Source organism: Enterobacter cloacae complex sp. IR5450, assembly GCF_049238665.1.
GTDB lineage: Bacteria > Pseudomonadota > Gammaproteobacteria > Enterobacterales > Enterobacteriaceae > Enterobacter > Enterobacter hormaechei_C.
The window spans coordinates 115,343-173,013 of the sequence record NZ_JBMKIC010000001.1 but is presented as its reverse complement, the minus strand read 5'-3'; the positions used below and the strand labels follow the sequence as shown (position 1 = coordinate 173,013).

Genomic DNA, 57,671 nt, shown 5'->3' with positions numbered 1-57,671 from the left:
GATACAGGCGCTGATTTATCTTGGCGCGGCGGCATTAATTGTGCCCGTGGCGGTTCGTCTGGGGCTGGGCTCGGTGCTCGGCTATTTGATTGCCGGGTGTGTAATTGGCCCCTGGGGTTTTCGGCTGGTGACGGATGCCGAGTCGATCCTGCATTTTGCGGAGATCGGCGTGGTGCTTATGCTGTTCGTGATTGGCCTGGAGTTGGATCCGCAGCGGCTGTGGAAACTGCGCGCCTCGGTGTTTGGCGGAGGTGCTCTGCAAATGCTGGCCTGCGGTCTGCTGTTGGGCGGGTTCTGCATTCTGCTCGGGATGGAGTGGAAAGTCGCGGAGTTGATCGGCATGACGCTGGCGCTCTCCTCGACGGCTATTGCCATGCAGGCTATGAACGAGCGTAACCTGACGGTGTCGCAAATGGGGCGCAGTACCTTCTCCGTACTGTTGTTCCAGGATATTGCCGCCATCCCGCTGGTGGCGATGATCCCGCTGCTGGCAACCAGCGGCGCATCAACGACGCTGGGGGCATTTGCCTTATCAGCGCTGAAGGTTGTTGGTGCGCTGGCGCTGGTTGTTCTGCTTGGTCGCTACGTAACGCGTCCGCTGCTGCGCTTTGTTGCTCGCTCTGGCCTGCGCGAAGTATTCAGCGCCGTTGCGTTATTCCTGGTGTTTGGTTTTGGATTGCTGCTTGAAGAGGCCGGGCTGTCGATGGCAATGGGCGCCTTCCTCGCGGGGGTCTTACTGGCTAGCTCCGAATACCGTCACGCGCTGGAAAGCGATATCGAGCCGTTTAAAGGATTGCTGCTGGGGCTGTTTTTCATCGGCGTCGGGATGTCTATCGACTTCGGGACGCTGGTGACCCATCCGCTGCGCATCATCATTCTGCTGGTAGGTTTCCTGGTCATTAAAATGGCGATGCTGTGGCTGATCGCCCGCCCGTTAAACGTGCCAAAACCGCAGCGCCGCTGGTTTGCCGTGCTGCTGGGGCAGGGGAGTGAGTTTGCTTTCGTGGTCTTTGGCGCAGCGCAGATGGCAAATGTACTCGATCCGGAATGGGCAAAAGCGCTGACGCTGGCGGTTGCGCTGTCGATGGCCGCAACGCCGATCCTGCTGGTGTTGCTGACGCGTCTGGAAAAAACGGGAAGCGAACAGGAACGAGAAGCCGATGAGATCGACGAGGAGCAGCCGCGGGTGATCATCGCCGGATTTGGCCGCTTCGGGCAGATTACCGGCCGTTTACTGCTCTCCAGCGGAGTCAAAATGGTTATCCTCGATCACGATCCTGACCATGTGGATACGCTGCGTAAATTCGATATGAAAGTGTTTTACGGTGATGCGACCCGGGTTGATCTGCTGGAATCCGCCGGCGCGGCGAAGGCCGAGGTGCTGATTAACGCCATCGACGATCCAGAGACCAGTATGCAGATGGTTGAGCTGGTCAAAGAGCATTTTCCGCATCTGACCATTATCTCTCGTGCGCGCGATGTGGATCATTACATCCAGCTCCGTCAGGCGGGTGTGGCAGCCCCTGAACGTGAAACCTTCGAAGGGGCACTCAAATCTGGTCGCATGGCGCTGGAAAGCCTGGGACTTGGCGCGTATGAAGCGCGTGAGCGTGCCGATTTATTCCGCCGTTTTAACCATGAGATGGTGGAAGAGATGGTGGCGATGGCGAGCAGTACGGCAACCGAACGCGCTGCGGTGTTTAAACGCACCAGCACCATGCTGACGGAGATCATCAACGAGGATCGTAATCACCTGTCGCTGGTTCAGCGCCACGGCTGGCAAGGAACGGAAGAGGGCAAGCATACCGGTGATCCTGAGGATGAACCGGAGAGTAAACCCTCTGCGTGAAGTGGAGTTGCCAGCAATATTAAAAAATTTCTAATTCTTTACCCTGCCGCCAGTCGACGAAAGATTAAGCTTTCCGTATAGTGGCGGCAATTTTTTGCATCCGGGAAATTTTCAATGATCAGTCTGATTGCAGCGCTGGCGGTAGACCGCGTTATCGGCATGGAAAACGCCATGCCGTGGAACCTGCCTGCCGATCTCGCATGGTTTAAACGTACTACGTTAAACAAGCCGGTAGTGATGGGCCGCCTGACCTGGGAGTCGATTGGTCGTCCATTGCCGGGTCGTAAGAATATTGTGATCAGTAGCCAGCCGGGCACTGACGATCGCGTGCAGTGGGTGAAATCCGTTGATGAAGCGATTGCCGCCTGCGGCGATGCCGAAGAGATCATGGTGATCGGCGGCGGGCGTGTGTATGAGCAGTTCCTGCCAAAAGCGCAGAAACTGTATCTGACGCACATTGATGCGGAAGTGGAAGGGGATACCCATTTCCCGGATTACGATCCGGACGAGTGGGAGTCTGTATTCAGTGAGTTTCACGATGCGGATGCGCAAAACTCGCACAGCTACTGCTTCGAAATTCTGGAACGTCGTTAACGGTTTTATCCTCTCCTCGAAGGGAGAGGATAAACATCTTCAGGAGGCGACCGCCTCACCTTCGCCTAAGTCCAGCTGTCGGTTGGATGGCTGCACAAAGTAGGTCTTATCTTCCCAGCGTAAGCAGGTTAAATCCCCGCCCCAGCAGCATCCGGTATCCAGCGCGTAGATATTTTCCGGGGTGCCTTTTCCTTCCAGCGATGCCCAGTGCCCAAATACCACGCTATATTCGTTTGTCACGGGGCCCGGAATGGCAAACCACGGCTTAAGCGGCGCAGGCGCATTTTCCGGCGTATCTTTGCAATACATATCCAGCTGTCCGTTCGGGAAGCAGTAGCGCATGCGCGTAAAGGCATTGGTGATAAAACGCAGTCGCGCCAGGCCGCTGAGATCATCACTCCAGTTATTTGGCATGTCGCCGTACATCGCATCGAGGAAGAACGGGTAGGAGTCGCTCGCCAGCACCGCTTCGGCGTCGCGCGCGCAGGTTTTTGCCGTCTCAAGATCCCACTGAGGCGTGATGCCGGCATGCGCCATCACCAGTTTTTTCTCTTCGTCAATCTGTAGCAGTGGCTGGCGACGCAGCCAGTTGAGCAACTCATCGGCATCCGGCGCTTCCAGCAGGGGGGTAATGCGATCTTTCGGCTTATTACGGCTGATCCCGGCGTATACGGCCAGCAGATGCAGATCGTGGTTGCCCAGCACCATGCGCACGCTGTCGCCCAGCGATTTGACATAGCGGAGGACGTCCAGGGAACCGGGACCGCGCGCCACTAAGTCGCCTGTCAGCCAGAGCGTATCCTGCCCGGGGGTGAAGTCGACCTGTTTTAATAATGCGATCAGTTCATCGTAGCAACCGTGAACGTCGCCAATCAGATATGTAGACATTAGATTAATGAATAAGTGTAGGTACGGCGAGACGGAATACGGGAATAGCAATGCGGAAAGCATTACCGTCGGCATCGACCATTTCGTAATGGCCCTGCATGGTACCCAGCGGCGTTTCAATTACCGCGCCGCTGGTGTACTGATACTCTTCGCCAGGGGCGATATGGGGTTGTTCACCGACCACACCTTCGCCCTGGACTTCAATTTCACGGCCATTGCCGTTGGTGATAAGCCAGTAGCGCCCGAGCAGTTGCACAGGCATCCGCCCCAGATTGCGAATGGTTACGGTATAAGCAAAGACAAAACGTTCTTCATCCGGTGTGGATTGGGACTCAATGTAGACGCTTTGAACCTGAACACAGACGCGGGGCGAATCAATCATGGCTTAGCTCTCCTTCGGCGGCGCATTGTCGCTGATGTAATTAGCCAGCTTGCAGTACTGCTCTACGGAAATATTTTCCGCACGCATTGCCGGGTCGATGCCCAACTCAGCTAATACGTCAACGGTAAACAGATTGCCAAGGCTGTTACGAATCGTTTTACGGCGCTGGTTAAAGGCTTCTGTCGTGATACGGCTCAGCACGCGCAGGTCTTTGACCGGATACGGCATCGTTTTATGTGGCACCAGGCGCACAACCGCAGAATCCACTTTTGGCGGTGGCGTGAACGCGGAAGGCGGCACTTCTAATACCGGGATCACGTTGCAGTAATATTGCGCCATCACGCTTAAACGACCATACGCTTTACTGTTCGGCCCTGCAACCAGACGGTTAACGACCTCTTTTTGCAACATGAAGTGCATGTCGGCAATGGCATCAGTATAGCTAAACAGATGGAACATCAGCGGGGTGGAGATGTTGTACGGCAGGTTACCGAACACGCGCAGCGGCTGTCCCATTTTTTCTGACAGTTCGCCAAAGTTCATGGTCATCGCATCCTGCTGATAAATCGTCAGCTTCGGCCCGAGGAACGGGTGCGTTTGCAGACGCGCGGCCAGATCGCGGTCGAGTTCGATAACGGTCAGTTCGTCGAGGCGTTCGCCTACCGGCTCGGTCAGCGCGGCAAGACCCGGGCCGATTTCGACCATGGCCTGACCTTTCTGCGGATTAATGGCAGAAACGATACTGTCGATCACAAATTGATCGTTGAGGAAGTTTTGCCCGAAGCGTTTACGGGCTAAGTGGCCCTGATGGACTCGATTAGTCATTGAGTATTAACAATCATTTTGATGGCGAGATTAAGCGCCGTAATAAAACTGCCGACATCCGCTTTTCCCTGGCCTGCCAGATCCAGCGCAGTACCGTGGTCAACGGACGTTCGAATAAAGGGTAAACCGAGGGTGATATTCACCCCGCGGCCAAAGCCCTGGTATTTTAGCACGGGCAGACCCTGATCGTGGTACATCGCGAGTACGGCATCGGCTTTATCCAGGTATTTGGGCTGGAAAAGGGTGTCGGCAGGCAGAGGCCCGCTGAGGTTCATCCCCTTCGCCCGCATCTCCTCAAGCGCCGGAATGATGGTGTCGATCTCTTCGGTGCCCATATGTCCGCCTTCACCCGCGTGCGGATTCAGGCCGCAAACCAGCACATGCGGCTGCGGAATGCCGAATTTGGTTTGCAGATCGTGATGCAAAATGCCAATGATCTCACGCAGGAGTTCAGGCGTAATGGCATCCGGAATGGCTTTGATCGGCAGGTGCGTTGTTACCAGCGCAACGCGCATTGCTTCGGTTGCCAGCATCATCACCACTTTCGGGCTGTTCGAACGCTCTTCGAAAAATTCGGTATGCCCGGTAAACGGAATGCCCGCGTCATTGATCACGCCTTTATGCACCGGACCGGTGATCAGGGCGGCAAATTCGCCCTGAAGGCAACCGTCACAGGCGCGCGCCAGCGTCTCGACAACGTAGTGGCCGTTTTCGGTGTGTAACTCGCCGGGGACAACAGGCGCACGGAGCGGAACAGAAAGCAGGGTGAGAGTACCAGACTGCTGCGGTGCGGGCTGTTGGCCTTCAACGTAAGGGAGGAGCGTTAAAGGCAGACCGAGCAAAGCTGCCCGGTCTTGTAACAGTGTTGCATCTGCACAGACAACCAACTCTACCGGCCAGCTGCGCTGGGCGAGCTGAACCACCAGGTCAGGCCCAATCCCGGCGGGTTCGCCGGGGGTGATCACAACACGATGCGGTTTCATCAGTTGCTCAACACTTTCACGTAAGCGCTGGCGCGTTGTTCCTGCATCCAGGTTGCGGCTTCTTCAGAGAACTTACGGTTAAACAGCATGCGATACGCGCGGTCTTTCTGCGCCGCGTCGGTTTTATCCACGTTGCGCGTGTCCATCAGCTGGATCAGATGCCAGCCGAAGGAGGAGTGTACCGGCGCGCTCATCTGGCCTTTATTCAGCTTCATTAACGCATCGCGGAAAGCCGGATCGTAAATATCAGCGGCCGCCCAACCCAGGTCACCGCCCTGGTTTGCAGAGCCAGGATCCTGAGAGAACTCTTTTGCTGCTTTATCGAAGGTGGTTTTACCGCTCTTGATGTCTGCGGCGATCTGTTCCAGCTTCGCACGGGCCTGATCGTCAGTCATGATCGGAGACGGCTTAAGCAGGATATGACGCGCGTGAACTTCAGTAACCGAAATGTTCTGGCTCTGGCCGCGCAGGTCGTTCACTTTCAGAATGTGGAAGCCCACACCGGAACGGATTGGACCGACGATATCGCCTTTCTTCGCGGTGCTCAGCGCCTGGGCAAACAGGGATGGCAGCTCCTGAATACGCCCCCAGCCCATCTGGCCGCCTTTCAGCGCCTGCTGGTCAGCGGAATAGGTGATCGCCAGCTTGCCGAAGTCATCGCCATTACGCGCCTGCTCAACGATAGCGCGCGCCTGGCTTTCCGCCTCTGCCGCCTGATCGGAGGTTGGGTTTTCCGGCAGTGGGATCAGGATGTGGCTCAGGTTAAGCTCTGTGCTGGCATCATTCTGATTCCCCACCTGTTTTGCCAGGGCATCCACTTCCTGCGGCAGGATGGTGACGCGGCGACGGACTTCATTATTACGCACTTCTGAAATCAGCATCTCTTTACGGATCTGATTGCGGTAGGTGGCGTAGCTGATGCCGTCATAGGCGAGGCGGCTACGCATCTGGTCCGGGGTAATGTTGTTCTGCTTTGCAATGTTGGCGATCGCCTGATCGAGCTGCTCGTCAGAGATCTTCACACCCATTTTCTGGCCCATTTGCAGGACAATCTGATCCATGATCAGACGTTCCAGGATCTGGTGGCGCAGCGTAGCGTCATCCGGAAGTTGTTGACCTGCCTGGCCCGAGTTGAGCTTTACAGATTTCATCAAACCGTCAACGTCACTTTCAAGCACGACGCCGTTGTTAACCACAGCCGCGACTTTATCGACAACCTGTGGGGCCGCGAAGCTGGTATTCGCAACCATAGCGACACCGAGTAGCAGCGTTTTCCAGTTCTTCATACTTTTTCCATTTCAATTAACCGCAAAGCGGATTACGTTGTAAATCAAGCATATTACAATGAACTACGATACGGCAGAATGTTCGAGCGCAGCATCTGCTGCGTGCCCAGACCGTAGTTAGAACTCAGGCCGCGCAACTCGATATTAAAGCCAATCACGTTATCGTATTTGCCCTGACTGTTTTGCGTATCCCAACCGTTAAGTTTGCGTTCGTAACCGACACGTATTGCGTAACAGCAGGAGTTATATTGCAGACCCAGCATCTGGTCAGCAGGTTTTTGGGCATTCGTGTCATAGTAGTAGGCCCCGACGACTGACCAACGATCGGCAATCGGCCAGCTCGCGGCGGTACCCACCTGTGAAATACCGTCTTTGTATTGGTCTGTATTCGCATAATTTGGCAGTGTCGCCTGGATATACTCCGGGCTGGCGTAACGGTACGTTAACTGCAACATGCGGTCTTCATCACGACGATATTCGATGGCAGCGCTGCCCGTCGCGATATTGTCCAGTCGTGTATCGTATTGAACACCACCGCGCAGACCCCAACGATCCGTCATGCGCCAGTAGGTGTCGCCTGCCCATACCAGTGAGCCCGTTTTGTTGTCTTTCTCCCAGTTAATGTCGTCATCACCGGTGCGAGACTCGGTGAAATAGTAGATTTGACCAACAGAAACGTTAAAACGTTCAACGGCAGCATCATCATATACGCGCGTTGTGACGCCGGTCGTTAACTGGTTAGCAGACGCAATACGGTCAAGGCCGCCGTAGGTACGGTCACGGAACAGGCCGCTGTAGTCTGATTGCAGGAAGGACGAGTCATAGTTTTGAATTTTGCTCTGATCGCGATAAGGCACATAAAGATACTGCATACGTGGCTCAAGCGTCTGGGTGTATCCATCCGCGAGAAGAGCCATATCACGTTCGAAAATCAGCTTCCCGTCCATTTTGAATTGCGGAAGCGTACGGTTTACCGATTCTTCAAGATCGGTGCCATAACGTTTGTTATACCAGTCCAGATTCTTCTGTTGGTAGTGGGTGGCCATCACTTTGGCTTCGGTATTCAGACTCGCCCAGTCGTTTGACCACGGCAGGTTGATCGTCGGCTCGATATGCAGACGCGTTGATTCCGGCATATCCGAGTTGGTGTTGACGAAATGGACCGCCTGAGCGTAAACGCGCGTGTCGAAAGGACCCACATCGTTCTGATACCAGTTCACGTCCAGCTGCGGCTCGGCACCATAGGTACTACGCGATTGCGTATCAAACACCTGGAACTGTTTGGTCGACACCGTCGCGTCAAAGTTCTCAATGGCGTAGCCCACGCTGAATTTCTGCGTGGCGTAACCGTCGGTACTGGAGCCGTATTTAGAATCAAAGTCGTTGAAGTAATACGGATCGCTGACTTTGGTGTAGTCGATGTTGAAGCGCCACACCTGATCCAATACCCCGGCGTGCTTCCAGTAGTACATCCAGCGGTGCTTATCACCTTCGCTCGGATGCTCGTCCTGGAAGACCTTATCTGATGGCAGATAATCAAATTCCATCAGACCCGCGCCCGCCTTGGTCAGATAGCGGAATTCGTTCTCCCACATGATGTTGCCGCGCTTATGGATATAGTGCGGCGTGATCGTGGCGTCCATGTTGGGCGCAATGTTCCAGTAGTACGGCAGGTAGAACTCAAAGTAGTTCGATGTGCTGTACTTGGCGTTCGGGATCAGGAAACCTGAACGACGTTTGTCACCCACGGGCAGTTGCAGGTAAGGACTATAGAAAATGGGCACCGGGCCGAGTTTAAAACGAGCGTTCCAGATCTCTGCAACCTGTTCTTCACGGTCGTGGATCACTTCACTGCCCACAACGCTCCAGGTATTTGACCCTGGCAAACAGGAGGTAAACGTGCCGTTTTCGAGAATGGTGTAGCGGTTTTCGCCGCGCTGCTTCATCAGGTCCGCGGTACCGCGCCCCTGACGACCGACCATCTGGTAATCACCTTCCCAGACGTTGGTGTCTTTGGTATTCAGATTCGACCAGGCTTTCGGACCTTTCAGGATGACCTGATTGTCGTCATAGTGCACATTACCCAGCGCATCCACCGTACGGACAGGCGCCTGAGCACCTTCCGGTTGCTTCTGGTGCAATTGCACTTCGTCAGCAAGCAGGCGACTGTTGCCCTGGTTAATATCGACATTGCCCGTAAAGGTTGCATTGTCAGGATAATTACCTTTTGCGCTGTCGGCATTAATGGTGACGGGTAAGTCATTCGTATCGCCTTTCACCAGTGGGCGATTGTAACTTGGGACGCCAAGCATACACTGCGAGGCGAGATCGGCTGCGAGCCCCTGTTGGCTATACAGGGCGGTGCCAATCATTGTGGCCAGAAGGGTGGGGATACGTTTTTTCATACGTTGTATTTTATTGTTCCGTCATCAGTGGCTACGGCTTACAAACGCTCAGAGACTATCTTACTCATCAGCGCAGTACCAGCGTTAATCCTGCCCGTTTGCGCGCCAGAGTGTTAGGCTCGCTATCGAATGACGAGTATGATAATGCAAATTATAGGCGATGTCCCTCAATTGACCGTGGCGCGACCACTGTAATGATGGCGTTGCGTCGGCCAGGAACATGACCATTCGGGGAGTATATGCAGTATTGGGGTAAAATAATCGGCGTTGCGTTCGCAATTATTATGGGTGCCGGATTCTGGGGTGTCGTTCTTGGCCTCATTATCGGCCATATGTTTGATAAAGCACGCAGCCGCAAAATGGCCTGGTTTGCCAACCAGCGCGAGCGCCAGTCACTCTTTTTCTCCACCACCTTCGAGGTGATGGGGCACTTAACCAAATCAAAAGGGCGCGTAACGGAAGCCGATATTCAGGTGGCCAGCGTCTTTATGGATCGCATGAATCTGCACGGCGAATCCCGCATCGCGGCGCAGAATGCGTTCCGGATTGGTAAATCAGATAACTACCCGCTGCGTGAAAAAATGCGGCAGTTCCGTAGCATCTGTTTCGGGCGTTTTGATTTAATTCGGATGTTTCTGGAAATTCAAATCCAGGCCGCCTTCGCGGATGGTTCTCTGCATCCGAATGAACGGGACGTTTTATATGTGATTGCCGAAGAGCTGGGCATTTCCCGCATGCAGTTCGACCAGTTCCTGCGTATGATGCAGGGCGGCGCGCAGTTTGGCGGTGGTTATCAGCAACAGCACTCCTCCGGCGGCTGGCAGCAGGCGCAGCGTGGCCCCACGCTTGAAGATGCCTGCAACGTCCTCGGCGTGAAGCCGTCTGACGATGTCACGACCATCAAACGCGCCTATCGTAAGCTGATGAGCGAGCACCATCCGGATAAGCTGGTGGCGAAAGGCCTGCCGCCAGAGATGATGGAGATGGCGAAGCAAAAAGCGCAGGAAATTCAGAAAGCCTACGAGCTGATTAAAGAGCAGAAAGGTTTTAAATAAAAAATGGCCCGACAGTGTCGGGCCATTTTTTCAGAAGTCCACCGGGGCTTTGAACGTCATGGCGTTGCCGAAAGCAGGGTGGGTAATGGTGAGCGTCTGCGCATGCAGTTGCAGGCGCGGCGCTAAGGCCAGCGCTTCCGGCGGCGCATAGAATCTGTCCCCCAGAATCGGGTGCCCCATCGCAAGCATATGCACACGCAGCTGGTGGGAGCGCCCGGTAATCGGCTTTAGCAGGACGCGCGCGGTGTTATCCGGCGCGTACTCCAGCACTTCATACTCGGTTTGCGCGGCCTTGCCGGTTTCATAACACACCTTCTGCTTTGGCCGGTTCGGCCAGTCGCAAATCAGCGGTAAATCCACCAGCCCTTCCGCCTGCGCCGGATGACCCCAGACGCGCGCGACATACTGCTTCTTCGGCTCGCGCTCGCGGAACTGACGCTTCAGCTCGCGTTCTGCCGCTTTATTCAGAGCCACCACAATCACGCCGCTGGTCGCCATATCCAGACGATGGACAGACTCGGCCTGGGGATAATCACGCTGGATACGCGTCATCACGCTGTCTTTATGCTCTTCCAGACGCCCCGGCACGGATAACAAGCCGCTCGGCTTGTTAACCACCATAATGTGCTCATCCTGATACAGAATGACCAGCCACGGATCCATCGGGGGATTGTAGGGCTCCATTACCATCTTGCGCTCCGCTTACTGATGCGTCACAACGATAAGACGCAGGGCGTCGAGACGCCACCCCGCCTGATTCAGGCTTTCCAGCACCTGCTGGCGATTGCTCTCAATAGCGGCCAGCTCATCGTCACGAATGTTCGGGTTCACCGCTTTCAACGCTTCCAGGCGCGACAGCTCGGCAGAAAGCTTCTCATCGGCTTCGCTACGCGCCGCATCGATCAGTTCTCTGGCCGCTTTTTCGGCCTGGGCTTCACCCAGTTGCAGAATGGCATGCACGTCCTGCTGCACCGCATTCACCAGCTTGCTGCCGGTATGGCGGTTCACCGCGCTCAGCTGACGGTTGAAGCTTTCAAACTCCACCTGACCGGCCAGGTTCGTACCGTTTTTATCCAGCAGCAGACGCACCGGGGTTGGCGGCAGGAAGCGGTTAAGCTGAAGCTGTTTCGGCGCCTGCGCTTCCACAACGTAGATCAGCTCCACCAACAGCGTGCCCACAGGTAAGGCTTTGTTCTTCAACAGGGAGATGGTGCTGCTGCCGGTATCGCCTGAGAGGATCAGATCCAGGCCATTGCGGATCAGCGGGTGCTCCCAGGTGATGAACTGTGCGTCTTCGCGGGACAGCGCCACATCACGCTCAAAGGTGATGGTGCAGCCGTCTTCCGGCAGGCCCGGGAAATCCGGCACCAGCATATGATCGGACGGGGTCAGCACGATCATGTTCTCGCCGCGATCGTCCTGGTTAATGCCGACGATGTCGAACAGGTTCATGGAGAAGCTAATCAGGCTGGTGTCATCGTCCTGTTCTTCAATACTTTCGGCCAGCTGCTGCGCTTTTTCACCGCCGTTGGAGTGGATCTCCAGCAGGCGATCGCGCCCCTGCTCCAGTTGGGCTTTCAGCGCGTCGTGCTTCTCTCGACAGGATTTGATCAGCTCATCAAAGCCCTCGGTGTTTTCCGGCGCCGCAAGGTAACCGATCAGGTCTGCATGCACCTGATCGTAAATGGTGCGGCCGGTCGGGCAGGTATGTTCAAACGCATCCAGGCCTTCGTGGTACCAGCGAACCAGAACGGACTGGGCGGTTTTCTCCAGATACGGAACGTGGATCTGGATATCGTGCGCCTGACCGATACGATCCAGACGGCCGATACGCTGCTCAAGCAGATCTGGGTTAAACGGCAGATCGAACATCACCAGATTGCTGGCGAACTGGAAGTTACGGCCTTCAGAACCGATTTCGGAGCACAGCAGAACCTGCGCGCCGCTGTCCTCTTCACTAAACCACGCCGCAGCGCGGTCGCGCTCGATAATAGACATGCCTTCATGGAACACGGCGGCGCGAATACCTTCGCGCTCGCGCAGCACTTGTTCAAGTTGCAGGGCGGTGGCTGCCTTGGCGCAGATCACCAGCACCTTCCGGGAACGGTGCGCGGTCAGATAACCCATCAACCACTCCACGCGCGGATCGAAGTTCCACCAGGTGCCAGTGTCGCCTTCAAATTCCTGATAAATCTGCTCCGGATAGAGCATGTCGCGCGAGCGATCTTCCGCAGATTTACGGGTGCCCATAATGCCGGAGACTTTGATCGCCGTCTGGTACTGGGTCGGCAGCGGCAATTTGATGGTGTGCAGTTCGCGTTTCGGGAAGCCTTTTACACCGTTACGGGTGTTACGGAACAGCACGCGGCTGGTGCCGTGGCGGTCCATCAGCATGTCGATCAGCTCTTTACGCGCAGATCCCGCATTATCGCTGTCGCTGTTCGCGGCCTGAAGCAGCGGCTCAATATCCTGCTCGCCGATAAGATCGCTGAGGGTGTTAAGTTCATCATTAGAGAGACGATTACCGGCCAGCAGCAGCGCGACGGCGTCCGCCACCGGACGGTAGTTTTTCTGCTCTTCAACAAACTGCTCAAAATCGTGGAAACGGTTCGGATCGAGCAGGCGCAGACGGGCGAAGTGGCTCTCAAGACCCAGCTGCTCCGGGGTGGCGGTCAGAAGCAGAACACCCGGTACGCGCTCGGCAAGCTGCTCAATCGCCATGTATTCGCGGCTTGGCGCATCCTCGCTCCAGACGAGGTGGTGTGCTTCGTCGACGACCATCAGATCCCATTCAGCGTCGCACAGATGCTCCAGGCGTTGCTTGCTGCGGCGCACGAAGTCCAGGGAGCAGATCACCAGCTGTTCGGTTTCAAACGGGTTGTCCGCATCGTGCTGGGCTTCGGCGTAGCGTTCGTCATCGAACAGAGAGAAGCGCAGGTTAAAGCGGCGCAGCATCTCGACCAGCCACTGGTGTTGCAGCGTTTCCGGCACCACAATCAGCACGCGCTCGGCAGCGCCAGAGAGCAGCTGCTGGTGCAGGATCATGCCTGCTTCGATGGTTTTACCCAGGCCCACTTCGTCAGCCAGCAGCACGCGAGGCGCATGGCGACGGCCCACGTCATGGGCGATATTCAGCTGATGGGGAATAAGGCTGGTACGCTGACCGCGCAGGCCGCTCCACGGCATGCGGTACTGCTCACTCTGGAACTTACGCGCGCGGTAGCGCAGGGAGAAGCGATCCATTCGGTCGATTTGCCCGGCAAACAGACGGTCCTGCGGCTTGCTGAACACCAGTTTGCTGTCGAGCAGCACTTCACGCAGGATGACATTCGTCTCGTCGGTATCAAGACGCGTTCCGATGTAGGCGAGCAGTCCATTCTCTTCTTTTACGTCTTCAACCTTCAGTTGCCAGCCGTCATGGCTGGTCACGGTATCACCCGGATTGAACATTACGCGGGTAACAGGGGAGTCATTGCGAGCGTACAGGCGGTTTTCACCGGTAGCAGGGAAAAGGAGGGTAACCATGCGCGCATCGACGGCAACGACGGTTCCTAATCCAAGTTCGCTTTCTGTATCGCTGATCCAGCGTTGACCAAGTGTAAAAGGCATAGTTGTTCGGCTCTAATCTTTAATTGCAGGCAATAGTTCGACCCCGTCAAAAAAGACGGTCATCGAAAAATGGGTCCGGGAATGGAAAGGGCGCTATGGTACTGGATGGCAACGGTTTCGTCACGCGTCAAAATAGCCCAAGTTGTCCTGTCACTAGTGTAGCAAAGTCGTCATTGATGAACGGTAAAATTCCCTCCGCAACCGGCTGAAGCTGGCGGGTCAGGTAGTGATCGTAATCAAGCGGAGACTGCTGGTAATCAACGGGTTCCGGGCCGTTAGTGGTCCAGACGTATTTGATCGTTCCCCGGTTCTGATACTGCGGCGCACGGCCCCGGCGAACGTTCTCTTCATCCGCCAGCCGCGCGGCGCGTACGTGGGGAGGAACGTTACGTTGATATTCGGCCAGGGGGCGGCGCAGGCGCTTGCGATACACCAGCTGGTCATCCAGTTCACCCGCCATCAGGCTGGCGATGGTGTCGCGCACATAATCCTGATAAGGCTCATTGCGGAACACCCGCAGGTAGAGTGTCTGCTGGAACTGCTGTGCCAGCGGCGTCCAGTCGGTGCGCACTGTCTCCAGCCCTTTAAACACCATCCGCTGCGTGTCACCTTCCTGAATCAGCCCGGCGTAGCGCTTCTTGCTGCCCTGGTCGGTTCCGCGAATGGTCGGCATTAAAAAGCGGGCAAAATGGGTTTCAAACTCCAGCTCTAACGCGCTGGTTAACCGCTCTTTTTGCAAACTTTCGCGCCACCAGTCGTTCACAAAGGCGACCAGATCTTTGCCGATTTGTGAGGCGTCGTCTTCCGAATGGGCGGCTTTCAGCCAGACAAAGGTGGAGTCTGTATCGCCATAAATCACATCATAGCCCCGGGATTCAATCAGCGCTTTGGTCTGGCGCATAATCTCGTGCCCGCGCATGGTGATGGACGACGCCAGACGGGGATCAAAGAAGCGGCAGGCACTGGTACCCAGCACGCCGTAAAAGGCGTTCATAATGATTTTCAGCGCCTGTGAGAGCGGCTTGTTGCCGTGGCGCTTGGCCTCATCGCGGCCGTGCCAGATGTTTCCCACAATTTCGGGCAGGCAGTGTTTTTCCCGCGAGAAGCGTGCTCCAAGAAAACCTTCGGTGCTGTGCGCATCGTCTGGCTGCGCCATCCCCTCCACCAGCCCCACCGGATCAATCAGAAACGTGCGGATAATGGACGGATACAGGCTTTTATAATCCAGCACCAGCACCGAGTCATACAGCCCGGGCCGTGAATCCATCACGTAACCGCCGGGGCTGGCCTGCGGCGGCACGTCGCCGAGGTTAGGGGCGACATAGCCCGCCCGGTGCATCCGCGGGAAATAGAGGTGGCTGAAGGCCGCTACCGAGCCGCCGTGCCTGTCGACCGCAAGGCCGTTCACCGTCGCCCGCTCCAGCAGGAAGGGCATGATCTCGGTTTTGTGGAAGATCTGCGTCACCAGCTCGCAATCTTTCAGGTTATAGGTGGCGAGCGCGGGTTTGTCTTCATTAAAGCGCCGGTCGATCTCGTCCATTCGGTCCCAGGGATTGTCGATGGATTTACCTTCGCCGAGCAGTTCCTGGGCGACCGCTTCCAGCGAGAAGGAAGAGAAGTTCCAGAAGGCGGATTTCAGCGCCTCGATGCCGTCGATAATCAGGCGACCGTTAGCCTGCGCGAAGAAAACACCGTTCTTAAAACCATGCTCACGCCACTCCAGCTCGCTGTTGCCGCGCCCCAGAATCAGCGGGATACGGTAACGCTCGGCATGTTTTTGCAGCACGCGCAGGTCAAACTGCACTACGTTCCAGCCGATCAGAACATCCGGATCGTGCTCGGCAAACCACTGGTTAAGCTTCTCCAGCAGTTGCGGGCGGCTGTTGACGTACTCCAGATTAAAATCCAGCGCGGACGCATCGCCGTTTGGCGGCCCGAGCATATAGACAACCCGCTGCCCACAGCCTTCCAGACCAACGCAGTACAGTTCGCCGTGGCGGGTGGTTTCGATATCCAGCGAGACCCACTTGAGCGGGGGGCGATAATTCGGGCTAGGCTTGAGGCGCGCGTTAACGATCCTGCCATTTTGCGCGGTGCCATCTACCCAGACGGGGGCGGTGATAAACCGCTCCATCAGAAAGCGTTCAGGCGGGCGAATGTCGGCCTCGTAAAGCGTCACGCCCGCTTCACGGAGCAGTTTTTCATAGCGCATTAACTGGCGATGGGCGCGGCAATAGAGGCCGTAAACCGGCTGGCGGTGGAAATCTTTCAGTTCAAGCGGGGTTATGCGCCAGCCGTTTTCGCCGCGCAGCATTTGTTTCACTTTCTCGACGTGAGCTTCAGGAATAAAGGCCACGGACTCCTGCGGCGGGAGCGTAACGTTTAGCGGGCCGTTGTCCGTTGCCAGCCAGAATTCAACCTCAGTACCCTGAGGGGTATCCCGCCAGTGTCTGGTCAGTAAAAAGCCTTCTTGCGCCTGCGTCACGGCGTTATCCCATAAAACAAAACCAGGCCTGATTATAGCCTGGTTGAGGGGTGTTTGCTGGGGTTTTATACAGTGCCTGTTCAGTCGGATGGCGCTGCGCTTATCCGGCCTAGAGGTTCCGAAGTCACGGTAAGCGCAGCGCCACCGGGCAAAGGTTTACTGCCCGTAGTAGGCTTTCGCACCGTGCTTACGCAGGTAATGCTTATCCAGCAGGGTTTGCTGCATATCCGGCAGCTGCGGTGCCAGCTGGCGGCAGAAGATCCCCATATAGGCGACTTCCTCCAGCACGATCGCGTTGTGCACCGCGTCCTCCGCGTTTTTACCCCAGGCAAACGGGCCGTGGGAGTGCACCAGCACGCCGGGCATTTGCGCCGCGTCGATTCCCTGTTTTTCGAAGGTTTCGACGATCACGTTCCCGGTTTCCCATTCGTACTCACCGTTGATCTCCGCATCGGTCATCAGACGCGTGCAGGGAATGGTGCCGTAAAAGTAGTCCGCGTGGGTGGTGCCGGTCGCCGGAATAGGCTGGCCCGCCTGCGCCCAGATGGTCGCGTGACGCGAATGGGTATGCACAATCCCACCGATGGTCGGGAAGGCCTGATACAGCAGGCGGTGAGTGGGCGTATCGGAGGAGGGCTTTTTATTGCCTTCAACCACTTCACCCGTTTCGATGCTGACCACCACCATGTCTTCTGCGGTCATTACCGTGTAATCCACGCCGGAAGGCTTGATCACGAACACCCCTTTTTCCCGGTCAACGGCGCTGACGTTGCCCCAGGTCAGGGTCACCAGGTTATGTTTTGGCAGCGCCAGGTTGGCTTCGAGTACCTGACGTTTGAGATCTTCTAACATTGTCGTCTCCTGCCGGATGGCGCTTCGCTTATCCGGCCTACAGAACCGTAGGTCCGGTAAACGAAGTGCCACCGGGCATTCAGGGCTTAGCGTTTTGAACCGTAATAGACTTCGTTCCAGCGCAGCGCGTCTTTAAAGGCTGGCAGACGGGTATCGTTATCAATCACGGTCAGTTCGATGTCGTGCAGCTCGGCAAACTGACGCATATCGTTCAGGTCAAGCGCGTGGCTGAATACGGTGTGGTGCGCGCCGCCGGCCAGGATCCAGGCTTCCGACGCGGTTGGCAGGTCAGGCTGCGCTTTCCACAAGGCGTTGGCGACCGGCAGTTTCGGCAGAGAATGCGGAGTTTCCACCGCATCGACGCAGTTCACCAGCAGGCGGAAACGGTCGCCGAGGTCGATCAGGCTGGCGTTAATGGCCGGGCCGGTACGGGTGTTGAAGATCAGACGGGCCGGATCCGCTTTGCCGCCAATGCCGAGGTACTGCACGTCGAGGATCGGTTTCTCTTCAACCGCGATGGATGGACACACTTCCAGCATGTGCGAGCCGAGCACCAGATCGTTGCCGTTCTCGAAGTGGTAGGTGTAGTCCTCCATAAAAGAGGTGCCGCCCTGTAGACCGGTCGACATCACCTTCATGATGCGAAGCAGAGCGGCAGTTTTCCAGTCGCCTTCGCCCGCAAAGCCGTAGCCCTGCTGCATCAGACGTTGTACCGCCAGACCCGGCAGCTGTTTCAGACCGTGGAGGTCTTCAAAGGTGGTGGTAAAAGCGTGGAAGCCGCCCTGTTCCAGGAAGCGCTTCATGCCCAGCTCGATGCGCGCCGCATCCAGCACGTTCTGGCGCTTGTCACCGTTGACCTGTGCCGCAGGCGTCAGGCGGTAACTGCTTTCGTACTCGTCCACCAGCGCGTCAACGTCGCCATCGCTGATGTCATTCACCACCTGCACCAGGTCGCCCACCGCCCAGGTGTTGACGGAGAAGCCAAATTTAATCTGCGCGGCCACTTTATCACCGTCGGTGACCGCCACTTCGCGCATGTTGTCGCCGAAACGCACCACTTTCAGGTGACGGGTATCCTGCTTAGATACCGCCTGACGCATCCAGGAGCCAATGCGTTTTTGTGCCTGGCCATCCTGCCAGTGGCCGGTCACCACGGCATGCTGTTGACGCATGCGCGCGCCGATGAAGCCGAACTCGCGGCCGCCGTGAGCGGTCTGGTTCAGGTTCATGAAGTCCATGTCGATGCTGTCCCACGGCAGGGAGGCGTTGAACTGCGTGTGGAATTGCAACAGCGGTTTGTTGAGGATAGCCAGGCCGTTGATCCACATTTTGGCTGGTGAGAAGGTGTGCAGCCACACCACCAGGCCAGCGCATTTGTCATCGTAATTGGCATCGCGGCAAATGTTGGTGATTTCGTCCGGGGTAGTCCCCAGCGGCTTCAGCACCAGTTTGCACGGCAGTTTGGCTTCCGCGTTCAGCGCATTCACAACGTGCTCCGCGTGTTTCGTCACCTGCTGCAACGCTTCCGGTCCGTACAAATGCTGGCTGCCAATCACAAACCACACTTCATAATTATTAAAAATGGTCATTATCGTGTCCTTAATATGTCAGGGTTGCCGTAGTGTCCGCGGTGCTTTTGGCCGGGGCGGCGACAGGGAGATAGTGAAGTTCGGCGCTTTTTGCCCATTGCTGGTAGCGCTGATAAAGCTGTTCAAAGCGTTGTGCCTGCTGAGTCTGCGGATGGAGCGTATTTTCGACGGCGCTCGCCATATGCTGTTGCGCGGTCGGGATATCCGCATGGACGCCTGCGGCCACGGCAGCGAAAATCGCGGCACCCAGCGCACAGCACTGATCGGAGGCCACAATTTGCAGCGGCCGGTTCAGCACGTCGCAGCAGGCCTGCATAATCACCGGATTTTTACGGGCGATGCCGCCCAGCGCCATCACGTTGTTCACGTCAATGCCCTGGTCGATGAAGCACTCCATGATGGCGCGCGCGCCGAACGCGGTGGCGGCGATCAGGCCGCCAAACAGCGCGGGCGCGTCGGTCGCGAGGTTGAGATCGGTAATCACTCCTTTCAGACGCTGGTTGGCAAACGGCGTACGACGGCCGTTGAACCAGTCCAGCACCACCGGCAGGTGGTCGAGAGACGGATTTTTTGCCCAGGCGTCGGTGAGCTGCGGCAGGAGCTGTTTTTTGCTCGCCGTAATCTGCGTTTTCAGTTCAGGATGCGCGGCAGCCAGCTGATCCAGCGGCCAGCCGAGCACGCGGCCAAACCAGGCATAAATATCACCGAAGGCGGACTGGCCCGCTTCAAGGCCGATAAAATCAGGCACCACGCTGCCGTCAACCTGACCGCAGATGCCTTTCACCGCGCGGTCGCCGACGCTGGCTTTATCTGCCGTCAGAATGTCACAGGTGGAGGTGCCGATAACTTTCACCAGCGTGTTGGGCTGCGCACCCGCGCCCACGGCCCCCATATGGCAGTCGAACGCGCCGCCGGAAATGGTCACGTTTTGCGGCAGACCGAGGCGTTTCGCCCACTCTTCGCAGAGCGTGCCGACCGGAATATCGGCGGTGAAGGTGTCGGTGAACAGCGGGTATGTCAGGTTTTTGTTGATGATCGGGTCGAGTTCATCGAAGAACGCTGCCGGAGGCAGACCACCCCAGCTGTCATGCCACAGCGATTTATGCCCGGCGCTGCAACGGCCGCGGCGAATATCCTGCGGACGCGTGGTGCCGGAGAGCAGGGCGGGAACCCAGTCGCACAGCTCAATCCATGACGCCGCTGCCTGTGCGACCGACGCGTCCGCGCGGGTAACGTGCAGGATCTTGGCCCAGAACCACTCGCTGGAGTAAATCCCGCCGATGTAGCGGGAGTAGTCAGTTTTGCCCGGCTGATGGCATAAGCGGGTGATGGCTTCCGCCTCTTCCACGGCGGTATGGTCTTTCCACAGCACAAACATGGCGTTCGGGTTGTCGGCAAACTCCGGTCGCAGCGCCAGTACGCGGCCTTCGGCATCGACAGGGGCAGGCGTTGAGCCGGTGCTGTCGACGCCAATCCCCACGACATCGGCCCGCTGGGCGTCGGTCAACTCCGCCAGAACGGTTTTGATCGCCGCTTCCATCGACTCGATGTAGTCCCGCGGGTGGTGACGGAACTGGTTGTTTGGCGCATCGCAGTAGCGCCCCTCTTGCCAGCGCGGATACCACTCAACGCTGGTTGCTATCTCCTGGCCAGTCGTACAGTCCACTGCCAGCGCGCGAACTGAGTCGCTGCCAAAATCGAGGCCAATTGCAATTGCCATGGTGTTGCTCCATCCAAAAAACAGGTATGGAAGAACATTAGAGACTAGGGACAAAAATCGTCAGGCAGGATCCGCTAATCTTATGGACTAAATTGCTGTAGCCACGCAAAGTGTGACGCCGTGCAAATATTCTATGTGGACATTTCTGCCGCACTTATAGACACTTTTGTTACTGCTTATCCGCCCGTGCTGGCGGAGAAATCAGGGGGAAAGGCTGAAACATGGCGGACGTAAAAGAGGCGTGATGCTTTTTGGATCTTTTCGCGGGCCATTTTTATACTGCTTTTATCGATATGGACAATTGGTTTCCTTCAGGACCCTTGGGAGAACTGAATCTATGGCCGAACCGCAAAACGATCCCTTACTGCCGGGCTACTCATTTAACGCCCATCTGGTGGCGGGACTGACGCCAATTGAGGCCGAGGGATATCTCGATTTTTACGTCGATCGCCCTCTTGGCATGAAGGGATATATCCTGAACCTGACCGTACGCGGAGAAGGCGTCGTCAAAAATGGGGATCAACAGTTTATCTGCCGCCCCGGTGATATGCTGCTGTTCCCGCCGGGGGAGATCCATCACTACGGGCGCCACCCGGATGCCAAAGAGTGGTATCACCAGTGGGTCTATTTCCGTCCGCGCGCCTACTGGCAGGAGTGGCTCTCGTGGCCGGCCATTTTCGCCCAGACCGGTTTATATCGCCCGGATGAGGCGCATCTGGCGCAGTTCCGTGAGCTGTTCGCACAGATTATTGAGGCAGGGCAGGCGGGCGGGCGCTACGCCGAACTGCTGGCCATCAACCTGCTTGAACAGGTGCTGCTGCGCCGCATGGAGGCCATCAACGAGTCGCTTAATCCGCCGCTGGACAACCGCGTCCGCGACGCCTGCCAGTACATCAGCGACCACCTTGCCGACAGCCAGTTTGATATTGCCAGCGTCGCCCAGCATGTGTGCCTGTCGCCGTCACGGCTGTCGCATCTGTTCCGCCAGCAGCTTGGCGTGAGCGTACTCAGCTGGCGCGAGGATCAGCGCATCAGCCAGGCGAAACTGCTGCTCAGCACCACCCGAATGCCTATCGCCACCGTCGGGCGTAACGTCGGCTTTGAAGATCAGCTCTATTTCTCTCGCGTGTTTAAGAAGTGCACCGGTGCCAGCCCGAGCGAATTCCGTGCGGGATGTGAATAATCGGTAAACATTCAGGTGAACTTCAGGCGCATCTTGTAAACTATTCAGACAATTGATGCCTTGACGCGGTGCAGGGCGCTAAGCAGAATCGCTGATTCGTTTTCTGACCGGAATAGTTATGCAGGCATTGCTGGAACATTTTATTACCCAGTCCGTTATGTATTCGCTCATCGCCGTGGCGCTGGTGGCGTTTCTGGAGTCGCTGGCGCTGGTCGGGCTGATCCTGCCCGGCACCGTGATGATGGCGGGGCTTGGGGCGCTTATCGGCAGCGGCGAGGTCAATTTCTGGCAGGCGTGGATGGCCGGTATTATCGGCTGTTTGCTGGGGGACTGGATCTCCTTCTGGCTGGGCTGGCGCTTTAAGAAGCCGCTGCACCGCTGGTCGTTCATGAAAAAAAACAAAGCGCTGCTGGATAAAACCGAGCATGCGCTGCACCAGCACAGCATGTTCACCATCCTCGTGGGGCGCTTCGTTGGCCCAACGCGTCCGCTGGTGCCGATGGTGGCCGGGATGCTGGATCTGCCCGTCGCGAAGTTTGTGGTGCCGAATATCATCGGCTGCGTCTTCTGGCCGCCGTTCTACTTCCTGCCGGGTATCCTGGCGGGCGCGGCGATTGATATTCCTGACGGTATGCAAAGCGGTGAGTTTAAATGGCTGCTGCTGGGCACGGCGGTGCTGCTGTGGCTGGCGGTCTGGCTCTGCTGGCGCCTGTGGCGCAGCGCGAAAGCCAGTGTTGATCGTCTGACGCGCTATCTTCCGCGCACTCGCCTGCTCTGGCTGGCCCCGCTGACGTTGGGGGTGGCCGTGGTGGCGCTGATCGCGCTGATCCGCCACCCGCTGATGCCGGTGTACGGCGAGATCCTGTTGAAGGTGGTGAGCCGTTAAGGTGTTTTCCCTCTCCCCTGTGGGAGAGGGCAAGGGTGAGGGCATCAGACCTCACGAATACCTAAAAGTGAAGATGCCCCCGCCTTACCACTCAGAAGTTCTTCTTTTTCCCCATCCCACAAAATACGTCCCTCCGCGATCACCACCGATCGCGGCGCGATGCGTGCGGCATCTTCGATGCTATGCGAAACCATCAGCATCGTCAGTTGTTCGCGCTCGCAAACCTCCTCAACCAGCGAGAGCATTTCCTGACGCAGAGCGGGGTCGAGCGCCGAAAAGGGTTCATCGAGCAGCAGCAGCGGCTGCTTGCGCACCAGGCAGCGCGCCAGCGCCACGCGCTGGCGCTGGCCACCGGAAAGCTCACCCGGTAGTCTGTTGATAAACGCAGCCAGGCCCATTTGTTCGGCGATCGCCTCCAGCGTCTGACGCTGCGCAACATTGAGCTTCAACCCCGGATCCATACCCAGCGCGATGTTCTGCCACACCGTAAGATGATTGAACAGATTGTTTTCCTGGAACAGCATCGACACCGGGCGCTTAGCCGGCGGAGCGTAGGTATACTCGCCATTATCAATGACGATCGACCCGCTGGCAGGCTGTAAAAAACCGGCAATCAGATTGAGCAGTGTACTTTTTCCGGCCCCGCTGGGGCCAAGCACTGCGATTCGCTCTCCCTGACGAACGGAGAGGGTAAAACGCATTGGCAGGTGCTCATAAAGCCAGGTTACATCAGTCAGTTTTAACATCACGCCCCGGAAGTTTTTCGATAACGGTAAATAACGCAAAGCACAGCAGCAACAGGAGTAGCGCCGTGACGGCGCCGTCCTGGCTACGATAGGAGCCAATTTGCTGATAAAGCCAGAACGGCAGCGTGCGGAAATCCTCGTTGCCGAAGAGGGCCACAACGCCAAAATCGCCAATCGACAGCACGCAGGCAAACGCCAGCGCCTGGGCCAGCGGACGCTTTAGCGCGCGCAGTTCGACCACCTTCAGACGCTGCCAGCCCTGCATGCCCAGCGACTGACACAGCAAACTGTAGCGGCTATTGATGTCGCGCATCGGGTTTTCCAGCACCTTGAGCGCGTAAGGGATGGCCATCAGTGCGTTGGTAAAAATGACGATGCCGTCGGCGCTTTCCGGCAGGCCGATGGTGCTGTTGAACAGTAAAAAGAATCCGGTCGCCAGCACAATGCCCGGCATCGCCAGGATCAGCATACCCGTCAGTTCCAGCGCGTGTCCGGCTTTACGGGCATGACGCGCGTGCAGTTCGCGGCTGCTCCAGAGCAGCATCATGGTCAGGATCACGCACAGTAGCCCGGCAGCCAGCGCGATGCGCAATGAGGTCCACGTTGCTTGCCACAGGACAGGCTGTTGCAGTACCGACAACACATTGCGATTCAGGCCATCAACAATAACGGCCAGCAGCGGGGGCAGCAGAAGCAGGAGTGCCAATGCGATTAGCATAAAATCCGCGACGCGGCTGTGCAGGCTGTCCTGCGGATCGCGCCAGCCTGTCAAGTTATTGCTACCTGTGGGGATCGCTTTACTTAGCCGCTGGCTGAGTAACACCAGCGCCAGGCAGCAGACCATCTGCACGATCGCCAGCAGCGCGGCGCGGCCCGGATCGTAGTCGTAACTTAAGGCCTGATAGATCGCCAGCTCAATGGTGGTGGCCTGCGGCCCGCCGCCGAGAGAAAGTACGGTCGCGAAGCTGGCGAAGCAGAGCATAAAGATTAGCGCGGCAACCGGAGCAATCTGGCGTCGCAGCCACGGCCATTCGACAAAGCGGAAGAACGACCAGCCGCGCATGCCAAGCTGGGCGGCAATCTGACGCTGCTCACCGGGAATGTTTTCCAGCGCCTGTAAAAAGAGGCGCGTCGCCATCGGCATATTGAAAAAAATATGCGCCAGCAGAATGCCTTTCAGGCCGTAAGGGGAGAAGGTCCATTCCAGACCAAGCAGGTTGAAGAGGGATGCCAGCCAGCCCTGCCGACCGTAGACGCTCAGAATGCCGAACACCGCCACCAGCACGGGCAGGATCAGCGTCATCGCGCACAGCCGCAGCAGGGCAAGCCTGCCGGGGAAACGTCTGCGATAGAGGGCGCGTGCAAGGAAAATGGCCGGGATCGCCGACAGCAGCGCGGAGAGAAACGCCTGCCAGAAGGAGAAGCGGATGACGTGCCAGAGATAGCTGTCGTGCCAGAGGGCGAGTAGATCGCTCTCTGGCGCGTTAAACCACAGCGCAAGGAATGCACCCAGGCTGACGACGACCATCAGTACGGCGGCGAGCAGCCCGGGAACTAACCAGCCGGGGATCAGCGGCTGACGGCGCGTTGCCATTCACTAATCCATGCGGCGCGCTGGGCGGCAACCTGCTGCGGCGTAAATTCCAGTGAGGTTTGCGGCTTGTTTAGCTGCTCAAAGCCTGCCGGCAGCGCAACGTCAGTGACCGGGTACATCCAGTTGCCGGTCGGAATAGCGTTCTGAAATGCCGGGGAGATCATAAATTTCAGGAATTTTTCGGCAAGCTCCGGCTGTTTGCTCGCGGCGGTGCGGGCGGCCACTTCCACCTGCAAATAATGCCCTTCAGCAAAGTTCGCGGCGGCGTAGTTGTCTTTCTTCTCGGCGATAATGTGGTAGGCCGGAGAGGTAGTGTAGCTCAGCACCAGGTCGCTTTCGCCTTTCAGGAACAGGCCATAGGCTTCGCTCCAGCCTTTGGTGACGGTAACGGTTTTCGCGGCCAGCTTCTGCCACGCTTCCGGCGTTTTATCCCCGTAAACTTTTTGCATCCACAGCAGCAGCCCCAGACCCGGCGTGCTGGTACGCGGATCTTCGTAAATCACGCGCCATTTCTGGTCACTTTCGACCAGCTCTTTCAGGCTTTTGGGCGGATTCTTCAGCTTGTTTTTATCGTAGACAAACGCAAAGTAACCGTAATCAAAGGGAACGAAGGTGTCGTTTTTCCAGCCGCCCGGTACGTTAACGGCATCTGCCGCCACGCCGCTTTTGGCGAACAGTCTGGTTTGGGTGGCGGCTTCCAGCAGGTTGTTATCCAGCCCGAGCACCACGTCGGCTTTGCTGTTTTTGCCTTCCATGCGCAGCCGGTTAAGCAGCGAGACGCCATCTTCCAGCGCCACGAATTTCAGCTCGCAGTTGCAGTCCGCTTCAAAGGCTTTTTTTACCACCGGGCCAGGGCCCCAGTCGGCGGAGAAGGAGTCGTAGGTGTAGACCGTCAGAACAGGCTTAGCAAAAACAGGCAGCGCAAACAGCGCCAGCAGAGGAAGAACGTTTTTTAACACTTTGCACCTCAGGGTTGAGTGGCAAAGGATTTTGAGAGACAGCCTCAAATCCCTTCGCCGGCGTTATCCGGATCAGGTTCGACGGGTATTATCTCAGCGCACATCAGTGATGCAGCACCCCGTTGAGAACGGCGCTATTGTAATGATTTGGTGAATATTACGAAAGCGTTATGGCTCCGGCGGCGCAAACCAGGCGGATTTAAAATCAAACCAGCCCAGGGTGTTCATCCGCAGGCCGCGCATGCTGCGCTGGCCCTGGATCAGCAGCCAGTGGTGAATCAACGGTACGATCGTCTGCCCGGCCAGTAATTCCTGACACCAGGCGGCCAGATCCATTTCTCCTGCCCGCCACCGTGCGGCGTCCTGCTGCCAGTCCCGGTTGATACAGTGCTGAATCAGGGGCACTTCGTACAGGTGAGAAAAGAGCGAGAAATCAAGCGGCAGCGTAAAGTTTGCGCTGTTGAGCCAGATATCGCTGATAACGTCTCCGCGATGCCATTCATCATAATCGACTTCCTGTATCGCCAGGGTCACGCCTTCGGCTGCCAGCAGCGTGCTCATGATCCTTGCGATAAACCTGTGCTCAATGTGATCGCGATAGTAGCTGAGGGTGATGGTCTCCAGTCCGGCAGGTTTTTCACTGCGCACTGGCTGCGCATGGTGCCAGCGCGGAAGCAGGCCATAGGCCGGAAACCACCAGGTCTGGTATTGCTCCTCTGCGTGATAAATCAGGTTAGCAGGGGCAAGAATATGGCTGATCCACCTGCGTACGTCGTGGTTTGCCCCGCGATGGCTGCGGCTATCAAAGAGCAGGTAGTAGCAGCCCTCCTCCAGGCGGCTTTCGAACGCCTTTTCACCGGCTGTTGGCCCTTCCAGGGTCAGGCCTGCGCTCAGCTCTTCGTTGAGATCCGGTAACACCCAGACGTTCACTTCGTCGATCAACGCCCTGTAGCCAAAGTAATCATCAAAGGCGCGGATCTTCAGCTGATTACTGTTGTTTCGTGTAACGGAGTAGGGGCCCGTACCAATCGGCTGGCTGGAAAAATTGTTCAGGGAGCGCCACTCGGCAGGCAGGATCATTGAGGGGACGTAGCCCAGAAGCCACGGAAGCCATTTGTCCGGCTGCGATAGCTCAATATCCAGCGTCCAGGCCGTTGGGGAGTGGATCCGCGAGATATGCGAATAGAGCGGCAGCGTGCGGGCGCGCTCTAAGGAATCGATAACGTCGCGCATCTCCAGCTCGCGTCCATGGTGGAAATGAATGCCGGGGCGTAGAAAGAAGCGCCAGTGCAGCGGGGACACCTGTTGCCAGTGATGGGCAATATCCGCTTCCAGTTCCCCGTTTCCCTCATTTATCCGCGTCAGGCCGCTGAATATCTGCCGGGCCATGTGGGTTTCAGAGCGACGTAACGCCGTACCGGGCAACAGATTTTTCATTGGGCGGTAGTAAAGCACCCGCAGAATGTGACGTCCCTGACGAAAGCTGCGTCCCAGATGCGAGACCAGCATCTGGCGCACGGCGGCTTTGTCGCCCACCAGCTGGACCAGCTGATCGATGCGGTCCTGCTCCAGCAGATCCTCCGCCCGCTGTTGCTGTAGCGCCAGGCCGGTATAAAGGAAAGTCAGGCGCGAGCGCTTGCCGCGTCCGGCTTCAGCCTCCCAGTTTAGCCAGCCCTGCTGCTGCATGGTGTTGAGGAGGGTACGCATATGACGCCGGGAGCAGTTGAGGAGTTCAGCCAGCTCGTTCAGCGTGGTCTCCTGCGATTGCCCCTCGCAGCACTGCCAGAGGCGGATAAATTGTTGTTGCAGACGACCAGAAGGCATAAAAGGGGAACTCCTGACAAAAAATCAGCAATTTATTAATCCCTATATTAAGCCAATAATCCTTATCGATGAAGCGAGGAGGTAAATTATGAAGAGGTCTACCGCACGTCAGTTTTATCAGCACTATTTTTCAGCGACAAAGGGAGTGTCCTGGCTGGCCCGCCAGTGCGCAGAGCAGCGGCTGAGAATACTGGAAGATCTGATGCAGTGGGACGTTACGAAACCGACCTCTTCTCGCTAACTCGCCTCGATCATGTGTGACTGAGTATTGGTGCTAATCACCCGCCAGCAAAATGTTTTTTGCTGGCTTTTTTCGTTTACTATTTCACCCAATTTCGATTCGCTTTCATAAGGACTTGCGCATGCTCTGGTTGATGACGATGGGGCGACGCCTGAATGGCGTGTACGCCGCTTTTATGCTGGTGGCCTTCATGATGGGCGTAGCCGGCGCGCTACAGGCGCCGACGCTGAGCCTGTTTCTCAGCCGCGAGGTGGGGGCGCAGCCGTTTTGGGTGGGCCTGTTCTACACCGTCAACGCCATTGCCGGGATCCTCGTCAGCCTGTGGCTGGCGAAACGATCCGACAGCCAGGGCGATCGCCGCAAGCTGATCCTCTTTTGTTGCGCCATGGCCGTGGGCAACGCGCTGCTCTTTGCTTTCAATCGTCATTACCTGACGCTCATTACCTGCGGCGTGCTGCTCGCCTCTCTTGCGAACACCGCCATGCCGCAGCTGTTTGCGCTGGCCCGGGAATATGCGGATAGCTCGGCGCGGGAAGTGGTGATGTTCAGCTCGGTGATGCGCGCCCAGCTCTCGCTGGCGTGGGTCATTGGTCCGCCGCTGGCCTTTATGCTGGCGCTGAACTACGGCTTTACCGCGATGTTTTCCATCGCAGCCGGGATTTTTGTCATCAGCCTGGCGCTGATAGCCTTCGCACTGCCGTCCGTGGCGCGCGTCGAACAGACAGCGGATAAACCGCTCACCCAGGTGAGCGGCTGGCAGGACAAAAACGTCCGCATGCTGTTTATTGCCTCGACGCTGATGTGGACCTGCAACACCATGTACATCATCGACATGCCGCTGTGGATCAGCAGCGATCTGGGCTTACCGGACAAGCTCGCGGGGATCTTAATGGGCACCGCTGCCGGGCTGGAAATTCCGGCGATGATTCTGGCGGGTTACTATGTAAAACGTTTCGGTAAACGGAAAATGATGGTGGTTGCGGTTGCAGCCGGGGTGTTGTTTTATCTTGGGCTGATCTTATTCCATTCGCGCGAAGCGCTGCTGGCGCTTCAGCTGTTTAATGCTGTGTTTATTGGCATCATTGCCGGGATCGGCATGCTCTGGTTCCAGGATCTTATGCCCGGACGCGCAGGCTCTGCGACCACGCTTTTTACCAACAGCATTTCGACCGGAGTGATCCTGGCGGGGGTGATTCAGGGGGCGCTGGCGCAAAGTTACGGGCATGGCTCAGTTTACTGGGTGATTGCCGCGATTTCGGTGGTTACGCTTGGGCTGACTTGCCGGGTTAAGGATGTCTGATTCTGGAAGGCGGCTTTACGAAACAAATCAATGGCCCGCTTTTTGCGGGCCATTGTCTTTAGCCCATAAACGCAGGCTGTTTTTTCTCATACGCTGAGATGGCGTCTTCGTGCTGGAGAGTTAAACCAATGCTGTCCAGACCGTTCAGCATGCAGTGGCGACGGAAGGCATCAATGCTGAAGCTGTAGGTTTTATCCCCGGCTTTCACCACTTCCCCTTCCAGATCCACTTCAAACGACATGCCCGGATTTGCCTTAACCAGCGCGAACAATTCATCGACCTGTTCGTCGCTCAGCGTCACCGGCAGCAACTGGTTGTTGAAGCTGTTGCCGTAAAAGATATCCGCGAAGCTGGGGGCAATAACCACCTTAAAGCCGTAATCGGTCAATGCCCATGGCGCATGTTCACGCGACGATCCACAGCCAAAGTTTTCCCGCGCCAGCAAAATGGAGGCGCCTTTGTATTCCGGAAAGTTCAGGACGAATTCCGGGTTTGGCACTTCGCCTTTATCGTCGAGGAAGCGCCAGTCGTTGAACAGATGCGTACCAAAACCCGTGCGCGTCACTTTCTGCAAAAACTGCTTAGGAATGATAGCGTCAGTATCGACGTTAGCGGCATCCAGCGGGACAACACGGCCCGTATGTTGGGTAAATTTCTCTGCCATGATTGTCTCCTTATTTCAGGCTGCGAATATCGGCGAAATGACCGGTGACTGCCGCAGCGGCGGCCATTGCCGGGCTGACCAGGTGGGTGCGGCCACCGCGGCCCTGACGGCCTTCAAAGTTACGGTTGCTGGTGGAGGCACATCGCTCGCCCGGATTCAGGCGGTCGTTGTTCATCGCCAGACACATGGAGCAGCCGGGCAGGCGCCATTCGAAGCCTGCTTCGATAAAGATCTTATCCAGACCCTCCGCTTCCGCCTGGGCTTTCACCGGACCGGAGCCCGGCACAACCAGCGCCTGCACGCCCGGCGCCACTTTGCGGCCTTTAGCAATTTCTGCCGCAGCGCGTAAATCTTCAATACGGGAGTTGGTACAGGAGCCGATGAACACTTTATCAATGCTCACGTCGGTCAGCGGTACGCCGGGTTTCAGCCCCATATAGGCCAGCGCCTTTTCCGCACTGGCGCGCTCGACCGGATCGGCGAAGGAAGCCGGGTCAGGAATGCTGTCGTTGACAGAAATCACCTGGCCCGGGTTGGTGCCCCAGGTGACCTGCGGGGCGATCTCTTCCGCCTGTAACGTCACAACGGTATCAAAAATTGCCCCCTCGTCCGTTTTCAGGGTTTTCCAGTACGCTACCGCGTCGTCAAAATTCTGACCTTTCGGCGCATGCAGACGCCCCTTCACATAGTTGAAGGTGGTTTCGTCTGGGGCCACCAGTCCTGCTTTGGCGCCCATCTCAATGGCCATGTTGCACAGGGTCATACGACCTTCCATGCTCAGCGCCTGGATAGCATCTCCGCAGAACTCAACGACGTGACCGGTGCCGCCTGCACTGCCGGTTTTGCCGATAATCGCCAGCACGATATCTTTCGCGGTGATACCCGGCGCGGCTTTCCCCTTCACTTCAATCTTCATGGTTTTGGCGCGGCCCTGCTTCAGGGTCTGCGTCGCCAGAACGTGTTCAACTTCAGAGGTCCCAATCCCGAACGCCAGCGCGCCAAATGCGCCGTGGGTTGCGGTATGGGAGTCGCCGCAGACGATGGTCATGCCTGGCAGGGTAATCCCCTGCTCAGGCCCCATTACGTGGACGATACCCTGATAGGGGTGGTTCAGATCGTACAGCTCCACGCCAAACTCGTTACAGTTCTTAATCAGCTCCTGCATCTGGATACGCGCCATCTCGCCAGATGCATTGATGTCTTTGGTCTGGGTGGAAACGTTGTGATCCATCGTGGCAAAGGTTTTACCCGGCTGACGCACCGGGCGCTTGTGCGCGCGCAGGCCGTCAAATGCCTGAGGAGAGGTCACTTCATGTACCAGATGACGGTCGATGTACAACAGTGGGGTTTCGTTTGGTGCTTCGTAGACCACGTGCGCATCAAACAACTTCTCATATAACGTCTTAGCCATGATTACACCCCTTCAGCGACATAGCGGGCAATGATGTCGCCCATTTCATCGGTACTGACTGCCGCCGTGCCGCGTGCTAAATCGCCGGTACGGACGCCTTCTTCTAACGCCCGGTTAATGGCGTTTTCAATTGCGGTTGCTGCATCGCCTGCATCCAGGCTATAGCGCAGCAGCAGAGCCAGGGAGAGGATCTGCGCAATCGGGTTGGCGATGTTTTTGCCTGCGATATCCGGCGCGGAGCCGCCCGCCGGTTCGTACAGGCCAAAGCCTTCTTCGTTCAGGCTGGCCGAGGGCAGCATGCCCATGGAGCCGGTGATCATGGCGCACTCATCCGAGAGAATATCGCCGAACAGGTTGGAGCACAGCAGCACGTCAAACTGGGACGGATCTTTGATCAGCTGCATCGTTGCATTGTCGATATACATATGCGACAGCGCAACGTCCGGGTACTGCTTAGCGACTTCACTGACGATTTCGCGCCACAAAATAGACGACTGGAGCACGTTTGCTTTATCAATAGAGGTCACTTTACGGCGGCGTTTGCGCGCTGACTCAAACGCGATATGGGCGATACGTTCGATTTCAAAACGGTGATAGACCTCGGTATCAAACGCTTTCTCATGCTGACCGCTGCCTTCGCGACCTTTTGGCTGACCGAAGTAGATGCCGCCGGTCAACTCACGCACGCACAGGATGTCGAAACCGTTGGCCGCGATATCCGCGCGCAGCGGGCAAAACTCTTCCAGCCCCGGGTACAGTTTCGCCGGACGCAGGTTGCTGAACAGTTTGAAGTGCTTACGCAACGGCAGCAGCGCACCGCGCTCTGGCTGCTCTGCTGGCGGCAGGTGTTCCCATTTTGGGCCGCCCACGGAGCCAAAAAGAACGGCATCGGCATTTTCGCAGCCTTCTACAGTCCCTTTCGGCAGGGGGGTACCGTGATTATCAATCGCAATACCGCCCACGTCGTAGTGGCTGGTGGTAATTTTCATCGCAAAACGCGAACGAACAGCTTCCAGTACTTTCAGCGCCTGTGCCATCACTTCCGGGCCAATACCGTCACCCGGCAACACAGCAATATGGTAATTCTTCGACATCACACGGTTTCCTTGTTGTTCTCTTTATTCTGAGCTTTGCGTTGCAACTCTTTTTCGACTTCGGCGGCGCGCCAGATGTTGTTCAGGACATGCACCATCGCTTTCGCGGAGGATTCGACGATATCTGTCGCCAGACCCACACCGTGGAAGCGGCGACCGTTGTAGTTGACGACGATATCAACCTGGCCCAGGGCGTCTTTACCGTGCCCTTTTGCCGTCAGGTCGTATTTCACCAGCTCTACGTCGTACTCAGTGACGCGGTTAATCGCCTGGTAAATGGCATCCACAGGGCCGTTACCGTTGGCGGCTTCCGCTTTAATTTCATCGCCGCAGGCCAGCTTGACGGAGGCGGTAGCGATATCGCTTGAGCCTGACTGAACGGTGAAGTAGTCCAGACGGAAGTGTTCTGGCTCTTCCTGTTGTTTATTGATGAATGCCAGTGCTTCCAGGTCGTAATCGAAGACCTGGCCTTTCTTGTCAGCCAGCTTCAGGAATGCGTCGTACAGCTGATCCATGTTGTAATCGCTGTCCTTATAACCCATCTCTTCCATACGGTGTTTTACCGCCGCGCGGCCAGAGCGCGAGGTCAGGTTCAACTGAACCTGGTTCAGACCGATGGATTCCGGAGTCATGATTTCGTAGTTTTCACGGTTCTTCAGCACGCCATCCTGGTGAATACCGGAGGAGTGGGCGAACGCGCCAGCCCCAACAATCGCCTTGTTCGCCGGGATCGGCATGTTGCAAATCTGGCTCACGGTCTGGCTGGTGCGCCAGATTTCGTTGTGATTGATGCGAGTGTGCACGTTCATAATGTCTTTGCGCACCTTGATCGCCATGATCACTTCTTCCAGCGAGCAGTTGCCGGCACGTTCACCAATGCCGTTCATTGCCCCTTCTACCTGACGCGCGCCGGCGTGAACGGCGGCGATGGCATTGCCCACAGCCAGGCCCAAATCGTCATGGGTATGCACGGAGATGATGGCTTTATCAATATTTGGCACGCGATCGTACAGGCCGGTGATGATGTTGGAGAACTCAAACGGCATGGTGTAGCCGACGGTATCAGGGATGTTGATGGTTTTGGCGCCGGCATTGATGGCGGCTTCCACCACACGGGCCAAATCGTCAATCGGCGTGCGGCCTGCATCTTCACAGGAGAATTCGACGTCATCAGTGTAGTTACGCGCGCGTTTGACCATATACACCGCACGTTCAATCACTTCATCCAGCGTACTGCGCAGCTTGGTCGCAATGTGCATGGGGGAGGTGGCAATGAATGTATGGATACGGAAGGCTTCTGCAACTTTCAGGGATTCCGCGGCCACATCAATATCTTTCTCTACGCAGCGAGCCAGACCGCACACGCGGCTGTTTTTGATGGTGCGGGCGATGGTCTGCACTGACTCGAAATCACCTGGCGAGGAGACGGGAAAGCCGACTTCCATAACGTCTACACCCATGCGTTCGAGGGCCAGAGCAATTTGCAGTTTTTCTTTAACACTCAGGCTCGCCTGTAATGCCTGTTCACCGTCACGTAAAGTAGTATCGAAAATAACGACTTGCTGGCTCATGGGTTAGGTCCTTGTCAGTCTTAGGGCGCCTTGCTACGAGCATAAAAAAACCCGCGCAGTGGCGCGGGTTTTTAGTTTTACTGAAGACGATTCAACGCTGAATTTCGCCCGCCAGTCTACCGCGCACAGTGGATGCGTTTAGTAGTAGTAGACGGGTGAAACGAAGGGTGCGAATCATGAATCGTGCTCCAGGTGAATGCGATATGCTTTTAGTGGTACTGGATACGCCAACTCATGTCAACCCCTCTCAGGCAAAACGGCCACTCAGTACAGGATAAACACATTAGCTAATTGTGCTGGTTTTTGCATGTCTAACCGATTTTATTGTCTATTATTGGACTGGCGATTCATCTCTGGAATAATTTGAATATAATTGGTAGCAATTGAACATACTATTTTTACCAATGTGCTGTGAAATGGAATCTGTTTCATATCATTGATTTATAAATTACATGAATGATTTGCGGGTGAGTAAGTTATCAAAATTGATATCATTTTGTTAATGAAAATGCGATGTATGCCATTAATAGTTTAATAACACTTAAGTCATTATTAATGAGTGCGTTGATTGTGCATTTGTCTGATTTATGGTTTCATGCCCACATTAAAGTTTGAGATATCTTTTGAACGATTTTTAGCTCTTCATTTATGGGATGCGTAAAGTCGCTCGTTGAATGGGGTTTCTTTATATATTCCGAATTTTAAATAATTCCCTTTCGCTTGTTGTATATGCATGGTAAATCATATTTTTCGAAGTTATTACTGTACCTTGGCAAAGGGAATTTAGCGTGACGGTGGAGTCAGAAATGCCAGAAAATAATATTAACCAACCACAGACTTATGATGGGGTTAAGCCTCAGTTGCGCACAGTGGATCTCAATCTGTTAACTGTATTTGATGCAGTTATGCAGGAGCAGAATATTACGCGAGCAGCGCAATCTCTGGGAATGTCTCAACCTGCCGTGAGTAATGCCGTAGCCAGACTTAAGGTGATGTTTAACGACGAGTTATTCGTCCGCTATGGAAGAGGTATCCAGCCCACGGCGCGTGCATTCCAGCTATTCGGTTCGATTCGTCAGGCGCTACAGCTGGTACAAAATGAGCTTCCCGGCTCGGGTTTTGAACCCTTAAGCAGTGAACGGGTTTTCCATCTCTGTGTTTGCAGTCCGTTAGACAATTATTTGACGTCTGTTATATATAATAAAGTTGAACAGATTGCTCCTAATATTCATCTCGTTTTTAAATCATCATTAAATCAAAATACTGAGCACCAGCTTCGTTATCAGGAAACGGAGTTCGTTCTGGGCTATGAAGAGTTTCGCCGTCCAGAGTTTGCCTGTGTTCCATTGTTTAAAGATGAAATGGTGTTAGTCGCCAGCAAAAAACATCCCCGTATGAATTCTCCGCTGCGTGAAAGCGATGTTTACAGCGAGCAGCATGCCGTGGTTGCTCTGGACAGATATGCCTCATTTAGTCTGCCGTGGTATGACACTGCCGATAAACAAGCCAGCGTGGCCTATCAGGGAATGGCGATGGTCAGCGTATTGAATGTCGTTTCTCAGACGCAGCTAGTCGCTATTGCACCGCGCTGGCTTGCTGAAGAGTTCTCCGATTCGCTGAGCCTGCAAATTTTACCTCTGCCGCTCAAGCTGAATAGCCGTACCTGTTATCTTTCCTGGCATGAAGCGGCGGGGCGGGATAAAGGGCATCAATGGATGGAAGAGCTGCTGGTCAATATTTGTCGTCGATAAGACAGGATGAATAAACTGCATGGTGCCATGCGGTTTATTCTGTGGTTTTTTATGCAAGCAATATTTTGTTCTGTGCGCATTTTTTCAGACACTCAGGGAGGCTTAAAAATAGATGATTTCCTGATCCATCCTCTTTTTAAGAGATGAATTATTAGCGTCTCCCCTCATAGCAGATGAATTCACCATATTCGTGTCTGACAGCTGTTTTTTCTGCTTTTATTGCCCATTCCCGCATTCCGTTTGCTAATTGCCTGGCTCATAACGAGCGGTTAAGGTATCCATCACTCTGCACATTATAAGATGGGTTTACCCTGTCAGAAGACGGCGCGGAAATGAATTCTGTTGACCGTCTATAACAAAAGCCTGGAGGCAAAGCATGGAGATGTTGTCTGGCGCGGAAATGGTCGTCCGATCGCTTATCGATCAGGGCGTGAAGCAAGTGTTCGGCTATCCTGGAGGTGCGGTTCTTGATATTTATGACGCGCTGCACACGGTAGGCGGTATTGATCATGTTCTGGTTCGTCATGAACAGGCTGCTGTGCATATGGCTGACGGCCTGGCCCGCGCCACGGGCGAGGTGGGTGTTGTGCTCGTCACTTCCGGACCGGGGGCGACCAATGCCATTACCGGCATTGCGACTGCGTATATGGACTCCATTCCCCTGGTCATTCTCTCCGGACAGGTGGCGACGTCACTGATTGGCTATGATGCGTTTCAGGAATGCGACATGGTGGGGATCTCACGCCCCGTGGTGAAGCACAGCTTTCTGGTTAAACAAACGGAAGACATCCCGGGCGTACTGAAAAAAGCCTTCTGGCTGGCCGCCAGCGGTCGTCCTGGGCCAGTGGTTGTCGATCTGCCAAAAGATATTCTCAATCCCGCGAATAAACTGCCTTACCTGTGGCCTGAGTCGGTGAGCATGCGTTCATATAATCCGACGACGCAGGGGCACAAAGGCCAGATTAAGCGTGCGCTGCAAACGCTGCTGGCTGCGAAAAAGCCCGTAGTCTATGTGGGGGGCGGCGCCGTCAATGCAGCCTGTGAAACGCAACTACGCGAACTGATTGAGAAGCTGAATCTTCCTGTCGCGTCATCGCTGATGGGGCTGGGGGCATTCCCGGCTACCCACCGTCAGGCGCTGGGCATGCTGGGTATGCACGGCACCTATGAAGCCAATATGACGATGCACCATTCTGATGTGATTTTTGCCGTCGGCGTGCGTTTTGACGATCGCACCACCAATAATCTGGCGAAATACTGTCCGCATGCGACGGTGCTGCACATTGATATCGATCCGACTTCAATCTCTAAAACGGTGCCGGCGGATGTGCCGATCGTGGGGGACGCACGACAGGTGCTGGATCAAATGTTGGATCTGCTGACGCAGGAGACCGCGTCTCAACCGCTGGACGAGATCCGCGACTGGTGGCAGCAAATCGAACAGTGGCGTGGCCGTCAGTGCCTTAAGTACGACACACAGAGTGAGAACATCAAGCCGCAGGCGGTGATCGAGACGATCTGGCGTCTGACCAATGGCGATGCGTATGTCACTTCTGACGTGGGCCAACATCAGATGTTCGCTGCGCTGTATTACCCGTTTGATAAACCGCGTCGCTGGATCAACTCTGGCGGGCTCGGCACGATGGGCTTTGGTCTGCCCGCCGCGCTGGGGGTGAAGCTGGCGTTGCCAAACGAAACGGTGATCTGCGTGACGGGTGATGGCAGCATACAGATGAATATTCAGGAGCTTTCTACTGCGCTGCAATATGAGTTGCCAGTGCTGGTGCTGAACCTGAATAACGGTTACCTCGGTATGGTAAAGCAGTGGCAGGATATGATTTATTCTGGCCGTCACTCTCAGTCTTATATGAAGTCACTTCCGGACTTTGTCCGCCTGGCTGAAGCCTATGGTCATATTGGCATGCGGGTAACCGATCCGTCAGAGCTGGAAGCGAAGCTCGGCGAAGCGCTTGAGCACGTTAAAAACAATCGCCTCGTCTTCATGGACGTCATCGTCGACGGCACAGAGCACGTTTATCCGATGCATATCCGTGGCGGCGGTATGGATGAAATGTGGTTAAGCAAAACGGAGAGAACCTGATATGCGCCGGATATTATCTGTATTACTGGAAAATGAGTCGGGCGCACTGTCACGCGTCATTGGGCTTTTTGCGCAGCGCGGCTATAACATTGAAAGCCTGACCGTTGCGCCGACCGATGACCCAACGCTCTCCCGCATGACGATCCAGACTGTCGGCGATGCGAAAGTGCTTGAGCAGATCGAAAAACAGTTGCACAAACTGGTGGACGTGTTGCGCGTCAGCGAGCTGGGGCAGGGGGCTTACGTCGAACGTGAAGTGATGCTGGTGAAAATTCAGGCCAGCGGTTACGGTCGTGAAGAGGTCAAGCGCAACACGGATATCTTCCGTGGGCAGATCATCGACGTCACGCCTTCTATATATACTGTGCAGCTTGCCGGAACGAGCGATAAGCTGGATGCGTTCCTGGCCTCCGTCAGGGATGTAGCAAAAATTGTTGAAGTTGCGCGCTCTGGCGTTGTTGGCCTCTCGCGCGGCGATAAAATCATGCGTTAGTTGCGCAAAAGGTTCGCCTCTTTCAGCCCGGTAGCCAAAGCCGGGCTTTTTTTTGCGTAATCCACCGACAACGCGGACAAAAGCGGTTGCCGTGAAAGCTATTCTGCGTTTAGATGTTAAAATATTTAACCATAACCTTGACAGGGCCATGGACTTTTTTCTTTTTTTGAGGGGCAATTGTGAAACTGGATGAAATCGCCCGGCTCGCCGGCGTGTCGAGAACCACGGCCAGCTATGTGATTAACGGTAAAGCAAAGCAGTATCGTGTCAGCGATAAGACCGTTGAGAAAGTGATGGCAGTCGTTCGTGAGCATAATTACCATCCGAATGCTGTCGCCGCAGGTTTACGTGCCGGGCGCACCCGCTCGATTGGCCTGGTGATCCCGGACCTGGAAAATACCAGCTATACCCGCATCGCCAACTATCTGGAACGTCAGGCTCGTCAGCGGGGCTATCAGCTGTTGATTGCCTGCTCCGAGGATCAGCCTGACAACGAGATGCGCTGCATTGAGCATCTGCTGCAACGTCAGGTTGACGCCATCATCGTGTCGACCTCTTTACCACCAGAGCATCCTTTCTATCAGCGCTGGGCAAACGATCCGTTCCCGATTGTGGCGCTGGATCGTGCGCTGGATCGTGAACATTTCACCAGTGTCGTAGGTGCCGATCAGGACGATGCAGAAATGCTGGCTGCCGAGCTGCGTACCTTCCCGGCTGAAACGGTGCTGTATCTTGGCGCTTTGCCTGAACTTTCCGTAAGCTTCCTGCGTGAACAAGGGTTCCGTACGGCATGGAAAGACGATCCGCGTGACGTTCATTATCTGTATGCCAACAGCTATGAGCGTGAAGCGGCTGCCCAGCTGTTCGAGAAATGGCTGGAAACGCACCCGATGCCGCAGGCGTTGTTTACCACCTCGTTTGCCCTGTTGCAGGGGGTGATGGATGTGACGTTACGTCGCGATGGCAAACTGCCATCCGATCTGGCGATTGCGACCTTCGGCGATAACGAACTGCTCGACTTCCTGCAATGTCCGGTGCTGGCCGTGGCCCAGCGTCACCGCGACGTCGCCGAGCGCGTGCTTGAGATTGTTCTGGCAAGCCTGGATGAACCCCGCAAACCGAAACCCGGACTTACGCGTATCAAACGTAATCTCTATCGGCGCGGAATTTTGAGCCGCCATTAATATTTCCACAGGGGCGGTAAAACTGCCCCTTTTGAAGCGCATTTATTGCGGGAAATAATTCACGGATAAAAATTAGGATTTATCTCTAAGATTCATAGCCTGCTATTATTCTGAGTCCATTTTGATGTTAAAAAGTGCAATTATAATTTTTAACGGGCATTCCTTGTATTGTTTTGTTACAAACAGGTGCCAGCCGATGAATATTCAGCCATTTTTTACTCCCCCCTTCAGACCTCAACGCACACGAACGAATCCATCTGGCTTTGAGGTTAATCTGGCGCTGTTATCCCCCGGCGATATGCCTTAAAATGCTGCCCGCGTCGCAAACTGACACTTTATATTTCCCTGCGATGATATTGAGTGAGTCTTAACGCTCGTGTGCATATTCTGTTTTTTTCTTACAAATATTCATAACGTTAATTTTGCCTCGCCAGTTGTGTAGTAATTAGCCAGGTCACGCTTGCTCTGTAAATACGGTGCTTTCGCGCCGGTATAGAGAGAGACCTGGCTTGACAAGCTTTTCCCTCGCTCCGTAAACTCCTTCAGGTGGGAATTTGTGGGTTAAAGTGGTGAGGAGGGGTGAGACTGGTATGTTCCGTGGAGCAACGTTAGTCAATCTCGACAGCAAAGGGCGTTTATCGGTACCAACCCGATACCGCGACCAGCTGATTGAGAACGCTTCGGGTCAACTGGTTTGCACCATTGACATCAACTCCCCCTGCCTGCTGCTTTACCCTTTGCCTGAATGGGAAATCATTGAGCAAAAGCTGTCGCGACTGTCGAGCATGAACCCGCAGGAACGCCGCGTACAGCGGCTGTTATTGGGACATGCCAGTGAATGTCAGATGGATAGCGCCGGGCGATTATTGATTGCGCCTGTGTTGCGGCAACATGCCGGTCTGACTAAAGAAGTGATGCTGGTCGGACAGTTCAACAAGTTTGAACTGTGGGACGAAACGACCTGGTATCAACAGGTCAAGGAAGATATCGACGCTGAGCAGTCTGATTCCGAAACATTATCGGAACGGCTGCGGGACTTGTCTCTATAAATATGATGGAAAATTATAAACATACAACGGTGCTGCTGGATGAGGCCGTTAACGGCCTGAATATTCGTCCAGACGGCATCTATATTGATGGCACTTTTGGTCGCGGTGGTCACTCGCGTTTGATCCTCTCTCAGCTTGGAGCGGAAGGACGCCTGCTGGCAATTGACCGCGATCCGCAGGCGATTGCCGTTGCGCAAACCATCGATGATCCTCGCTTTTCCATCGTGCATGGACCTTTCTCTGCGCTTGCGGATTATGTCTCTGAGCGCGGCCTGACCGGCAAGATCGACGGGATTCTCCTCGATCTTGGCGTCTCTTCACCACAGCTTGATGATGCAGAACGCGGTTTTTCCTTTATGCGTGATGGACCGCTGGATATGCGTATGGACCCCACTCGCGGCCAGTCTGCCGCTGAATGGTTACAAACTGCTGACGAAGCGGATATTGCCTGGGTAATCAAAACCTTCGGCGAAGAACGCTTTGGCAAACGTATTGCCCGCGCCATCGTGGAGCGCAACCGCGTTGAGCCAATGACCCGTACCAAAGAGCTGGCAGAAGTCATCGCGGCGGCAACGCCGGTAAAGGACAAGCACAAACATCCTGCGACCCGTACCTTCCAGGCGGTTCGTATCTGGGTAAACAGTGAACTGGAGGAAATAGAGCTGGCGCTAAAAAGCTCGCTCGACGTGCTGGCCCCGGGTGGGCGGTTATCCATCATCAGTTTCCATTCGCTGGAAGATCGCATCGTAAAACGCTTTATGCGTGAACAGAGCCGCGGTCCGCAGGTTCCAGCTGGGCTGCCGATGACGGAAGAACAACTCAGAAAGCTGGGCGGCCGTCAGTTGCGAGCATTAGGCAAGTTGATGCCGGGCGAAGAAGAGGTGGCAGAGAATCCACGTGCCCGTAGTTCAGTGCTGCGTATTGCAGAGAGGACGAACGCATGATCAGCAGAGTGACAGAGACCCTAAGCAAAGTTAAGGGATCGTTAGGAAGCAACGAGCGCCATGCCTTGCCTGGCGTGATCGGCGACGATCTTTTGCGGTTTGGGAAGCTGCCACTCTGCTTGTTCATTTGCATCATTGTGACGGCAGTCATGGTGGTCACCACCGCTCACCATACCCGTTTATTAACTGCGCAGCGCGAACAGATGGTACTGGAACGCGATGCGCTGGATATTGAATGGCGAAATCTGATCCTTGAAGAAAACGCGCTCGGCGATCACAGCCGGGTTGAACGGATCGCAACGGAAAAACTGCAATTACAGCATGTTGATCCTTCGCAGGAAAATATCGTAGTACAAAAATAAGGGAAAACGCGACGCATGAAAGCAGCGGCAAAAACGCTAAAACCAAAACGCCAGGAAGAACAGGCCAACTTTGTCAGTTGGCGTTTTGCGTTGCTTTGCGGCTGCATTTTACTGGCGCTGGGTTTCCTGCTGGGACGCGTGGCGTGGCTACAAATCATCGCGCCTGACATGCTGGTGCGTCAGGGGGATATGCGTTCTCTGCGCGTGCAGGAAGTTTCTACCTCTCGTGGGATGATCACCGACCGCTCCGGCCGCCCGCTGGCGGTGAGCGTGCCGGTGAAGGCGATCTGGGCCGATCCGAAAGAGCTGCACGACGCAGGCGGGATCACCCTTGATAACCGCTGGAAGGCGCTCTCAGACGCGTTGAAAATGCCGCTGGATCAGCTGGCGTCACGCGTTAACGCCAACCCGAAAGGGCGCTTCATCTATCTTGCTCGTCAGGTGAACCCTGACATGGCTGACTACATTAAGAAACTGAAGCTGCCGGGCATTCATCTGCGGGAAGAATCCCGCCGTTACTATCCTTCCGGCGAAGTCACCGCGCACCTGATTGGCTTTACCAACGTGGATAGCCAGGGGATTGAGGGCGTTGAAAAAAGCTTCGACAAGTGGCTTACCGGCCAGCCTGGCGAGCGAATCGTGCGTAAAGACCGCTATGGTCGCGTCATTGAAGACATTTCCTCGACAGACAGCCAGGCCGCGCACAACCTGGCCCTGAGTATTGATGAACGCTTGCAGGCGCTGGTCTATCGTGAACTGAACAACGCCGTCGCGTTTAACAAGGCGGAATCGGGCAGCGCCGTGCTGGTGGATGTGGCGACAGGTGAAGTGCTGGCGATGGCCAGTAGCCCCTCATACAACCCGAATAATTTTGCCGGTACAGCAAAAGATGCAATGCGTAACCGCTCCATCACCGATGTGTTTGAACCCGGTTCGACCGTAAAACCCATGGTGGTGATGACGGCTCTACAGCGAGGCATCGTCAACGAAAATACCGTTCTGAATACGATCCCTTATCGAATTAACGGTCACGAAATCAAAGACGTGGCACGTTATAGCGAACTGACCCTGACCGGGGTCTTGCAGAAGTCGAGTAACGTCGGTGTGTCAAAACTGGCGTTAGCGATGCCGTCCTCAGCGTTAGTAGATACTTACTCACGTTTTGGGCTGGGAAAGGCGACCAATTTGGGGTTGGTCGGAGAACGCAGTGGCTTATATCCTCAAAAACAACGGTGGTCTGACATAGAGAGGGCCACCTTCTCTTTCGGCTACGGGCTAATGGTAACTCCCTTACAGTTAGCGCGAGTCTACGCAACGATTGGCAGCTATGGCATTTATCGTCCGCTGTCGATCACCAAAGTTGATCCACCGGTTCCGGGGGAACGTGTTTTCCCGGAATCTATCGTTCGTACCGTCGTGCATATGATGGAAAGCGTCGCGTTACCTGGCGGTGGCGGCGTGAAGGCCGCAATTAAGGGCTATCGTATCGCCATTAAAACTGGTACAGCGAAAAAAGTGGGGCCGGACGGCCGCTATATCAACAAATACATTGCCTATACCGCAGGCGTAGCGCCTGCAAGCAATCCGCGTTTTGCACTGGTGGTCGTCATCAACGATCCGCAGGCGGGTAAATACTACGGCGGCGCCGTCTCCGCGCCTGTGTTCGGGGCTATTATGGGCGGCGTGTTGCGCACCATGAACATTGAACCGGATGCGCTGGCGGCGGGCGAAAAAAGTGAATTTGTAATTAATCAAGGCGAGGGAACAGGTGGCAGATCGTAATTTGCGCGACCTTCTTGCTCCGTGGGTGCCTATGCTACCTGCGCGAGCACTGCGAGAGATGGTACTGGACAGCCGCGTAGCGGCTTCTGGCGATCTTTTTGTGGCAGTGGTGGGTCATCAGGCGGACGGGCGTCGTTATATCCCGCAGGCGATTGCGCAAGGTGTTGCTGCCATTATTGCTGAGGCCAAAGATGAGGCAACAGACGGTGAGATCCGTGAAATGCACGGCGTGCCGGTCATCTATCTCAGCCAGCTGAATGAGCGTCTCTCCGCGCTGGCAGGACGTTTTTACAACGAACCTTCCGACCAGTTACAGCTGGTTGGCGTGACAGGAACCAACGGAAAAACCACCACCACTCAGCTGATGGCGCAGTGGGCGCAGCTGCTGGGCGAAACCGGTGCCGTCATGGGCACGGTGGGGAACGGTCTTCTGGGCAAAGTAAGCCCGACGGAAAACACTACAGGCTCGGCGGTTGACGTGCAGCGTGTGCTGGCGGGCCTCGCTGAGCAGGGGGCGACCTTCGCTGCGATGGAAGTCTCTTCCCATGGTCTGGTACAACATCGCGTGGCGGCCCTGAAATTTGCTGCCTCTGTCTTTACTAACCTGAGCCGCGATCACCTTGATTATCATGGTGATATGGAGCACTACGAAGCGGCGAAATGGCTGCTTTATTCCACTCACCACCACGGGCAGGCGATCATTAACGCCGACGACGAAGTCGGTCGCCGCTGGCTGGAAAAACTGCCAGATGCGGTGGCGGTGTCGATGGAAGATCGCATTAATCCGAACTGCCGCGGCCGCTGGCTGAAGGCGGTCGAAGTGAACTACCACGATAGCGGGGCGACGATCCGCTTTGCTTCCACCTGGGGCGAAGGTGAAATTGAAAGCCGCCTGATGGGGGCCTTTAACGTCAGTAACCTGCTGCTGGCGCTGGCGACGCTGCTGGCGCTGGGTTACCCGATGGCGGATCTGCTGAAAACGGCTGAGCGTTTGCAACCGGTCTGTGGCCGCATGGAAGTGTTTAGCGCGCCGGGCAAGCCGACGGTGGTTGTGGATTACGCCCACACGCCGGATGCGCTGGAAAAAGCGCTGGAAGCGGCGCGTCTGCACTGCGCTGGCAAGCTCTGGTGCGTGTTTGGCTGCGGTGGCGATCGCGACAAGGGCAAACGTCCGCTGATGGGCGCCATCGCTGAGCAGTTCGCGGATATTCCCGTGGTAACCGATGACAACCCGCGTACCGAAGAGCCGCGGGCCATTATCAACGACATTCTGGCGGGCATGCTGGATGCGGGACGTGCGCGCGTGGTCGAAGGCCGTGCGGAGGCCGTGACTAACGCCATTATGCAGGCGCAGGAGAACGATGTGGTTCTGCTGGCCGGTAAAGGTCATGAAGATTATCAGATTGTCGGCAATCGTCGTCTGGATTACTCCGACCGCGTGACGGCAGCGCGTCTGCTGGGAGTGGTGGCATGATTAGCATTACGTTAAGCCAGGCCGCTGCGGTATTGCAGGGGGTGCTGCATGGTCAGGATCTGACCATCGAGGCTGTAACCACCGACACCCGTAAGGTGACGGCGGGCTGCCTGTTTGTGGCGCTGAAGGGTGAACGTTTTGACGCCCACGATTTTGCGCAACAGGCTAAAGATAACGGCGCGGGCGCGCTGCTGGTCAGTCGTAAGCTCGATATCGATTTGCCGCAGATTGTGGTGAAAGATACGCGCCTGGCGTTTGGCGAGCTGGCGGCATGGGTTCGCCAGCAGGTGCCAACACGCGTCGTGGCACTGACGGGCTCGTCGGGCAAAACCTCCGTTAAAGAGATGACCGCGGCGATCCTTAGCCAGTGCGGTAACACGCTTTATACGGCGGGCAACCTTAATAATGACATCGGTGTGCCGATGACGCTGCTGCGCCTGACCCACGAGCATGAATATGCGGTGATTGAGTTAGGGGCTAACCATCAGGGCGAAATCGCCTGGACCGTGAGCCTGACCCGTCCGGAAGCGGCGCTGGTGAATAACCTGGCGGCGGCACATCTTGAAGGTTTTGGTTCTCTGGCCGGTGTGGCGAAAGCGAAAGGTGAAATTTATACCGGCCTGCCGGATGACGGCATCGCCATTATGAACGCCGATAACAACGACTGGCTGAACTGGCAGAGCATCATTGGTTCACGTAAAACCTGGCGCTTCTCACCGAATGCGGCAAACAGTGATTTTTCGGCGACCAACATTCATGTGACGTCACACGGCACCGAGTTCACCCTCACAACCCCAACGGGCGACATCGACGTGCTGCTGCCCCTGCCGGGTCGTCATAACATCGCCAATGCGCTTGCTGCGGCAGCGCTCTCAATGGCGGTAGGTGCCTCACACGCGGCGATCAAAGCAGGTCTGGCAAATTTAAAAGCCGTGCCGGGGCGTCTGTTCCCGATCCAGCTGGCTGAAAACAAACTCCTGTTGGATGACTCCTACAACGCTAACGTTGGCTCAATGACGGCGGCCGTACAGGTCTTGTCTGAAATGCCGGGCTATCGCGTGATGGTTGTGGGCGATATGGCCGAGCTGGGTGATGAAAGCGAAGCCTGCCATGTTCAGGTGGGTGAAGCGGCGAAAGCCGCCGGGCTTGACCGCGTATTGAGCGCAGGCCCGCTGAGCAAGGCCATTGCCGATGCCAGTGAAGTTGGCGAACATTTTGCCGATAAATCTGCACTGATCGAACGCCTGAAGGCATTGATTACAGAAAAACAGATTGTGACTGTTTTAGTTAAAGGTTCACGTAGTGCCGCCATGGAAGAGGTTGTGCACGCATTACAGGAGAACGGGACATGTTAGTTTGGCTGGCCGAACATTTGGTCAAATATTACTCAGGCTTTAACGTCTTTTCCTATCTGACGTTTCGTGCCATCGTCAGCCTGCTGACTGCGCTGTTCATCTCGCTGTGGATGGGCCCGCGCATGATTGCCCGTCTGCAAAAACTCTCTTTCGGCCAGGTTGTGCGCAACGACGGTCCGGAATCGCACTTCAGCAAGCGGGGTACGCCGACCATGGGCGGGATCATGATCCTGACCGCGATTGTGGTGTCCGTGCTGCTGTGGGCGTATCCGTCTAACCCCTACGTCTGGTGCGTGCTGACCGTTCTGGTTGGCTACGGGATCATCGGTTTTGTTGATGACTACCGCAAAGTCGTACGCAAAGACACCAAAGGTTTGATCGCCCGCTGGAAGTATTTCTGGATGTCGGTGATTGCGCTGGGCGTGGCCTTTGCCCTTTACCTGGCAGGAAAAGACACCCCGGCTACCGAGCTGGTGGTGCCGTTCTTCAAAGACGTGATGCCGCAGCTGGGGCTGTTCTACATTTTGCTGGCTTACTTTGTGATCGTCGGTACCGGCAACGCCGTCAACCTGACCGATGGTCTGGATGGCCTGGCCATCATGCCAACCGTGTTTGTCGCGGGCGGTTTCGCGCTGGTAGCCTGGGCGACCGGTAACATGAACTTTGCAAATTACCTGCACATTCCGTACCTGCGACACGCGGGGGAACTGGTTATCGTCTGTACGGCGATTGTCGGGGCGGGGCTGGGCTTCCTGTGGTTCAACACCTATCCGGCGCAGGTCTTTATGGGCGACGTCGGTTCACTGGCGCTGGGCGGCGCACTGGGTATTATCGCCGTGCTGCTGCGTCAGGAGTTCCTGCTGGTAATCATGGGCGGTGTGTTTGTGGTTGAGACGCTGTCGGTGATTTTGCAGGTCGGTTCCTTCAAGCTGCGCGGTCAGCGCATCTTCCGTATGGCACCGATTCACCACCACTATGAACTGAAAGGCTGGCCGGAGCCGCGCGTCATTGTGCGCTTCTGGATTATTTCGCTGATGCTGGTGCTGATTGGCCTGGCAACGCTGAAGGTACGTTAATCATGGCAGATTACCAGGGCAAAAAAGTCGTTATCATCGGGTTGGGTCTCACCGGCCTCTCCTGCGTGGACTTTTTCCTTGCGCGTGGCGTGACGCCGCGCGTGATGGATACGCGCGTCTCTCCGCCGGGTCTGGACAAGCTGCCGGAGCAGGTTGAACGCCACCTGGGTGGTCTGAATGATGAGTGGCTGCTGGCCGCCGATCTGATTGTTGCCAGCCCCGGTATGGCGCTGGCGCATCCTTCCCTGAGCGCCGCCGCGGATGCAGGCGTTGAGATTGTCGGCGATATCGAACTGTTCTGCCGGGAGGCGCAGGCGCCGATCGTCGCCATTACCGGTTCGAACGGTAAAAGCACCGTCACCACGCTGGTGGGGGAAATGGCGAAGGCGGCGGGCAAAAATGTCGGCGTGGGCGGTAACATTGGTCTGCCCGCTCTGATGCTGCTTGATAAAGAGTGCGAGCTGTTCGTCCTTGAGCTTTCCAGCTTCCAGCTGGAAACCACTTCAAGCCTGCATGCGGCGGCGGCGACGATCTTAAACGTCACCGAAGATCATATGGACAGATACCCGTTCGGCTTGCAGCAATACCGTGCGGCCAAACTGCGCGTTTATGAAAATGCCAAAGTTTGCGTGGTGAATGCCGATGATGCACTCACCATGCCGGTGCGCGGCGCAGACGATCGCTGCATTAGCTTTGGTATTAATATGGGTGACTATCACCTTAACCGTCAGCAGGGCGAAACCTGGCTGCGGGTGAAAGGTGAGAAGGTGCTGAACGTGAAAGAGATGATGCTCTCCGGCCAGCATAACTACACCAATGCCCTGGCGGCGCTGGCGCTGGCGGATGCCGTTGGCCTGCCGCGATCTTCAAGCCTGAAGGCGCTGACCACCTTTACCGGCCTGGCGCACCGGTTCCAGCTTGCGCTGGAGCACAACGGCGTACGCTGGATTAACGATTCCAAAGCGACCAACGTGGGTAGCACCGAGGCGGCACTGAACGGTCTGCACGTTGATGGCACGCTGCACCTGCTGCTGGGCGGCGACGGTAAATCGGCTGACTTCTCCTCGCTGAAGCAGTACCTCAACGGTGATAACGTGCGCCTGTATTGCTTTGGCCGCGATGGTAGCGAGCTGGCGGCGTTGCGTCCTGAGGTCGCCGAGCAAACCGAGACCATGGAGCAGGCGATGCGTCTTATTGCCCCACGCGTGAAGCCCGGCGATATGGTGCTGCTCTCACCAGCCTGTGCCAGCCTCGATCAATTCAAGAATTTCGAACAGCGGGGTGATGTCTTTACCCGCCTGGCGAAGGAGTTAGGCTGATGCGTTTATCTCTCCCTCGCCTGAAAATGCCGCGCCTGCCAGGATTTGGTATCCTGGTATGGCTGTTTACGGCGCTGAAAGGCTGGGTGATGGCTTCACGGGATAAAGATTCCGACAGCCTGATTATGTACGACCGCACGCTGTTCTGGCTCACGCTGGGGCTGGCAGCGATCGGCTTTATTATGGTCACCTCGGCGTCAATGCCTGTCGGACAGCGTCTGGCAAACGACCCCTTCCTGTTTGCCAAGCGTGACGGGCTTTACATCATTCTCGCGTTCTGCCTGGCGCTGATCACCTTACGCCTGCCAATGTCGTTCTGGCAGCGGCACAGTACGGCCATGCTCATCGCCTCAATCATCATGCTGTTGATCGTGCTGGTTGTCGGGAGCTCCGTTAACGGGGCATCACGCTGGATTGCCTTTGGCCCACTGCGTATTCAGCCGGCGGAGTTCACCAAACTGTCGTTGTTCTGCTACCTGGCTAACTACCTGGTGCGTAAAGTTGACGAAGTCCGTAACAACCTTCGCGGCTTCTTAAAACCGATGGGCGTGATTCTGGTCCTCGCGATCCTGCTGCTGGCGCAGCCCGACCTCGGTACGGTAGTCGTACTGTTTGTCACTACGCTGGCGATGCTGTTCCTGGCGGGCGCAAAACTGTGGCAGTTCATTGCCATCATCGGGATGGGGATTTCGGCGGTGGTGCTGCTGATCCTCGCCGAACCCTACCGTATCCGCCGTGTGACCTCGTTCTGGAACCCATGGGAAGATCCGTTCGGCAGCGGTTACCAGCTGACGCAGTCGCTGATGGCGTTTGGCCGCGGCGAAGTCTGGGGCCAAGGCCTGGGCAACTCGGTGCAAAAACTGGAGTATTTACCGGAGGCGCACACCGACTTCATCTTCTCCATTATTGGGGAAGAACTGGGTTATATCGGTGTGGTATTGGCGCTATTAATGGTATTCTTCGTCGCTTTCCGCGCCATGTCGATTGGCCGGAAAGCGCTGGAGATCGATCACCGCTTCTCCGGTTTCCTGGCCTGCTCAATTGGTATCTGGTTTAGCTTCCAGGCACTGGTAAACGTTGGGGCGGCAGCGGGTATGTTGCCGACTAAAGGTCTGACGTTACCGTTGATCAGTTATGGTGGTTCGAGTCTGTTGATCATGTCGACGGCCATCATGTTTTTGTTACGCATAGATTATGAAACGCGTCTGGAGAAAGCTCAGGCGTTTACACGAGGTTCACGATGAATCAACCTAAGCGGTTAATGGTGATGGCAGGCGGTACCGGTGGACACGTGTTCCCGGGGCTGGCGGTTGCGCACCATTTAATGGAACAGGGCTGGCAGGTACGCTGGCTGGGAACCGCAGACCGCATGGAAGCCGACCTGGTACCTAAGCACGGTATCGAGATCGACTTTATTCGTATTTCCGGCCTTCGTGGCAAAGGGATCAAGGCGCTGCTGCTGGCGCCGGTGCGCATTTTCAATGCCTGGCGTCAGGCGCGCGCCATCATGAAGCGCTTTAAGCCTGACGTCGTTCTGGGCATGGGCGGTTACGTTTCCGGCCCTGGCGGACTGGCGGCGTGGTCATTAGGGATCCCCGTTGTTCTGCATGAGCAGAACGGTATTGCCGGTTTGACCAACAAATGGCTGGCAAAAATCGCCACCAAAGTTATGCAGGCCTTCCCCGGGGCATTCCCGAAAGCGGATGTCGTAGGGAATCCGGTACGTGTGGACGTGCTGGCGCTGGCGCTGCCAGATACGCGTCTGGCGGGTCGTGAAGGGCCGGTGCGGGTGCTGGTCGTCGGCGGTTCCCAGGGCGCGCGTATTTTAAATCAGACGATGCCGCAGGTTGCGGCAAAACTGGGTGATGCAGTGACCATCTGGCACCAGAGCGGGAAGGGCGCTCAGCAGACCGTTGAGCAGGCCTACGCGCAGGAAGGTCAGCCGCAGCATAAAGTAACTGAATTTATCGATGATATGGCCGCAGCCTATGCATGGGCCGATGTCGTGGTCTGTCGCTCGGGCGCGCTGACGGTGAGCGAAATCGCCGCCGCCGGTTTACCGGCGCTGTTTGTGCCGTTCCAGCACAAAGACCGACAGCAGTACTGGAATGCACTGCCGCTTGAAAAAGCGGGTGCCGCGAAGATTTTTGAGCAGCCACAATTTACCGCTGATGCGGTCGCCACTACCCTGGCGGGCTGGAACCGGGATGTATTACTGGAGATGGCGCAACGCGCACGCGCGACCGCTATCCCGGATGCAACGGAACGGGTGGCAAAAGAAGTGAGCCTGGCAGCCAAGGCATAATTCTCGCAGCGCGTGTTGCGCTGCACGATTTTTTTGAAGTAGTCGATGGCGTTTAGAGAATGAATACACAACAACTGGCAAAACTGCGTTCTATCGTGCCCGAGATGCGTCGCGTCCGGCACATTCACTTTGTCGGCATCGGTGGTGCTGGCATGGGCGGTATTGCCGAAGTGTTAGCTAACGAAGGCTATCAGATCAGCGGGTCTGACCTGGCGCCAAACCCTGTTACGCAGCAGCTGGCGTCGCTGGGGGCGACTATCTATTTCAATCATCGCCCGGAAAACGTGAGCGATGCGAGCGTGGTTGTGGTGTCCAGCGCTATCTCCGCGGATAACCCGGAAATCGTTGCGGCGCATGAGGCGCGCATTCCGGTGATCCGTCGCGCGGAAATGCTGGCGGAACTGATGCGTTTCCGTCACGGCATTGCGGTGGCCGGCACGCACGGTAAAACCACCACAACAGCGATGGTCTCCAGCATTTATGCGGAAGCGGGTCTCGACCCGACGTTCGTTAACGGTGGTCTGGTGAAAGCCGCTGGCGTGCATGCGCGTCTGGGCCATAGCCGTTATCTGATTGCGGAAGCGGATGAGAGCGACGCGTCGTTCCTGCATCTACAGCCGATGGTGGCGATCGTCACCAACATCGAAGCTGACCATATGGACACTTACCAGGGTGACTTCGAGAACTTAAAGCAGACCTTTATTAACTTCCTGCACAACCTGCCGTTCTATGGCCGTGCGGTGATGTGCGTGGACGATCCGGTTATTCGCGAACTGCTGCCGCGCGTCGGGCGTCAAATTACGACCTACGGCTTCAGCGAAGACGCGGATGTACGCGTAGAAGATTACAAGCAGATCGGTGCGCAGGGGCATTTCACCCTCGCGCGTCAGGATAAAGACCTGCTGCATGTCACCCTGAACGCGCCGGGACGTCACAACGCCCTGAATGCGGCGGCGGCGGTGGCTGTTGCGACAGAAGAAGGCATTGACGATGAAGCGATCCTGCGTGCACTGGAGAGCTTCCAGGGGACGGGCCGTCGTTTCGACTTCCTCGGTGAATTCCCACTGGAGCCGGTAAACGGTAAGCCAGGGTCTGCGATGCTGGTGGATGATTACGGTCACCATCCGACGGAAGTGGACGCAACCATCAAAGCGGCACGTGCGGGTTGGCCGGAAAAGAATCTGGTCATGATCTTCCAGCCGCACCGTTACACGCGTACCCGCGATCTGTATGACGATTTTGCCAACGTCCTTTCTCAGGTTGATACCCTGCTGATGCTGGATGTTTATGCTGCGGGTGAAACGCCGATTCCGGGTGCGGACAGTCGTTCTTTATGTCGTACCATCCGTGGACGCGGTAAAGTGGATCCTATTCTGGTTCCCGACCCGGCGCAGGTGGCTGAAATGCTTGCCCCGGTCCTGACGGGTAACGATCTGATCCTGATTCAGGGCGCGGGAAATATCGGCAAAATCGCCCGTACCTTAGCTGAAATCAAACTGAAGCCGCAAACTCAGGAGGACGAGCGTCATGGCTGATAAGATTGCTGTCCTGTTTGGCGGCACTTCCGCCGAACGCGAGGTTTCTCTGAATTCGGGCGCTGCCGTGCTGGCGGGCCTGCGTGAAGGTGGCGTGGACGCGCATCCGGTTGATCCGAAAGAGGTGGACGTCACGCAGCTGAAAGCGATGGGCTTCGATAAAGCCTTCATCGCGTTGCACGGCCGCGGTGGTGAAGACGGCACGTTGCAGGGGCTGCTGGAGCTGATCGGTATACCGTACACCGGCAGCGGCGTGATGGCATCCGCCATCTCCATGGATAAACTGCGCAGCAAACTGCTGTGGCAGGGCGCGGGCCTGCCCGTTGCGCCATGGGTTGCACTGACGCGTCGTGAATATGAATTGGGTCTGTCGGACAGCGTTAATACACGCATTGCGGCACTGGGCTTACCGGTTATTGTTAAGCCGAGCCGTGAAGGGTCGAGCGTGGGAATGTCCAAAGTTGATAAAGCTGTAGATTTGGCTGACGCTTTAGCACTGGCATTTCAACATGATGAAGAAGTTCTGATTGAAAAATGGCTTAGCGGGCCGGAATTTACCGTCGCGATGCTTGGCGAAGAAATTTTACCGTCAATTCGCATCCAACCCGCCGGAGTCTTCTATGATTATGAGGCGAAGTATCTCTCTGATGAGACGCAATATTTCTGCCCAGCGGGTCTTGAAGCAGAGCGTGAAGCCGAATTACAGTCTCTGGTGCTTAAAGCGTGGAATGTTCTGGGATGTCGTGGCTGGGGACGCATTGACGTAATGCTTGACGGTGACGGGCAATTTTATCTGCTGGAAGCAAACACGTCTCCGGGTATGACCAGCCATAGCCTTGTGCCGATGGCGGCGCGTCAGGCGGGAATGAGCTTCTCGCAATTAGTTGTACGTATTTTGGACCAGGCGGGCTGATATGTCTCAGGCTGCATTGAACACGCGCAACCGCGATGACGAAGAAGAATATTCCTCTTCGCGCCGGAGTAATGGAACGCGTCTTGCAGGGATCATCTTCCTGCTCGGGGTGCTGTGCACCGTGTTTATCAGCGGCTGGATGGTGCTGGGCTGGATGGAAGATGCGCAGCGGTTGCCGCTTTCAAAGCTGGTGGTGACCGGGGAGCGACACTACACGCGTAACGATGATATTCGCCAGTCGATTCTGGCGCTTGGGTCGCCTGGCACCTTTATGACGCAGGACGTCAACATTATTCAGAGTCAGATTGAACGTCTGCCGTGGATAAAACAGGCAAGTGTCAGAAAGCAATGGCCTGATGAATTGAAGATTCATCTGGTTGAATATGTGCCGATTGCGCGTTGGAATGATCAGCATATGGTTGATGTAGACGGAAATTCGTTCTGCGTCCCGAGCGATCGTGTCAACAAGCAGAATTTACCGATGTTGTATGGGCCGGAAGGCAGCGAAAACGAAGTATTGCAGGGTTTTCGTGAGATGGGGCAGGTGCTGGCTAAGGATCGCTTTACGTTAAAAGATGCTGCGATGACGGCGCGCCGTTCCTGGCAGTTGACCTTAACGAATGGCATCAAGCTCAACCTTGGCCGCGGCGATACAATGAAACGTCTGGCGCGTTTTGTAGAACTTTACCCGGTTTTACAGCAGCAGGCGCAGACGGATGGCAAACGGATAAGCTACGTTGATTTGCGCTATGACTCAGGCGCAGCAGTCGGTTGGGAGCCGGCTCCGGTCGAGGAACCTAATCAGCAACAAAATCAGGCACAGGTACAGGCAGAACAACAATGATCAAGTCGACGGACAGAAAATTGGTAGTAGGACTGGAGATTGGCACCGCGAAGGTTGCCGCTTTGGTAGGGGAAGTTCTGCCCGACGGTATGGTCAATATCATTGGCGTGGGCAGCTGCCCCTCCCGTGGTATGGATAAAGGTGGGGTAAACGACCTTGAGTCGGTGGTGAAATGCGTTCAGCGCGCCATCGACCAGGCTGAATTGATGGCAGATTGCCAAATTTCCTCTGTCTATCTGGCCCTTTCTGGTAAGCATATCAGCTGCCAGAATGAAATCGGTATGGTGCCGATTTCCGAAGAAGAAGTGACGCAGGAAGACGTTGAGAACGTTGTCCACACGGCGAAATCCGTGCGTGTTCGCGACGAGCACCGTGTGCTGCATGTGATCCCGCAGGAATACGCGATCGACTACCAGGAAGGCATCAAGAATCCGGTCGGTCTGTCGGGCGTGCGTATGCAGGCAAAAGTGCACCTGATCACATGTCACAACGATATGGCGAAGAACATTGTAAAAGCCGTTGAACGTTGTGGCCTGAAAGTTGACCAACTCATTTTCGCCGGACTTGCCGCGAGCTATTCCGTGCTGACCGAAGACGAACGTGAACTGGGCGTCTGTGTGGTCGATATTGGTGGTGGTACAATGGACATGGCTGTCTATACCGGCGGTGCGTTACGCCACACCAAAGTGATCCCGTACGCAGGGAACGTCGTGACCAGCGATATTGCTTACGCTTTTGGTACGCCACCGAGCGATGCAGAGGCGATTAAAGTGCGCCATGGTTGCGCGCTGGGCTCTATCGTCGGCAAAGACGAGAGCGTTGAAGTGCCGAGCGTAGGCGGTCGACCGCCGCGCAGCCTGCAACGCCAGACGCTGGCAGAGGTAATTGAGCCGCGTTATACCGAGCTGCTCAACCTGGTCAACGAAGAGATTTTGCAGTTACAGGAACAGCTTCGCCAGCAGGGTGTGAAACATCATCTCGCGGCGGGGATTGTATTAACCGGCGGGGCAGCGCAAATTGAAGGTCTTGCGGCCTGCGCTCAGCGCGTGTTCCATACGCAGGTGCGTATCGGTGCGCCGCTGAATATCACCGGTTTAACGGATTATGCCCAGGAGCCGTACTATTCAACGGCGGTGGGCCTGCTGCACTACGGGAAAGAGTCCCATTTAAGTGGTGAGGCAGAGGTGGAAAAACGCGTCTCGGTGGGGTCGTGGGTCAAACGACTTAACACCTGGCTGCGAAAAGAATTTTAATTTTTTTAAGAGACCGGAGAGAATTAGCGGTCTCGGGCGACAGGCACAACGGAGAGAGAGATTATGTTTGAACCTATGGAATTAACCAACGACGCGGTGATTAAAGTCATCGGCGTCGGTGGCGGCGGCGGTAACGCCGTAGAGCACATGGTGCGCGAGCGCATCGAAGGTGTTGAATTCTTCGCGGTGAACACCGATGCGCAGGCGCTGCGTAAAACGGCTGTTGGCCAGACGATTCAGATCGGTGGTGGCATCACCAAAGGTCTGGGAGCAGGGGCTAACCCGGAAGTGGGCCGCAACGCGGCTGAAGAAGATCGTGAAGCGCTGCGCGCTGCACTTGACGGTGCAGACATGGTCTTCATCGCAGCGGGTATGGGCGGCGGTACAGGTACCGGTGCAGCACCCGTTGTGGCGGAAGTCGCTAAAGATTTAGGTATTCTGACCGTTGCTGTCGTGACCAAGCCTTTCAACTTTGAAGGTAAGAAGCGTATGGCTTTCGCGGAGCAGGGTATCACCGAGCTGTCCAAGCACGTGGACTCTCTGATTACCATTCCGAACGACAAGCTGCTGAAAGTGCTGGGTCGCGGTATCTCTCTGCTGGATGCCTTTGGCGCGGCAAACGACGTGCTGAAAGGCGCGGTTCAGGGTATCGCTGAATTGATTACCCGTCCTGGCCTGATGAACGTTGACTTTGCAGACGTTCGCACCGTGATGTCCGAGATGGGCTACGCGATGATGGGCTCTGGCGTGGCGAGCGGTGAAGACCGCGCGGAAGAAGCCGCTGAAATGGCGATCTCTTCTCCGCTGCTGGAAGATATCGATCTGTCTGGCGCGCGTGGCGTGCTGGTCAACATTACCGCTGGCTTTGACCTGCGTCTGGATGAGTTCGAAACCGTGGGTAACACCATCCGTGCATTCGCCTCTGACAACGCGACCGTCGTTATCGGTACGTCCCTTGATCCGGAAATGAACGACGAACTGCGTGTGACCGTTGTGGCCACCGGTATCGGTATGGACAAGCGTCCTGAGATCACCCTGGTAACCAACAAACAGACTCAGCAGCCGGTTATGGATCGTTACCAGCAGCATGGTATGGCGCCTCTTACTCAGGAGCAAAAACCGGCGGCGAAAGTGGTGAACGACCCGACTCCACAAACGGCAAAAGAGCCAGATTATCTGGATATCCCGGCGTTCCTGCGTAAGCAAGCTGACTAAGAATTGGCTGGAATTTGGGGATTTGCGCTCTTTGTGCTAAACTGGCCCACCGTTAGTGATATACACTCTCGGTTGGATAGTTAATTTGGCGAGATTATACGATGATCAAACAAAGGACACTTAAACGTATCGTTCAGGCGACGGGTGTCGGTTTACATACCGGCAAGAAAGTCACACTGACGTTACGCCCTGCGCCGGCCAATACCGGGGTCATCTATCGTCGCACCGACTTGAATCCACCGGTAGATTTTCCGGCCGATGCCAAATCTGTGCGTGATACTATGCTCTGTACTTGTCTGGTGAACGAGCATGACGTGCGGATTTCTACCGTAGAGCACCTGAACGCCGCCCTGGCCGGTCTGGGTATCGACAACATTATGGTTGAAGTCGATGCGCCAGAAATCCCGATCATGGACGGGAGTGCTGCTCCGTTCGTTTATTTGTTGCTGGATGCCGGCATCGAAGAACTGAACTGCGCGAAGAAATTTGTTCGCATTAAAGAGACCGTTCGCGTCGAAGATGGCGACAAATGGGCTGAATTCAAACCGTACAATGGTTTCTCGTTGGACTTCACCATCGATTTTAACCATCCGGCGATTGACTCCAGCACCCAGCGCTATGCGATGAACTTCTCTGCGGATGCGTTCATGCGTCAGATCAGCCGAGCACGTACCTTCGGCTTTATGCGTGATATCGAATATCTGCAATCCCGCGGCCTGTG

48 protein-coding genes and 1 riboswitch (2 of these 49 running past the window's edge) are annotated in these 57,671 nt (G+C 55.9%); of the genes, 27 read left to right on the top strand and 21 right to left on the bottom strand.

Features of this window, described 5'->3' with window-relative positions; all coding sequences use genetic code 11:
* Positions 1–1,849 carry the 3' portion of a glutathione-regulated potassium-efflux system protein KefC gene (gene kefC / locus ACOTYB_RS00755; protein ID WP_003856433.1) on the top strand. Its footprint begins 17 nt before the window's first position, so 1,849 of the gene's 1,866 nt are visible here — the last part of the coding sequence; the start codon falls outside the window, past its left edge; it ends in the stop codon at positions 1,847–1,849.
* 114 nt (positions 1,850–1,963) lie between these two features.
* The gene (folA, locus tag ACOTYB_RS00750) at positions 1,964–2,443 is read left to right on the top strand and encodes a type 3 dihydrofolate reductase (RefSeq protein WP_003856431.1); all 480 of its coding nucleotides are present in this window, start codon (positions 1,964–1,966) and stop codon (positions 2,441–2,443) included.
* A gap of 39 nt (positions 2,444–2,482) precedes the next feature.
* Here folA and apaH read toward each other — a convergent pair whose 3' ends face one another.
* The 6 genes from apaH to lptD are packed head-to-tail and all read right to left on the bottom strand — an operon-like array spanning position 2,483 to position 9,212.
* On the bottom strand, positions 2,483–3,331 hold the full coding sequence (gene apaH / locus ACOTYB_RS00745) for a bis(5'-nucleosyl)-tetraphosphatase (symmetrical) ApaH (RefSeq protein ID WP_015572649.1): 849 nt from the start codon (positions 3,329–3,331) through the stop codon (positions 2,483–2,485).
* A gap of 4 nt (positions 3,332–3,335) precedes the next feature.
* On the bottom strand, positions 3,336–3,713 hold the full coding sequence (gene apaG / locus ACOTYB_RS00740) for a Co2+/Mg2+ efflux protein ApaG (RefSeq protein ID WP_003856425.1): 378 nt from the start codon (positions 3,711–3,713) through the stop codon (positions 3,336–3,338).
* Between the two features lie 3 nt (positions 3,714–3,716).
* Positions 3,717–4,538: a 16S rRNA (adenine(1518)-N(6)/adenine(1519)-N(6))-dimethyltransferase RsmA gene (rsmA, locus tag ACOTYB_RS00735; protein ID WP_003856423.1), complete on the bottom strand. Its 822-nt coding sequence runs from the start codon at positions 4,536–4,538 to the stop codon at positions 3,717–3,719.
* Entirely contained in the window at positions 4,535–5,521 is a 987-nt protein-coding gene (gene pdxA / locus ACOTYB_RS00730) for a 4-hydroxythreonine-4-phosphate dehydrogenase PdxA (RefSeq protein ID WP_063868714.1), read from the bottom strand. The genes rsmA and pdxA overlap by 4 nt, the downstream gene beginning before the upstream one ends.
* On the bottom strand, positions 5,521–6,807 hold the full coding sequence (surA, locus tag ACOTYB_RS00725) for a peptidylprolyl isomerase SurA (protein WP_003856417.1): 1,287 nt from the start codon (positions 6,805–6,807) through the stop codon (positions 5,521–5,523). Before surA ends, pdxA begins: the two co-directional genes overlap by 1 nt.
* Positions 6,808–6,860: 53 nt before the next feature.
* The gene (gene lptD / locus ACOTYB_RS00720) at positions 6,861–9,212 is read right to left on the bottom strand and encodes an LPS assembly protein LptD (protein ID WP_006810140.1); all 2,352 of its coding nucleotides are present in this window, start codon (positions 9,210–9,212) and stop codon (positions 6,861–6,863) included.
* Positions 9,213–9,451: 239 nt separating this feature from the next.
* Here lptD and djlA point away from each other — a divergent pair, with 239 nt between their 5' ends.
* Positions 9,452–10,267, top strand: coding sequence for a co-chaperone DjlA (gene djlA / locus ACOTYB_RS00715; protein WP_023315375.1), 816 nt, complete (start codon positions 9,452–9,454; stop codon positions 10,265–10,267).
* Between the two features lie 30 nt (positions 10,268–10,297).
* On the opposite strand, the gene rluA is transcribed toward djlA, so the two are convergent.
* The 6 genes from rluA to araB all read right to left on the bottom strand — a co-directional run bounded on the left by rluA (position 10,298) and on the right by araB (position 20,522).
* Positions 10,298–10,957, bottom strand: a complete 660-nt coding sequence (rluA, locus tag ACOTYB_RS00710; RefSeq protein WP_003856412.1) for a bifunctional tRNA pseudouridine(32) synthase/23S rRNA pseudouridine(746) synthase RluA — start codon at positions 10,955–10,957, stop codon at positions 10,298–10,300.
* A gap of 12 nt (positions 10,958–10,969) precedes the next feature.
* Entirely contained in the window at positions 10,970–13,876 is a 2,907-nt protein-coding gene (rapA, locus tag ACOTYB_RS00705) for an RNA polymerase-associated protein RapA (RefSeq protein WP_421765732.1), read from the bottom strand.
* A 127-nt stretch (positions 13,877–14,003) separates the two neighbouring features.
* A complete protein-coding gene (polB, locus tag ACOTYB_RS00700) occupies positions 14,004–16,361 on the bottom strand; it encodes a DNA polymerase II (RefSeq protein ID WP_045342597.1) in 2,358 nt (785 codons plus the stop codon).
* Between the two features lie 156 nt (positions 16,362–16,517).
* The gene (gene araD, locus ACOTYB_RS00695; protein ID WP_015572655.1) at positions 16,518–17,213 is read right to left on the bottom strand and encodes an L-ribulose-5-phosphate 4-epimerase; all 696 of its coding nucleotides are present in this window, start codon (positions 17,211–17,213) and stop codon (positions 16,518–16,520) included.
* 86 nt (positions 17,214–17,299) lie between these two features.
* Positions 17,300–18,802 carry an L-arabinose isomerase gene (gene araA, locus ACOTYB_RS00690; protein ID WP_045342599.1) on the bottom strand — a complete coding sequence of 501 codons (1,503 nt, stop codon included), beginning with the start codon at positions 18,800–18,802 and terminating at the stop codon, positions 17,300–17,302.
* Positions 18,803–18,812: 10 nt separating this feature from the next.
* Entirely contained in the window at positions 18,813–20,522 is a 1,710-nt protein-coding gene (gene araB / locus ACOTYB_RS00685) for a ribulokinase (RefSeq protein WP_045342600.1), read from the bottom strand.
* Positions 20,523–20,859: 337 nt separating this feature from the next.
* Here araB and araC point away from each other — a divergent pair, with 337 nt between their 5' ends.
* Together araC and ACOTYB_RS00675 are read left to right on the top strand one after the other, a co-directional pair.
* Positions 20,860–21,705, top strand: coding sequence for an arabinose operon transcriptional regulator AraC (gene araC / locus ACOTYB_RS00680; protein WP_045342601.1), 846 nt, complete (start codon positions 20,860–20,862; stop codon positions 21,703–21,705).
* Between the two features lie 118 nt (positions 21,706–21,823).
* Positions 21,824–22,591 carry a DedA family protein gene (locus ACOTYB_RS00675; protein ID WP_023324146.1) on the top strand — a complete coding sequence of 256 codons (768 nt, stop codon included), beginning with the start codon at positions 21,824–21,826 and terminating at the stop codon, positions 22,589–22,591.
* 44 nt (positions 22,592–22,635) lie between these two features.
* Here ACOTYB_RS00675 and thiQ read toward each other — a convergent pair whose 3' ends face one another.
* From thiQ to sgrR, 4 genes are all read right to left on the bottom strand, one after another.
* Positions 22,636–23,337, bottom strand: a complete 702-nt coding sequence (thiQ, locus tag ACOTYB_RS00670) for a thiamine ABC transporter ATP-binding protein ThiQ (protein ID WP_220153567.1) — start codon at positions 23,335–23,337, stop codon at positions 22,636–22,638.
* Positions 23,321–24,931 (bottom strand): thiamine/thiamine pyrophosphate ABC transporter permease ThiP, encoded by a 1,611-nt coding sequence (gene thiP, locus ACOTYB_RS00665; protein ID WP_045342602.1) that lies wholly within the window; start codon positions 24,929–24,931, stop codon positions 23,321–23,323. The genes thiQ and thiP overlap by 17 nt, the downstream gene beginning before the upstream one ends.
* On the bottom strand, positions 24,907–25,890 hold the full coding sequence (thiB, locus tag ACOTYB_RS00660) for a thiamine ABC transporter substrate binding subunit (protein WP_003856391.1): 984 nt from the start codon (positions 25,888–25,890) through the stop codon (positions 24,907–24,909). The genes thiP and thiB overlap by 25 nt, the downstream gene beginning before the upstream one ends.
* A 31-nt stretch (positions 25,891–25,921) precedes the next feature.
* A riboswitch (TPP riboswitch) is annotated at positions 25,922–26,022 on the bottom strand.
* A 36-nt stretch (positions 26,023–26,058) separates the two neighbouring features.
* Complete coding sequence (sgrR, locus tag ACOTYB_RS00655; RefSeq protein WP_045342603.1) at positions 26,059–27,714, bottom strand: HTH-type transcriptional regulator SgrR; 1,656 nt, start codon at positions 27,712–27,714, stop codon at positions 26,059–26,061.
* 88 nt (positions 27,715–27,802) lie between these two features.
* Here sgrR and sgrT point away from each other — a divergent pair, with 88 nt between their 5' ends.
* Positions 27,803–27,955, top strand: coding sequence for a glucose uptake inhibitor SgrT (sgrT, locus tag ACOTYB_RS00650; protein WP_003856388.1), 153 nt, complete (start codon positions 27,803–27,805; stop codon positions 27,953–27,955).
* Between the two features lie 121 nt (positions 27,956–28,076).
* Positions 28,077–29,255, top strand: coding sequence for a sugar efflux transporter (locus ACOTYB_RS00645; RefSeq protein ID WP_045342604.1), 1,179 nt, complete (start codon positions 28,077–28,079; stop codon positions 29,253–29,255).
* A 58-nt stretch (positions 29,256–29,313) separates the two neighbouring features.
* Here ACOTYB_RS00645 and leuD read toward each other — a convergent pair whose 3' ends face one another.
* The 5 genes from leuD to leuL form a co-directional block, all read right to left on the bottom strand.
* Positions 29,314–29,919 (bottom strand): 3-isopropylmalate dehydratase small subunit, encoded by a 606-nt coding sequence (gene leuD / locus ACOTYB_RS00640; protein ID WP_045342605.1) that lies wholly within the window; start codon positions 29,917–29,919, stop codon positions 29,314–29,316.
* A gap of 10 nt (positions 29,920–29,929) precedes the next feature.
* Positions 29,930–31,330, bottom strand: coding sequence for a 3-isopropylmalate dehydratase large subunit (leuC, locus tag ACOTYB_RS00635; protein WP_003856382.1), 1,401 nt, complete (start codon positions 31,328–31,330; stop codon positions 29,930–29,932).
* Between the two features lie 2 nt (positions 31,331–31,332).
* A complete protein-coding gene (gene leuB, locus ACOTYB_RS00630) occupies positions 31,333–32,424 on the bottom strand; it encodes a 3-isopropylmalate dehydrogenase (protein ID WP_003856380.1) in 1,092 nt (363 codons plus the stop codon).
* Positions 32,424–33,995: a 2-isopropylmalate synthase gene (gene leuA / locus ACOTYB_RS00625; RefSeq protein ID WP_045342607.1), complete on the bottom strand. Its 1,572-nt coding sequence runs from the start codon at positions 33,993–33,995 to the stop codon at positions 32,424–32,426. Before leuA ends, leuB begins: the two co-directional genes overlap by 1 nt.
* A 91-nt stretch (positions 33,996–34,086) precedes the next feature.
* Entirely contained in the window at positions 34,087–34,173 is an 87-nt protein-coding gene (gene leuL / locus ACOTYB_RS00620; protein WP_113772366.1) for a leu operon leader peptide, read from the bottom strand.
* A 628-nt stretch (positions 34,174–34,801) separates the two neighbouring features.
* Here leuL and leuO point away from each other — a divergent pair.
* The 20 genes from leuO to lpxC form a co-directional block, all read left to right on the top strand.
* Complete coding sequence (gene leuO / locus ACOTYB_RS00615) at positions 34,802–35,746, top strand: transcriptional regulator LeuO (RefSeq protein ID WP_023324151.1); 945 nt, start codon at positions 34,802–34,804, stop codon at positions 35,744–35,746.
* Between the two features lie 376 nt (positions 35,747–36,122).
* Complete coding sequence (gene ilvI / locus ACOTYB_RS00610; protein WP_045336109.1) at positions 36,123–37,847, top strand: acetolactate synthase 3 large subunit; 1,725 nt, start codon at positions 36,123–36,125, stop codon at positions 37,845–37,847.
* Between the two features lies 1 nt (position 37,848).
* The gene (gene ilvN / locus ACOTYB_RS00605; protein WP_003856371.1) at positions 37,849–38,340 is read left to right on the top strand and encodes an acetolactate synthase small subunit; all 492 of its coding nucleotides are present in this window, start codon (positions 37,849–37,851) and stop codon (positions 38,338–38,340) included.
* A 179-nt stretch (positions 38,341–38,519) separates the two neighbouring features.
* Positions 38,520–39,524 carry a catabolite repressor/activator gene (gene cra / locus ACOTYB_RS00600; RefSeq protein WP_003856369.1) on the top strand — a complete coding sequence of 335 codons (1,005 nt, stop codon included), beginning with the start codon at positions 38,520–38,522 and terminating at the stop codon, positions 39,522–39,524.
* 590 nt (positions 39,525–40,114) lie between these two features.
* Entirely contained in the window at positions 40,115–40,573 is a 459-nt protein-coding gene (gene mraZ, locus ACOTYB_RS00595) for a division/cell wall cluster transcriptional repressor MraZ (protein WP_003856368.1), read from the top strand.
* A gap of 2 nt (positions 40,574–40,575) precedes the next feature.
* The gene (gene rsmH / locus ACOTYB_RS00590; RefSeq protein ID WP_063978725.1) at positions 40,576–41,517 is read left to right on the top strand and encodes a 16S rRNA (cytosine(1402)-N(4))-methyltransferase RsmH; all 942 of its coding nucleotides are present in this window, start codon (positions 40,576–40,578) and stop codon (positions 41,515–41,517) included.
* A complete protein-coding gene (gene ftsL, locus ACOTYB_RS00585; protein ID WP_003856363.1) occupies positions 41,514–41,879 on the top strand; it encodes a cell division protein FtsL in 366 nt (121 codons plus the stop codon). The genes rsmH and ftsL overlap by 4 nt, the downstream gene beginning before the upstream one ends.
* Before the next feature lie 15 nt (positions 41,880–41,894).
* Positions 41,895–43,661 carry a peptidoglycan glycosyltransferase FtsI gene (locus ACOTYB_RS00580; RefSeq protein ID WP_409248719.1) on the top strand — a complete coding sequence of 589 codons (1,767 nt, stop codon included), beginning with the start codon at positions 41,895–41,897 and terminating at the stop codon, positions 43,659–43,661.
* Complete coding sequence (gene murE, locus ACOTYB_RS00575; RefSeq protein ID WP_022650392.1) at positions 43,648–45,135, top strand: UDP-N-acetylmuramoyl-L-alanyl-D-glutamate--2,6-diaminopimelate ligase; 1,488 nt, start codon at positions 43,648–43,650, stop codon at positions 45,133–45,135. The genes ACOTYB_RS00580 and murE overlap by 14 nt, the downstream gene beginning before the upstream one ends.
* The gene (gene murF / locus ACOTYB_RS00570) at positions 45,132–46,490 is read left to right on the top strand and encodes a UDP-N-acetylmuramoyl-tripeptide--D-alanyl-D-alanine ligase (protein ID WP_220153568.1); all 1,359 of its coding nucleotides are present in this window, start codon (positions 45,132–45,134) and stop codon (positions 46,488–46,490) included. The genes murE and murF overlap by 4 nt, the downstream gene beginning before the upstream one ends.
* Positions 46,484–47,566 carry a phospho-N-acetylmuramoyl-pentapeptide-transferase gene (gene mraY, locus ACOTYB_RS00565; RefSeq protein WP_003856353.1) on the top strand — a complete coding sequence of 361 codons (1,083 nt, stop codon included), beginning with the start codon at positions 46,484–46,486 and terminating at the stop codon, positions 47,564–47,566. Before murF ends, mraY begins: the two co-directional genes overlap by 7 nt.
* A gap of 2 nt (positions 47,567–47,568) precedes the next feature.
* A complete protein-coding gene (gene murD, locus ACOTYB_RS00560; protein ID WP_220153569.1) occupies positions 47,569–48,885 on the top strand; it encodes a UDP-N-acetylmuramoyl-L-alanine--D-glutamate ligase in 1,317 nt (438 codons plus the stop codon).
* Entirely contained in the window at positions 48,885–50,129 is a 1,245-nt protein-coding gene (ftsW, locus tag ACOTYB_RS00555) for a cell division protein FtsW (RefSeq protein WP_003856348.1), read from the top strand. The genes murD and ftsW overlap by 1 nt, the downstream gene beginning before the upstream one ends.
* Positions 50,126–51,190 carry an undecaprenyldiphospho-muramoylpentapeptide beta-N-acetylglucosaminyltransferase gene (gene murG, locus ACOTYB_RS00550; RefSeq protein WP_421765731.1) on the top strand — a complete coding sequence of 355 codons (1,065 nt, stop codon included), beginning with the start codon at positions 50,126–50,128 and terminating at the stop codon, positions 51,188–51,190. Before ftsW ends, murG begins: the two co-directional genes overlap by 4 nt.
* 59 nt (positions 51,191–51,249) lie before the next feature.
* Positions 51,250–52,725: a UDP-N-acetylmuramate--L-alanine ligase gene (murC, locus tag ACOTYB_RS00545; protein WP_003856345.1), complete on the top strand. Its 1,476-nt coding sequence runs from the start codon at positions 51,250–51,252 to the stop codon at positions 52,723–52,725.
* Complete coding sequence (locus ACOTYB_RS00540; protein WP_003856344.1) at positions 52,718–53,638, top strand: D-alanine--D-alanine ligase; 921 nt, start codon at positions 52,718–52,720, stop codon at positions 53,636–53,638. Before murC ends, ACOTYB_RS00540 begins: the two co-directional genes overlap by 8 nt.
* A gap of 1 nt (position 53,639) precedes the next feature.
* Positions 53,640–54,482, top strand: coding sequence for a cell division protein FtsQ (gene ftsQ, locus ACOTYB_RS00535; RefSeq protein WP_409248720.1), 843 nt, complete (start codon positions 53,640–53,642; stop codon positions 54,480–54,482).
* A complete protein-coding gene (gene ftsA, locus ACOTYB_RS00530; protein WP_003856340.1) occupies positions 54,479–55,735 on the top strand; it encodes a cell division protein FtsA in 1,257 nt (418 codons plus the stop codon). The genes ftsQ and ftsA overlap by 4 nt, the downstream gene beginning before the upstream one ends.
* Before the next feature lie 63 nt (positions 55,736–55,798).
* A complete protein-coding gene (gene ftsZ / locus ACOTYB_RS00525) occupies positions 55,799–56,950 on the top strand; it encodes a cell division protein FtsZ (RefSeq protein WP_003856338.1) in 1,152 nt (383 codons plus the stop codon).
* Between the two features lie 101 nt (positions 56,951–57,051).
* Positions 57,052–57,671, top strand: partial view of a UDP-3-O-acyl-N-acetylglucosamine deacetylase gene (lpxC, locus tag ACOTYB_RS00520; RefSeq protein WP_003856337.1) — the 5' portion only. 298 nt of this gene lie beyond the right edge of the window; 620 of the gene's 918 nt are visible here — the first part of the coding sequence; the start codon lies at positions 57,052–57,054; its stop codon lies off the right edge, out of view.

Coding starts and splice junctions, on each gene's coding strand:
- folA (WP_003856431.1), top strand. CDS start 1,964: ATGATCAGTCTGATTGCAGCGCTGGCGGTAGACCGCGTTATCGGCATG.
- apaH (WP_015572649.1), bottom strand. CDS start 3,331: ATGTCTACATATCTGATTGGCGACGTTCACGGTTGCTACGATGAACTG.
- apaG (WP_003856425.1), bottom strand. CDS start 3,713: ATGATTGATTCGCCCCGCGTCTGTGTTCAGGTTCAAAGCGTCTACATT.
- rsmA (WP_003856423.1), bottom strand. CDS start 4,538: ATGACTAATCGAGTCCATCAGGGCCACTTAGCCCGTAAACGCTTCGGG.
- pdxA (WP_063868714.1), bottom strand. CDS start 5,521: ATGAAACCGCATCGTGTTGTGATCACCCCCGGCGAACCCGCCGGGATT.
- surA (WP_003856417.1), bottom strand. CDS start 6,807: ATGAAGAACTGGAAAACGCTGCTACTCGGTGTCGCTATGGTTGCGAAT.
- lptD (WP_006810140.1), bottom strand. CDS start 9,212: ATGAAAAAACGTATCCCCACCCTTCTGGCCACAATGATTGGCACCGCC.
- djlA (WP_023315375.1), top strand. CDS start 9,452: ATGCAGTATTGGGGTAAAATAATCGGCGTTGCGTTCGCAATTATTATG.
- rluA (WP_003856412.1), bottom strand. CDS start 10,957: ATGGTAATGGAGCCCTACAATCCCCCGATGGATCCGTGGCTGGTCATT.
- rapA (WP_421765732.1), bottom strand. CDS start 13,876: ATGCCTTTTACACTTGGTCAACGCTGGATCAGCGATACAGAAAGCGAA.
- araD (WP_015572655.1), bottom strand. CDS start 17,213: ATGTTAGAAGATCTCAAACGTCAGGTACTCGAAGCCAACCTGGCGCTG.
- araA (WP_045342599.1), bottom strand. CDS start 18,802: ATGACCATTTTTAATAATTATGAAGTGTGGTTTGTGATTGGCAGCCAG.
- araB (WP_045342600.1), bottom strand. CDS start 20,522: ATGGCAATTGCAATTGGCCTCGATTTTGGCAGCGACTCAGTTCGCGCG.
- araC (WP_045342601.1), top strand. CDS start 20,860: ATGGCCGAACCGCAAAACGATCCCTTACTGCCGGGCTACTCATTTAAC.
- ACOTYB_RS00675 (WP_023324146.1), top strand. CDS start 21,824: ATGCAGGCATTGCTGGAACATTTTATTACCCAGTCCGTTATGTATTCG.
- thiQ (WP_220153567.1), bottom strand. CDS start 23,337: ATGTTAAAACTGACTGATGTAACCTGGCTTTATGAGCACCTGCCAATG.
- thiP (WP_045342602.1), bottom strand. CDS start 24,931: ATGGCAACGCGCCGTCAGCCGCTGATCCCCGGCTGGTTAGTTCCCGGG.
- sgrR (WP_045342603.1), bottom strand. CDS start 27,714: ATGCCTTCTGGTCGTCTGCAACAACAATTTATCCGCCTCTGGCAGTGC.
- sgrT (WP_003856388.1), top strand. CDS start 27,803: ATGAAGAGGTCTACCGCACGTCAGTTTTATCAGCACTATTTTTCAGCG.
- ACOTYB_RS00645 (WP_045342604.1), top strand. CDS start 28,077: ATGCTCTGGTTGATGACGATGGGGCGACGCCTGAATGGCGTGTACGCC.
- leuD (WP_045342605.1), bottom strand. CDS start 29,919: ATGGCAGAGAAATTTACCCAACATACGGGCCGTGTTGTCCCGCTGGAT.
- leuC (WP_003856382.1), bottom strand. CDS start 31,330: ATGGCTAAGACGTTATATGAGAAGTTGTTTGATGCGCACGTGGTCTAC.
- leuB (WP_003856380.1), bottom strand. CDS start 32,424: ATGTCGAAGAATTACCATATTGCTGTGTTGCCGGGTGACGGTATTGGC.
- leuA (WP_045342607.1), bottom strand. CDS start 33,995: ATGAGCCAGCAAGTCGTTATTTTCGATACTACTTTACGTGACGGTGAA.
- leuL (WP_113772366.1), bottom strand. CDS start 34,173: ATGATTCGCACCCTTCGTTTCACCCGTCTACTACTACTAAACGCATCC.
- leuO (WP_023324151.1), top strand. CDS start 34,802: ATGCCAGAAAATAATATTAACCAACCACAGACTTATGATGGGGTTAAG.
- ilvI (WP_045336109.1), top strand. CDS start 36,123: ATGGAGATGTTGTCTGGCGCGGAAATGGTCGTCCGATCGCTTATCGAT.
- ilvN (WP_003856371.1), top strand. CDS start 37,849: ATGCGCCGGATATTATCTGTATTACTGGAAAATGAGTCGGGCGCACTG.
- mraZ (WP_003856368.1), top strand. CDS start 40,115: ATGTTCCGTGGAGCAACGTTAGTCAATCTCGACAGCAAAGGGCGTTTA.
- rsmH (WP_063978725.1), top strand. CDS start 40,576: ATGATGGAAAATTATAAACATACAACGGTGCTGCTGGATGAGGCCGTT.
- ftsL (WP_003856363.1), top strand. CDS start 41,514: ATGATCAGCAGAGTGACAGAGACCCTAAGCAAAGTTAAGGGATCGTTA.
- ACOTYB_RS00580 (WP_409248719.1), top strand. CDS start 41,895: ATGAAAGCAGCGGCAAAAACGCTAAAACCAAAACGCCAGGAAGAACAG.
- murF (WP_220153568.1), top strand. CDS start 45,132: ATGATTAGCATTACGTTAAGCCAGGCCGCTGCGGTATTGCAGGGGGTG.
- mraY (WP_003856353.1), top strand. CDS start 46,484: ATGTTAGTTTGGCTGGCCGAACATTTGGTCAAATATTACTCAGGCTTT.
- murD (WP_220153569.1), top strand. CDS start 47,569: ATGGCAGATTACCAGGGCAAAAAAGTCGTTATCATCGGGTTGGGTCTC.
- ftsW (WP_003856348.1), top strand. CDS start 48,885: ATGCGTTTATCTCTCCCTCGCCTGAAAATGCCGCGCCTGCCAGGATTT.
- murG (WP_421765731.1), top strand. CDS start 50,126: ATGAATCAACCTAAGCGGTTAATGGTGATGGCAGGCGGTACCGGTGGA.
- murC (WP_003856345.1), top strand. CDS start 51,250: ATGAATACACAACAACTGGCAAAACTGCGTTCTATCGTGCCCGAGATG.
- ACOTYB_RS00540 (WP_003856344.1), top strand. CDS start 52,718: ATGGCTGATAAGATTGCTGTCCTGTTTGGCGGCACTTCCGCCGAACGC.
- ftsQ (WP_409248720.1), top strand. CDS start 53,640: ATGTCTCAGGCTGCATTGAACACGCGCAACCGCGATGACGAAGAAGAA.
- ftsA (WP_003856340.1), top strand. CDS start 54,479: ATGATCAAGTCGACGGACAGAAAATTGGTAGTAGGACTGGAGATTGGC.
- ftsZ (WP_003856338.1), top strand. CDS start 55,799: ATGTTTGAACCTATGGAATTAACCAACGACGCGGTGATTAAAGTCATC.